Origin of the sequence: Acinetobacter sp. 226, from assembly GCF_048147925.1 — a bacterium.
Taxonomy (GTDB): Bacteria; Pseudomonadota; Gammaproteobacteria; order Pseudomonadales; family Moraxellaceae; genus Acinetobacter; species Acinetobacter pecorum.
In genome coordinates this window covers 1-49797 of record NZ_JAYWYX010000025.1, presented here as the reverse complement: position 1 = coordinate 49797, position 49797 = coordinate 1, and the positions used below count along the sequence as shown (strand labels likewise).

Sequence of the window (49797 nt, the reverse complement as noted above, 5' to 3'; positions counted from 1 at the left end):
GGTGCATTCTAGAGGATTTCAGAATCATTGCAACCCCCAATTCACTATATTTTTCACGCATGTATCTTTTTTCTACAAAATTCATTAAAAAATCGTTTTTTTATCTAAATTTTGAGCATTTTTCTGCATTAAAAGCTGTACTCAGTGCAATTTTCTTTAATACCGCCAATCTCATTAAGACCTCATAGCTATCAAAAATGTATAAATTTCAAAAAAATGCCTAAACTTCAATCGGACGTTAAGTTTTCCACACCCTATATCCAGAACTTTCTAAAATTTCCTTATATCTATTTATATCTTTTTCTGTTTTCTAACTGGCTTATTAGACAAATAAAGGTAGAAAGCAAAATTTACTACTTTTTCTATGATCTTTTTTTACTAGTAAATTTTTAAAAGCACAAATATAGGCCTGATCCTTCCTTGTTCCAGATCAGTTCTAAAATTTCATTAAAGATATTTAAAGATAAAAAGGGATTAAAGTAGATTAATTCGTCTTTGATGAACTACGATCTTTTATCCAATGCTGCATCACTTCCTGAATAACCTCTTTTTTACCGTTATAGTCTTCAGCAGCGAATAATAATTTAGCCCGATGCGGTAATCGTTCTTTGACTAAGGAAAAAAGCAGATAATGTGAGGCAAGATCTAATTGCTGGAATAAAGCACAAGCATAGTGAAAAGACTTTCGCTTTTGTTCAGAAACGTCATATTCAAATAAAAAACGTAAAATGAAATCAACATCTTCATCAAACATCTGTTCAGTCTGGTAGTGATACACCTTATTTACCTTTCTTTTTTATAAATGAAATGAGGTTTAAAAAAGGATAAAGCTAATTTTGACTTTATTTCATTTGTTGAATACCGAAAATCGCGCTTAGACCACAGCAATAAAAAAGGAAGAGATCTCTCCCAAAATCTCTCCCTTAGAATTGAATCTTTACCCGATCCACGATGTCATTATTATAGTTATTCACTTTAAAGCTTAAAAAGAGTCTCTTTGGAAGGAGACCTTATAAATTGTGGATTTACCTTATTATTACTACCCTCTAGATGTCTAAACAAATTCTCTAGATGAATAAATCCTATACATAATATTCCCGAAAAGCAAGCAATTTGGAAAAAATTACCTATTGTTTTCATAGGGTTTTTTTTGAAGTTACTTATTCGATTTATGAATATAGGACATCAATAAAAAAGCAGGCCGAAGCCTGCTTTTATTTCAACAACTTAGCTCTAAATTTAGTCAACAAAAGTCACTTTAGCGATGGATTTTTTACTCGCTTGAATAATCAAAGTCACGTTCTCTTTCACAGAAAAAGAGGCATCAACTGGTTTCCAGTCTACTTTTACCGCACCACGACCTAAAGCATCTTTGGCTTGTGCTGCATTTTTAGTTAAACCTGCTTCACGTAAAATTGAAGTAATAAAGATTTCGCCACCGAATTCAGCACGTGAAATGGTCACTTCAGGCGTACCTTCAGGCAATTCACCTTCAGTAATGATATTACCTGCACCTTTATGTGCATTGGCAGCCGCTTCAGCACCATGGAAACGCTCGACCAGCTCTAACGCGAGAATCTTTTTGACTTCTTGCGGATTACGACCTTCTGCCACTTCTTTTAATAGTTGCTGAATTTCTTCAATTGACTTGAAACTTAACAGGTCAAAATAACGCTCGATCAGAGAATCCGGCATTGAAAGCACTTTTTGGTACATCGCACCTGGTGCATCAAATACACCAATATAGTTACCTAAAGACTTGGACATCTTGTTGACGCCATCCAGACCTTCAAGAATTGGCACAGTAATACAGACTTGTGGTTCCTGATCATAACGACCTTGAAGCGTACGACCCATCAACAGGTTAAAAGTCTGGTCTGTACCACCCAGCTCTACGTCTGCTTCCAGTGCGATCGAGTCATAACCCTGAACCAATGGATACAAGAATTCATGAATCGCGATTGGCTGATGATTGTTATAGCGCTTGGTAAAGTCATCACGCTCAAGCATACGTGCAACCGTTTGCTGAGATGCCAGTTGAATCAGATCAGCAGCAGTTTTTTGAGCAAACCATTCCGAGTTGAACACCACTTTGGTTTTGTTTGGATCAAGAATCTTAAATACCTGTTCTTGATAAGTTTTAGCATTTTCTAAAACTTGTTCACGTGATAATGGTGGACGTGTCGCGCTTTTACCGGTTGGATCACCGATCATCGCAGTATAGTCACCGATCAGGAAGTACACCTCATGACCCAAGTCTTGGAATACTTTTAACTTATTAATGAGAACCGTATGACCCAGGTGTAAGTCAGGCGCAGTCGGGTCAAAACCCGCTTTAATTTTTAATGGGCGATTCTGTTTTAATTTCTTGAGAAGGTCTTCTTCAGAAATAATTTCGTGGGTGCCTCGTTGAATGAGGGCAAGTTGTTCTTCAGCCGGCAGGAAATTTGACATCACAAAATCCAATACATCAGTTACTCAATTTGTGCGATATACTAACACTTTTTCAGCATATTGCAGGCTTAAGAATAACCATGACAGCGATCTATATTGGGGTAATGACCGGCACGAGCATGGATGGTGTCGATATTGTTGCTGCTTCTTTTGATCCACTCCAGCTTCATGCCACACTCACTTTGGCATTTGATCCCGACCTTCGGGATGAGCTGATGGCACTAACCTTGCCAGATGACAATGAAATTGACCGCATGGGTAAGGCCGATGTTGCACTGGCACAAATGATTGGTCATGGTATTAATGCGCTGATTGAAAAAAATAACCTGGATAAATCCAGAATTAAGGCGATTGGCTCGCATGGCCAGACTATCCGGCATCGTCCTGAACATGGTTTTACCCTGCAAATTGGTGACCCGAATATCATTACTGAAATTACCCAGATTCCGGTAATTTCAGATTTCCGTCGTCGTGATCTGGCGGCAGGTGGTCAGGGAGCGCCTTTAGTTCCGGCATTTCATCAGGATATTTTCCAGCATGACAGCATTCACCGGGTCATTTTAAATCTGGGCGGTATTGCCAATGTCAGCCTGCTGCCTGCCGGCAAGCCTGAAGAGGTGTATGGTTTTGATACCGGACCGGCCAATATCTTGATGGATGCCTGGTGTTCCCGTTATACCGGTCAGCCTTTTGATGAAAATGGCAACTGGGCAGCCTATGGCACCCCGATTCGCAGTTTGCTTGATCGCTTGCAGTCACACGAATTCTTCTCCAAAGAACCTCCGAAAAGTACCGGTCGTGAAGATTTCAACTTGGAATGGCTGGATGAACAGATTGCTGACTGGCGCAATGACCTGCAATACGATGAACTGGAAGACACTCCAGAAAATGTACAGGCGACTTTATTAAAGCTCACCACTCGTGCCATTAAAAAAGCCATTTACCGCTCCGGCATGGATACCGGACAGGTTTTTGTTTGCGGTGGTGGTGCCTACAACTCACATTTACTGGAGCAGTTGCGCTGGCGCCTGCGCAAACATGAATGGAGCGTACAGACTACCGCCGATCTAGGCCTCAGTCCGACCTGGGTAGAAGCTACTGCCTTTGCCTGGCTGGCCATGCGTTTTATGAATCAGCTAAATGGCAACCTGCCTGCAGTCACTGGTGCCGCTGGCTATCGCGTTCTCGGCACCATTACTGCTGTTTAAATTCAGCGAATTACTATTATCTTGCATGGCTATGCTACACAGCTACTCAAAATAGCTACTCAAAAACAGTCGTCAAAAAAGGTTTGCAAAAATGCAGACCTTTTTCAGTTTTCAATATTCTTTATTGCATCATACGTTTGGCATTTTCATTTCTAAAAGCACGCAAAATCTGCTGACCGGCACGCCCTGTCGGACTCAAGCCCAAACGCTGCTGTTCCTGACGAATCGCCTGACGGGTTTTATCTCCAATCAGGCCATCCACCGCACCAATGTCATAGCCACGATTCAATAAAAATTGCTGGATCTCACGACGTTCTGCACGCGAAGTTCCCGGATCATCAGTAGGCCATGTGGCCATAAACGAGCCTTTACCTTGCAGGCGATCGGATAAATGTGCAATCGCCAAGGCATAACTTTCTGCCGCGTTATAGCTATAAATGGCATCAAAGTTTTTAAAGACCAGGAACACCGGGCCATTCGGCCCCGCAGGCGCAAGTAATCCGGCTTGAGAGGATTGTGATAAATTTCCTTGAATTAAAGGCGAACCGTCGGCACGCACCACCCCCTGATTAAGCCAGTTACTCAAGGATTTTTTATTACGACGGCCTTCACCAGAAACCGACATGCCTTGCGGAATCTTGACTTCAAAACCCCAAGGCTGGCCGCTCTGCCAGCCTCGCTTGCTTAAAAAATTTGCCGTCGACGCCAGCGCATCAGGAATGCTTGAAACCAGATCACGTCGGCCATCACCATCAAAATCAACTGCAAGTTCATCATAAGTCGATGGCATAAACTGGGTATGACCAAATGCGCCTGCCCATGAGCCACGCAGCTGCTCTTCACGCACATCACCACGCTGCAGCAGTTTCATGGTGGTAAAGAACTCACCACGGAAATAACTTTGACGACGACCTTCACAGCTCAAGGTACCCAAAGCCTGCAATAAAGGGTAACGACCCGAAATATCACCGAAATTACTTTCTACTCCCCATACCGCCACGATGGTTTCTGCAGGCACCCCATAAACGGCACTAATACGGTTTAACACTTCACGATGCTGCTGCAGTTTTTGCCGGCCCAGTTGGACACGCTCTTCATCAACCAAACCTGACAAATAATCCCAGATCGGTGTTGAAAACTCAGGCTGATAGTTCAGGCGCTCGATCACAGAATAATCGGGTGTTAAATTTTGGGTATAGCGATCATAAGTTGACCCACTTACTCCTTGGGCAACTGCCTGACTGCGTAAATTGGCAAGACAGTTCTGAAAATTATTTTGGGATGCATAATTTGGACTACTTGAACTAGCAGGCAAATTAGTCGGTGTGACACGCTGGCCATTAATAATAAGTTCTGCCTGTGCCTGAGTGACAGCCAAAACCACAGAACCAACAAAAAGTGCAAGCCGTTGCATAAGACCCCTGAATATTTAGATTTCGAATTATGTTTTTACCTTAGCAGCTCATGATGAAAATTAAAGCGCCAATACGTAAATTTAAATTCATAATTTCTACACTTTTGAATTCATTTTGTAGTTTTAAATTTAAATATTTATCCACAGGTTGTTTTTTAAATTCAAAATGTGCGCGGTTTTGAATTTAAAGTTATAACTTGAGTCCAATTTTATGAATTTAAAAATTAATTGTGGATAACTTAAGTTGATAATAGAGTGCTTTAAACCGTCAGAGCTTCTGGCTGACACGATGCTGGTTTTAAATTCATTAAAATGACGAGCCAGTTTTAAATTCAGAAACTTTGAATTTATTTATTGGATTTTAAATTTGAATTCATACTTTTAAATTTAAAAGTACAGATTTGAATTCAAAGTTGTTTTAAATTTGAATTTATTTTTATGAATTTAAATTCAAACCCATATCCTAGTTTTAAATTCAAATATTGATTCAGGCTTATCCATAATTGAATAGTACACAATCCCGCGCAAAATCGGCTTGAATGAGATGATGATATTTATAATCAATTGACCGGTTTATAATCAATTCATCCACAAAATGATCCGACCAATGGCAGGTATTTTTGAAGAGGCGCAATCATGCCTGAAAGCAGGCAAATAAAAAAGCGATCACAGTAGTGATCGCTTTTTTTATCAGCAGGTTACAACTTAGATGGTCATATCTTCGCTCAATGCCAATGGATTCGGTAAAATTTTCGCCAGTTGACGGCAAAGTATAGACAATTGCGTACTGTCATTTGGCATCAGGGTAATATGACCAATCTTGCGGCCTTCGCGCTCTGACTTGTTGTAAAGATGCAAATGCGCACCTTCTAATGCCAGTACATCTTCAGACTTTGGATACTGCCCAATGATGTTCACCAAGACAGTTGGACGGATCACTTCAGTTGAACCTAAAGGTAAACCTGCCACTGCACGTACATGATTCTCAAACTGTGAACATACGGCGCCTTCAATCGACCAGTGCCCCGAGTTATGCACGCGTGGCGCCATCTCGTTGGCATATAAGCCTTTGTCTGTCACAAACAGCTCAAGGGTCAGCACACCAACATAGTTCAGATGATTCAGCAGGCGAGTGATGTAGTCCTGCGCCACAGGCTGCAAATCTGCACTGTGTGGTGCAGGCACAATCGAATGCGACAGGATCCCGTTATGATGATGGTTTTCTGCCAAAGGCCAGGTTTTGACATCGCCATTCTGGCCACGTACTGCAATGATTGAGACTTCACGTGAGAAAGTTACAAAACTTTCAGCAATCAGTTCACCCGCAGGACCCAATTCTGCCCAGGCCTGATCCATCTGGTCTGCCGAACGTAAAACGAATTGGCCTTTGCCATCATAACCGCCACGCGAGGTTTTCAGTACGATCGGCAAGCCCAGTTCCGCTACAGCTGTTTTTAAACTTTCCAGTGAAGTGACCGCTTTATACGGTGCAACCGGAATAGCCAGTTCATCAAACAAGGCTTTTTCAGACAGACGATGCTGTGCAATCGCCAAAGCCTGACGTGGCGGATGCAGTTGCTTGCTTTGCGTCAGTACGTCAACATCTGCAAGGGGCGTGTTTTCAAACTCCAAGCTAAATACATCTGCACTGTTAATAAAGTCTTGCAGACCATTTTCAGCCTGGCTCGAAATCACCGGACCCAAAGCAGCAGAAGGGCAGTCTGTGCTGGCTTCAAAAAATGTACATTGAATATTTAATGGAAGTGCCGCTTGCGCCATCATACGACCCAGCTGACCGCCACCAAAAATACCGATGGTTTTATCCATAATCTGTATCTCGACTTAAACCTGGCCTGGAATATTGTTGCTTGCCACTTTATCTGTTTGCGCCATACGGAAATCTGCAACATTTTTTGCGATCTCTGGACGAGTCAAACCCAGAATTTGCGCCGCCATAATGGCAGCATTCGTGGCACCGGCAGGACCAATCGCCAAGGTACCGACTGCAATACCGGCTGGCATTTGCACAATAGACAACAATGAATCAACACCGTTTAAAATCGAAGATTTCACCGGCACACCCAGTACTGGCAAATCAGTTTTCGCTGCACACATCCCCGGTAAATGCGCTGCACCGCCTGCACCGGCAATAATCACCTGAATACCACGATCACGCGCTTGCTCGGCATATTCAAACAGGCGGTCTGGGGTACGATGTGCAGAAACGACTTCGGCTTCAAATGGGACACCAAGCTGTTTAAGCATATTGGCAGTGTGTTCGAGAGTTGCCCAATCTGATTGAGAACCCATGATAATACCTACGAGAGGAGTATCTTGTGCAGCAGCCGCATTCATTGCAAATTTTCCAGAGATTAAAGTAAGAAAAGATAAATCTCGACGAGAGAGCCAAGCTTGAATAGGAGTACTCATTATAGACTGAAAATTCAGCTTCATAAAATTTAACGGTCAAAGCAAGACTCGATTTTTCTTATTTTTTTATTGAATTCTTAAAAACTGGAATAAAAATAGGGGAGTAGTCGTAGTTACTGCCATTTAGGAACTGCGGAATACAAAATAGATACATCCGCACAGACACAAAGCGGCCCAGAGATAATCCAGTCTAAGCGGCTGTTTAAACATGAAAATCATGAAAGGTACAAACACCAGTAAGGTCACCACTTCCTGGGTAATTTTCATTTGACCGACAGCCAGTCCTTGCTGTGCCAGTAATTTGGTCGCCGGAATCATCAGGCTATATTCAAACAGGGCAATGATCCAGCTGAATAAAATTGCCTGCCAGAGGGGTGCATCATGCGGCAAAAACTTTAAATGTCCGTACCAGGCCAGTGTCATAAAACAGTTGGCAATCACCAGAAGAAATAGAGCCTGGAGCATCTGCATGCACTCTGCAAAAAGGTTTAACTTATTTTACCGTTTATTTGGTGAAAAGATATTGCACTGCTTGTAACTTTTCTTTGAGTTTATCCTTGAAACTGGATTAAAAAAATCCCGCAATCCGCTCTGAGTTTTGACTATCTTTTCGTGTAAAGCCTTGCTATCGTTGCTTGCAAATTGAATAAATCATGCCAGTAGCACCAATCTAAGGTGACAGGGTCAGACAGGAACGGAGTGAAGTAGATGCATCTGCATATTTTGGGTATTTGTGGCACCTTTATGGGCTCGTTAGCGCTACTTGCACGCGATCTAGGCCATCAGGTAACAGGTTCTGACCTGAATGTATATCCGCCGATGTCGACCCAACTTGAAAATGCAGGCATTACTTTAATGCAGGGCTATGATCGTAGTCATTTGCAGCCTCATCCGGATCTGGTGATTGTCGGTAATGCCATGAAGCGCGGCATTGATGCTGTGGAATACATGCTGAATGAAGGTCTGCCTTATATTTCGGGTCCGCAGTTCCTGGCCGATCATGTGCTGCAGGGCAAACATGTTTTAGGTGTTGCCGGAACACATGGCAAAACCACGACCACCACCATGCTGGCCTGGGTCCTGGATCAAGCCGGTCTGGAGCCGGGTTTCCTGATTGGTGGTGTACCCCTTGGCTTTTCGGAAAGCGCACGTCTGGGCGGTGGCAAATACTTCTGTGTCGAAGCGGATGAATATGACTCTGCTTTCTTCGACAAGCGTTCCAAGTTCGTACATTACCATCCTAAAACTGCAATTTTAAATAACCTGGAATTTGACCATGCCGATATCTTCGATGATCTGGCAGCAATTCAAAAACAGTTCCATCATTTAGTCCGTACCATTCCCAGCGAAGGCCGGATTATCGCACCAATTACTGAAAGTAATATTGATGAAGTCTTGGAACAAGGCTGCTGGACACCGGTGGTGCGTACCAGTCTGGATGCCAATGAAAAAGCTGAGCTGTATGCTGAGCAGTTATCGGAAGATGGTTCCCATTTCAAAGTGCTGCAACATGGTGTGGTCAAAGGTGAAGTGCTGTGGAATATGACCGGGCAACATTCAGTTGCCAATGCACTTGCGACAATCGCAGCCGCTGAACATGTCGGGGTATCCATTGCAACAGCCTGTGAAGCGCTATCGAATTTTGGCGGAGTAAAACGCCGTATGGAGCTGCTAGGCACAGTCCGTGGTATCGAGGTGTATGATGATTTTGCCCATCATCCGACAGCGATTGACACGACCCTGGAAGGCGCACGTAAACGTCTGGGTGAACGCAAACTCTGGGCGATTATCGAACCGCGCTCCAATACCATGCGTATGGGCAGCCATAAAGATGGTCTGGCCCATTCTGCTCGTCTGGCGGATGAAGTGATCTGGTATCAACCTGAAGGGCTGGACTGGGATCTGCAACCGGTCATTGATGCTGCACCCAACAAAGCCAAAGTTGCACGCACACTGGATGACATCATTCAGACTGTGGTCGCTGAAGCAGGCGAGGGTGATGCCGTAGTGATTATGTCGAATGGTGGTTTTGGCGGTTTGCATCAGAAGCTAATGACTGTTTTAAAAGCATAAATTAATCTAGATTCAGTAAAAAAGCCCGCTTAGCGGGCTTTTTTAACAGGTTAAAATATTCATTGAGCACAAGTGTATACCTGTGCTGATCTTGAAATACCATGACTTGGATATTGATCCAAACAGCGGATTCCTGCCTAAATCTCCCCTGATGATTTTTTGTTGCAATCTATACATAAGACTCATTGTAGCCCCATAACACGCAAGGCATAATCGGGAAGAATACAGGTATTTATAGACCTGAAAGCCAGATCATGAATCAGTCCATTGCTGCCACTCTAATAAAAGCGATCAAGGCATTCACCATTCTGGCTAAGCCAGGTCATTCTCACTCCTCACTCCCTTAGGAGATGTGTCATGACAAGTATGAAAGCGATGGTCTATTACGGCGAAAATGATATCCGCTTTGAAGACCGCCCTGTTCCCACCCTTTTGCATCCTGGCGATGCCATCATCAAACTAGAAAAAGTCACGATTTGTGGTACCGATCTCGGGATATGGAAAGGTAAAAACCCGGAAATTGAGCAGGAAGCCGTACGAAAAGAAGGTAGTTTTAATGGCCGGATTCTGGGCCATGAAGGCATTGGCATAGTGGAAGAAGTCGGTGCGGCAGTCAAGAACTTCAAAAAGGGTGACCGGGTCATTATCTCCTGTGTCAGCCGCTGTGGAACCTGTGAAAACTGCCAGAAACAGCTGTATGCCCATTGTCGCAATGACGGCGGCTGGATCATGGGTTATATGATTGACGGCACTCATGCCGAATATGTGCGTACTCCCTTTGCCGACACTTCACTTTATCATTTACCTGAAGGCCTGGATCAAGACGTGGCCGTGTTTCTCTCAGATATTTTGCCTACTTCCCATGAAATTGGGGTGCAATATGGCGATGTCAAACCCGGTGACAATGTCGCTGTGGTCGGCGCAGGGCCAATTGGCATGAGTTGCCTGTTGACTGCACAATTCTACTCACCTGCCAATATTATTATGGTAGATACAGATGATAACCGGCTGGAATTTTCCAAAACTATAGGGGCGACTCATACCGTCAACTCCGCCAAGGAAGATGCCATCCAGAAAATTTTAGAGATTACTGATGGGCGCGGTGTGGACTGTGCCATTGAAGCAGTAGGGATAGAACCTACCTGGAATATTTGTCAACATATCGTCAAAGAGGGTGGACATGTTGCCAACGTCGGCGTGCACGGCAAACCTGTCAGCTTTGAACTGAACAAACTCTGGATTAAAAACCTGACGATTACTACAGGTCTAGTCAATGCCAATACAACCGGTATGCTGCTCAAAACCTGCTGTTCCGGCAAACTGCCACTGGAAAAACTGGCAACCCATCATTTTAAATTTGCCGATTTTGAAAAAGCCTATGATGTATTTAAACATGCAGCTGATGAAAAGGCATTAAAAGTCATGATTGACATGAACTGATGCCTGTCAGATAAAAAAGTCCGCTATGCGGACTTTTTTATTTTCTACTTTTATCTACAGATCAATAGATCAGAAATAGGGGACATACCCGCGTTGCTTATAACCTTTTGGTGATGCCAGACTGGCCTGATTTTCCTCCAGGCGATACAGCACTTTTAAAAATTCAGAAATTTCTGACTGCTGTAAAGCATGCGGTTCAAACTGCTTGAAACCTAAACGTGAAAATAAAGAAGAAATTTCACTATGTTTATGCACATATTTCATTGACCATTCCGAGAAATGGGATTGCTCTACGATCGCATCTTCAAAACGCAGGACATTGTGATGGCGGGCATCTCGAGAAATGCGCTGAAATAAGCTTTCCACTATTTCAGCCTGACCTTCCAGACATTGGAAAAACTTGCCATGGGAATAATATAAAACGCCATGAATCTGATGCTGTTGATTAAAATTCCGGGCAGTCGCCAAAATATCGCTCAACTCTTGTAACAACTCTTGTTCAGATTCTATCCGTTCACTGGCATAGCAAAGTTGTAGCATCATGCGTCTTACTCAGAGGAGGAATTAAAACTACAGTTTAATCAATTATTTTACCTCAAGTCGACTATTTTTTAAGCAAATATCCGTTTTTGCTTACAAGCATTTCTGTTTGCATTTTAGATTTGAACTTTTAACAATAGCTCTAAATTATTAAACGAATATTTTCATACACCTATCATAAACATAAGGACACAGCCTGATGTTAAAAGATTTGATCTTAACCCTTGGCTTACTATGTGGGTGTTTTGCCCTGATGATCACTTTAAATAATCTGACCTTCAGTACTCAAACCAATCTGCTCATCAGTTCGATTTTTATCAGCTGGGCCATTTTGCAATTTGTCGGTCATCACATTTATTTCCATGCCAGTTATCTGCTGATTATGGCAATTTTGTTGATGCTGCAACAATTTGAAGAAATTTTCTGGGCCATGACCGGTATGATGGCAGGCTTTGGTATATATACCCTGTTACAGGGTGTAGTTCTGCCTGTCTTAAAAGAAAAACTAGGCCGATCTTTTGAAAAATCCCCCTGGATAGTCAAATAGCCGTTGCTGCGACATCGGCCAGACTAGAATCACGTTTAAACATGACATCCACATAGGAACATTGCGGAACAATTTTCAACTGTTTCTGGCGGGCAAAATCCACCAGTACGTCCAGCATTTTGCGTGCAATCCCCTGACCGCGTAAGGAATTGTCTACCCAGGTATGATCGGCCACAATGGTTGACGCATCATGCCACTGGTAGGTAATTTCGGCCAGACATCGGCCATTCTCTTCCATAAAAAATACACCGCCGCGTTTTGAATCCTGATGTTGAATATCCATACTGAAAGCTGATCCTGTATAAAATTGCTGGTTCCTTCAATTTAAAACATCTTGCTGAATTAACAATATAAATTATTGTTAAGTTTTTAATAGGTAATGAAATTTTTTATTTCACTCCCTTATTCATTTTAAATTTTCCTGCCCTCTATCAGGTTTTATTGCTGTCTTAATTGCAGGGATAATCTCGCTTAAATCATCACAGTTTTTTCTACATTTTTTTCTTTCTAGAATTTTAATTTTTATCTACTTCCTGATTAAGAGACAGGATTAGAATACTGCATCTTTTTACAGGCAATCCCTTATGTCTGATTCAGCTTCTGCTTCTTCTGTCACCCAGCAATGGATTGGGGTAATTGCCTTAGCCTGTGCGGCTTTTATTTTTAATACGACTGAATTTATTCCTGTGGCCTTACTAAGCGGAATCGGCCATAGCTTTGCCATGTCTGCGACCCAGATCGGTATCATGCTCACTATTTATGCCTGGGTCGTGGCATTACTCTCACTTCCGATCATGCTACTCACTAAAACCGTAGAACGGCGTTTTTTGCTGATGCTGGTCTTTGCAGTATTTATTTTGAGTCATGTCCTGTCTTATTTTGCCTGGAGTTTTAGTGTACTACTAGTTAGCCGGGTCGGGATTGCCATTGCACATGCCTTATTCTGGTCGATTACTGCCTCACTCGCGGTTCGGGTGGCACCTAAAGGTAAAGAATTTCAGGCACTGGGCTTGCTGGCCACAGGAACAGCCATGGCTATGGTACTGGGCATTCCGTTTGGCCGGATGATTGGTGAAGCATATGGCTGGCGTAACAGTTTTGCCCTGATTGCCTGTGCAGCGCTTATCATTTGTCTGATTCTGGCCAAAGCCTTGCCATTGCTTCCAAGTGTCAATTCAGGCTCCCTCAGCAGCTTAAAAAGCCTGATCAAACGTCCAAGCCTGATGCTAGTCTTTACCCTCACCATTCTGGTGATTACGGCGCAGTTTACCGCTTATAGCTATATTGAACCATTCTCCCTGAATATCGCCCGCTTTGATTCAGCCCAGACCACAACTTTACTTCTGGTTTATGGCGGAGCAGGATTCTTGGGTTCTTATCTGTTTGGCCGCTTTGCCGCACAGTTTCCGAAAATGACTATTCCTGCTTTTACTTTTGGACTGGTTATTTCCATGCTGCTGTTATTGCCCTTGTCGAGCACAGTCACAGGCCTCTCTGGCTTATCTCTGCTGTGGGGTTTGAGCATCATTGGTTTCAGCCTGGCCCTACAATCCAAAACCCTGAATCTTGCGGCAGATGCTACCGATGTCGCCATGGCCATTTATTCAGGACTATATAATGTTGGTATAGGTGCAGGTGCCTTACTTGGCGGTATCATCACCAGAAAGATCGGTTTAGACAGCATAGGCTGGGTAGGGGCGGGGCTGGCAATGCTTGGATTTCTGCTCAGTATCTATCTGGTTAAACGTCCAGATTTTCTGTCCAAAGCTGCTGATTAAACGCTGCTTTTTTGTAAAATAAATTGTGATTTCCAGTCAGATCTGTCATGCTCCTTGCATATTGAGCAATCGCTCAAACAGAATTGAGTTTGAACAAGGGGAGTAGCCTCCTCCAAACGTTTAAGAATGAAATTTCAGTTTTTGAACGTGTCAGAATATCGTCATTACACTTTGCAAAAAGTCGGTATCTGAGCATCTTTAGGTCACACTTGATATAAAAAAGTGAAACACCAAGATGTAGGCAAGACCTTGATCATGTTGTTATAGATGTTTTTCATCTGGCAGCTGGTCAAGGTTTTTTATGGCCAGTCGTCCGATGTGGAGAATTCACATGGAAACAATTGGTACGCTCTGGCTGTATCTTGTCTTTTTCGCAATTGTCGCCGTCATGCTGGTGATCGATTTTATCGGCTTTAAGCATCAGCATGGCCAGGAAGTAAAAGTCCGCACTGCGGCCTACTGGAGTATCGCGTGGGTCAGTGTCGCCACCTTATTTGGTGGCGGTTTATGGCTGTATCTGGAACAGACTGTAGGTGCGGCAATTGCCAATACCAAGGTCATGGAATACTTTGCCGGTTATCTGCTGGAAAAATCCCTGGCAATTGATAATGTTTTTGTCTGGCTGATGATCTTTGCCGCCTTTGCCATTCCACCGGCGCTACAACGTAAATTGCTGTTATATGGTGTACTGGGTGCGATTATACTCAGAACCATCTTCATTTTTATTGGTGCCTGGTTTGTACAGGAGTTCTCCTGGATTCTGTATATCTTCGGTGCGTTCCTGGTGTATACCGGCTTCAAGTTTCTGCGCGGTCAGCATGAAGAAGACAGTAATATTGAAGATATGGCCATCCTGAAATGGCTACGTAAACACATGCGTATCACCCCGAAACTTCAGGGTGACAAATTTTTTGTACGTCAAAACGGATTGCTCTGGGCAACGCCGTTGTTCCTGGTCCTGATTCTGGTCGAAGCCTCTGATGTGATCTTTGCCGTCGATTCTATTCCAGCTATTTTTGCCGTTACCACCGACCCCTTTATTGTTCTCACTGCAAACCTGATGGCGATTTTAGGCCTACGCGCCATGTTCTTCCTGCTCTCAGGTGCAGCTTCAAAAATGCATTATCTGCCTTATGGTCTCGGGATCATTCTGGTCTTTATCGGCTTTAAGATGCTGATGCTGGATGTGTTCCATATGCCGATCTGGATTTCCTTAAGCTTTATTGTGCTTGTCTTGACTATCACTGCAATCTTGTCGATTCGACATAGCAAGAAGCATAACGAAACCACACTGTAAAATTAAGCATTAAAAAAGCCTGCATCAGCAGGCTTTTTTTTAGTGTTCTATCAGGGATAATTTGGGCCATTTTTGCAAAAAATGTTGCTCAATATGCGTTGATCGAACACGGCATAGCTGACTAAATTTGGATTCCAACGCAACTTTAACTCAAATAAATCGATCAAACCGAAAGGGGTGATCAACTCTAACGCATTATCATCTTGCAGGCGCAGTGCCAAAGCTGTGGCTGTTTCTGGCCAAAGAGATAGGGGCTGTTCAACTGAAGTCAAAGGTTCAATCCTTTTATTTTGATCGCTCCGGTACCACTCATGTACAAAAGCTTGATTAGTCACATCCCAAATAATATCTAGAAAATAGTTCTTTAGCTGATCTGCCAGTTGCCACGCTAAAGGACGAGCCTGCTCATTTTCATCATAGAAAATCACATCGACCTCAGTATGATTCATTTCATATTCCCAGCCATGTAAATGTGCCCAGATCACATGACGTAATACACCCGCTGCGACATAAGCTTTAGAGTGCAATTGTGCTAACTGATGCAAGATGCGCATTAAGATCGGCTGCGCACGCACGATCTATTGCAATTGATTATGATCATTGGATGGGGTCATAGAAGAATCGGGATCACTATTTAAATATGAATGTTCATACAAACATGGCAATTTTTTCAGCTACAATCAATCGAAAAAATCAAAAAGCGTAGGTTTAAAATGTCTTCTGTAATTGCAACGACAGCGATCCGTGGTCGCTTCCTCGACATTCAGAATACAGTTGCCCAAGCACGTGATATACACGACCAAGTGCGATATGTAGAAGATGGTTTACTCATCATAAAAAATGGAAAAATCCAGTGGTTTGGCTCCTGGCAGGAAGGACAGCATCAACTTGCTGCAGGGCTAACGGTGACCCACTATCCTGAACAGCTCATTATTCCCGGCATGATTGATACCCACATCCATTTCCCGCAAACTGAAATGGTCGGGGCTTATGGTGAACAGCTGCTGGAATGGTTAAATACCTATACTTTTCCCACTGAAATCCAGTTCCAGGATTCATCCTATAGCGAAAAAATTGCCGAATTTTTCGTGCAGGAATTGCTTAAAAATGGCACTACGACGGCATTAGTCTTTTGTACTGTGCATCCTGAATCTGTAGATGCTTTGTTCAATGCGGCGACCACGCGCAATATGCGCCTGATTGCAGGTAAAGTTCTGATGGATCGTCATGCGCCAGATGCCCTGATGGACACTGCAGACAGGGCTTATTCTGAGTCTAAAGCCCTGATCGAGAAATGGCACGGTAAAGGACGAAACCTGTATGCCATCACACCGCGCTTTGCTCCGACCTCAACACCTGAACAACTGCAAAAAGCCGGCCAGCTCAAAAGTGAATATCCGGACGTGTATGTACATACCCATCTCAGTGAAAATAAAAACGAAATTGCCTGGGTAAAAGAGCTCTTTCCAGAACATGAAGGTTATCTGGATGTTTACCATCATTATGGTTTAACCAGCAGCAAATCCATCTTCGCACATTGCGTACATCTGGAAGAGGGGGAGTGGGACTGTATGCAGCAGACCGACTCTGCGATTGCTTTCTGTCCAACCTCCAACCTGTTCCTTGGCAGTGGTTTATTTCCCCTGAAGAAAGCCTGGAGTAAAGGAGTTAAAGTCGGTTTAGGTACAGATATTGGAGCAGGAACATCCTTTAACCAGCTGCAAACCCTGAATGAAGCGTATAAAGTTCAACAGCTGCAGGGAGAAAAACTATCAGCTTTTGAATCGCTGTATCATGCCACTTTAGGTGGTGCTAGAGCTTTAAGTCTGGATGACCGGCTGGGTAACTTCAACATTGGCAAAGAGGCAGACTTTGTGGTTCTGGATCTGAATGCGACTGCCTTACAAACACTGCGGCAGAGCAAGGCGAGGAATATTGAAGATACCTTTTTTGCACTGACCATGCTGGGGGATGACCGTAATATTGCAGCTACTTATGTTGCTGGACAAGCTGTCTATGTCAAAGCCCAATAAACCGCGTCAGCGCCGGATCATTTTGACTGCAATCGTTGCTCTCTGTGCTTTTGCACTGAAACGAGACTCCCGGCAGCCAAAAAAATGATTACATTTACCGCAGGTAAAACAGGTGCATCTCAGCTAAGGATGTATTAAAATTACCGCAATTCAGGTGTTGCAGGTCAACACCTTTTTTATTTTGCTATTTTTACTTTTTAGGTATCTACCCATGACCGTTCAAATGAGCGTAATGATTTCCGCTGAAGAAATTCAAGCTAAAGTCAAAGAGCTTGGTGCTCAAATCGATGCACACTATGCCAATAGTGACAAAGAACTTGTGCTCATCGGTTTATTACGCGGTTCAGTGATTTTTATGGCTGACTTATGTCGTGCCATTAACAAGCCGCATGAACTCGACTTCATGACTGTATCCAGCTACGCGGGCGGTACGGTATCAAGCCGCGATGTTAAAATCCTGAAAGATCTGGACGGTGAAATTCATGGTAAAGATGTACTGGTCGTTGAAGATATTATCGACTCGGGCAATACCTTGAGCAAAGTACTGGAAATCCTGCAGACCCGTAAACCTAATTCTATTCAGTTATGTACGTTGGTAAGCAAACCTTCACGTCGCGAGATTGAACTTGAGGTGAAATTTTTGGGCTTTGAAGTTGAAGACAAGTTTATTGTCGGTTATGGCCTGGATTATGATCAGAAATACCGTCATATTCCTTTTATTGGTGAAATCGGTCTTTAAGATTGGGTTAAATCGATAAGCACTGTTTAGAAAGTGGCCTTGTGCCACTTTTTTTTATTTCTTGAATAATTTCAGTAACACAGGGAACAAAAACACAACAGCCCGTTTCAGGATTCAACTTTTTATCCACCCGACTTTATTTCAATATGAGTGAACGATGTAAAACAAAGATATGACAAGAAGGAGTATGCATATGTGGACAATTATTATGGCTATTGTCATCGGTTTTATAGCAGGTCTGATTGCTCGTGCCATTCATCCCGGTAACGATAAGGCAGGTTTTATTATGACGACCTTGCTAGGTATAGCAGGCTCCTTGTTGGCAACTTTTGCTGGCCGTATGCTGGGTTTGTATTCTGCGGACTCAGCTGCCGGTCTGATCGCTTCGGTGATTGGTGCGGTGATTATTCTGTTTATTTATAATATGATCAACAAACGCCATACCGTCTAAAGCAATTTGCCATTTCGGTTAGGCTAGGCTTAATTGCCGGCATATAAAAAAAAGCACCTGATCAGGTGCTTTTTTTATATTGCATAACGGATCATTTGATTGGATATTATAGCTCGAATTCTTTAAAGATCTGTTCAATCTGTTCTGCCGGATAGGCACCCATCACCTTAAAACCATTTGAAAATATAATCGCTGGTGTTCCATTCACACCTAAAGATTGCGCCAGTTTGTTATTACGCTCAATCGGATTGGTACAGCCTTTTTTAGAACCCGGCTGAATTCCTTTAGCAATCAAATCTTCCCAAGCCTGGGCTGGATTGGACTCGCAGTACACCTGTTTTGAAGGAGCCACAGATTGCGATTTTAATGGCAGGATAAAAGTATAAATAGTTACATCATTGAGTTTTTTCAGCTCTAGTTCAAGTTTTTTGCAATACGGGCAATTTGGGTCAGAAAAGATCGCAATCTGACGTTTACCCGTACCTCTTACACTTTTCAGTGCATCCTGAAGCGGTAATTTTTTCCAGTCGATACTATTTTGTTTTAGCATTAAATCGCGGGTCAAATTATGCTGATCCTGAATCCGCAGCATCGGGCCGGCAATTACATGCTTGGCATCTTCATTCAGATAAACCACCTGGCCCTGCATGGAGCCGCTATAAATGCCTTGCATTTCTGTGGTCTGAATATTTTCAATTTTTAAGTTAGGACTGTTTTTGGCCAAATTCGTTTTCACCGTATCAATATTGGCGAATGCAAAGCTTGAAACGAAGGCACTTAAACTCATGATCAGTATTTTTTTTAACATGAATGTTCTACATGAATTAGATAAAAATGTACTTCGATTCTAAACGCTCTTCTTTTAAATTTCTCAAGCATTTATGTTACTGCGCATTCTGGGTTAAATCCTCTTGTGATGTTTCACGTGGAACAAAAAAGAAGAATTACATTTAATTCAACCACATCAAAACCAGAATAAAAACAAATAAGTATTTGTATTTTATTATTAAATTATGATTTAAATTATTTCCACCAAAGATCTGGGCAATTCAGCCTTGACCATTTTTCTCTATCCATTCTAAACTGCAGACACTTTCTATATTCCTCGCTATGCCCTGACATGGATTGGCCAAGGATGAATACTAAAATGGCATTTTCATGACAATAACGACCAGCTGGCGACCGTTCTTGATGGTTAGCCTGGCTTTAATGATGGGAACGCTTGGCACAGCTTTGGCGAGCCCTCTTTATCCCATCTATCAGCAACTCTGGCATTTACTGCCCAGTCAGATTACCTACATTTTTGTTGCCTATATGTTGGGCTGTCTCTCGACCCTGTTATTTTTGGGCAGGACCAGCAATAGCATCGGATTTTTACGCACCCTGCAAATTGGTCTGGCACTGATCACACTGGGACTTATTGTTTCGGTCTTTGCCCAGAATGCACTCATACTATCGATTGGCCGTTTTATTATTGGGATTGCCTCAGGCCTGATGACTACTTCTGCCATGATGGGTTTGCTGTATACCATTCCAGAAAGCCATAAACATACAGCACCGCAACTGATTTCAATCATTACCGCAATGGGGTTTGGTTTGGGACCTCTGGTCGGGGGAGTGATTGCACAGTTTTCCGCTGCACCTTTGGTGATGCCATATTTACCGGTTATTCTGGGCGCTATGTTCTGTCTGTTTGGTCTGTTCTGGATCAAGGTGCCCAAGGTTGAGCTGCAGCCCTTTAGTATGGCACCCAAACTGCAACGACCTGAAGCAAAGTTTCATCTGGTGTTTATGATTATTGCAGTAACGGCTTTTAGTGCTTTTGCTGCCTTTAGCCTGTTTGCTTCTCTGTCCCCCTCCTTTGTCCGCAATATTTTACCTTGGCATGGTCCTCTGGTCAGTGGCCTAGCCATTACCAGTATTCTGGTGGTCTCGGTGATCGTGCAGATGATGGCCAAAACGGTCGCAGCTTCAAAATGTCTGAATATTGGCCTGATGATGATGGGTTTAAGCATGATAATTCTGGCGCTCTGTATGTACGCAAAAATCAGCCTGCTTTTTTTTATCAGTGATCTTTGCTTTGGAATCGGCCATGGTTTTGCCCTGATGGGGGCTTTTGCAATGATTCACCAAATCACCAGCATGAACAACCGTGCAGCCGTCATGTCGACCTATCTGTTTATTGCCTATCTGGGCACCATTGTGCCCATTATTGCTGTGGGTTATCTGGCCGATCACTGGGGGCTGGATTTCGCCGTAATCAGCTTTTGTATCGCGATCAGTCTGTTGTGTTCTGCACTGTGGTGGACTTATCAAAAAGCCCCTGTAGCTGCCTAAAAAAATCCCTCAATTGAGGGATTTTTTAAATAATTATTTACCAATACAGAACGATCCGAAGATCTTACCCAGCAGATCATCGGCACTAAAATCACCCGTGATTTCGCCCAAGGCATTTTGTGCCAGACGCAAGGACTCTGCCACCAGTTCCCCCGCGTTATACACCACCAGCTGTTCACGCGCTTCAGCCAAGTACATTTGAGTGCGCTTCATTGCGTCTAAATGACGGGTACGGGCAATAAAGGTGTCTTCCTCAGGCTGGAAGCCTGCATGCGCTGTAATCGCTTCTATGAGCGCCTGAACGCCGGTTTCCTGTTTGGCGGAGACGGTGATATGGCGAAAGCCATTTAAATCCCCAATCTTGGCTTTAGTACCGGTCAGGTCGCATTTATTGCCAATCAGCATCAAACGTTTCGGTTCGATATATTCGGCAAAATATTCCTGAGCAAGTTGCAGCGGATCTTCCCCCTGGCTTAAATCATAGACCAGTAGTAATAAATCAGCCTGTTCAATTTCTTTAATCGCGCGGCGGATTCCTTCTTTTTCAACAATATCGCCGGTTTCACGCAAACCTGCGGTATCGGTGAGGGTAATTGGCAGACCATTTAAGGTAATTTTTTCATGCAAGACATCACGTGTGGTACCGGCAATATCGGTCACAATCGCACGTTCAATTCCGGCCAGCGCATTCAGCAGAGAGGATTTACCGGCATTCGGTTTACCTGCAATTACGACTTGCAAGCCTTCACGTAATAACTGACCTTGACGTGCAGATTGCTGTACTTGAGTGACTGCACTGGATACGCCATCCAGCAGATTTAAAATCTTGCCATCCGCCAGAAAATCAATTTCTTCTTCCGGGAAATCAATCGCGGCTTCCACATGCAAACGCAGGTGAATCAGCTGCTCAAGCACTGCATTGACTTTGGTCGAAAACGCGCCTTGCAAAGAACGTACCGCAGAACGGGCGGCTGCTTGCGAGCTTGCATCAATCAGGTCGGCAATCGCCTCGGCCTGCACCAGATCCAGCTTGCCATTCTCAAAAGCACGCATGGAAAACTCACCCGCTTTGGCCGCAGTAGCGCCCAGCTCAAGCAAACGGCCGAGCAGGGCATTCTGAATTACCGGCCCGCCATGACCTTGCAGTTCCACCACATCTTCACCGGTAAATGAGTTTGGATTCGGAAAACAGATGACCAGTCCTTCATCCATGACCTCACCGGCTGCATCATAGAACTGGCGGAAACCGGCAAAACGCGCTTTAGGCAGCGCTTTTTGGGTCAGTTGCTGGGCAATCTCATAGGATTTTGGACCAGACAGGCGAATCACCCCAACGCCGCCACGTCCTGGTGGAGTTGCAATCGCAGCAATAGTTGTGGTTCGGTTGAGCATAAAATTCACCTGCAAAGACTCAAAAGTACAGCCAAAAAAAATCCGCCTAAGATTACCATCTTAAGCGGATTTATTCAGCCTATCCGTACAACTTAGTTGACTGGAGTGGCCTCATCACGTTTAGCACGATCTTTGGCAACAGACTTGTTAATCAAAGTTTGTTGCAGAATCGTGATCAAGTTGTTGACGATCCAGTATAAAACCAAGCCTGCCGGGAAGAATAACAAGAATACCGTAAAGATAATCGGCATAAACTTGAAGACTTTCGCCTGCATTGGATCGGTCGGCTGCGGATTTAACGACTGCTGGATATACATGGTCAAGCCCATCAGCAATGGCAGGATGAACCAAGGATCCATTGAAGATAAATCCTGAATCCACAGAATCCATGGGGCATGACGCAGTTCAACCGATTCCATCAATACCCAGTACAAGGCCAGGAAGATTGGCATTTGCAATAATAGCGGTAAACAGCCCGCAAGCGGATTGACCTGTTCACGTTTGTACAATGCCATCATTTCTTGAGAGAAGCGCATCCGGTCTTCACCGAATTCTTCTTTCATGCGCTGCATTTCCGGGGCAATCAAGCGCATTTTCGCCATCGAGCGATAGCTCTTCGACGACAATGGCCACAGGATCAGTTTCACCAGAACGGTCAACAGAATAATTGCCCACCCCCAGTTACCTACCAAGCCATGGAAGAATTCAAGACCCACGAACAGCAATTTTGCAATTGGCCATAACCAGCCATAATCAACGGTCTGGTTTAAACCTGGAGCCAAATCTTTCAGTTCTGACTGGATTTTTGGACCTGAATAGAAAGTCGCATCTACTTCAGCCACGGTACCTGCAGGCACATTGAAAGTCGGTGAAGTAAAACCGATGATGTTCATGTTATCGGTTGATTTGCGTGATTCAAGCTTGGCGCTATAGGCTTCACCATCGCCTTGAGTCAACTTCAGATGACCTGGTACCCATGCACTCACAAAGTAATGCTGCACCATTGCCACCCAGCCGCCTTTGGCTTCAGTACTGACTTTCTCTTCAACAAAGTTGTCGAATTTAAGTTTGTTATACTGCTCGTCCGGAGTACCCCATGCACCGCCCAGGAATGTTCCCAGCGTGAAGATACCCTGATCGGATTTACCCGGATCTTCCGAGTTATCCCGTTTGATCTGACCGAACATCTGACCTTGCCAGGTCTGGCCACTGCGGTTAACCACTTTATGGTTTACCACGACCGGATATTCACCTTCAGTGAAATTGAAGGTCTTGATGATCTCGACACCATCAGCGGTTTTAAACACCAGCGGTACAGACAAGACTTTCAGGTTTTTACCGTCTTTGCTCTTGACTGTCTTTGCATCTGCCAGAGTATAAGTGGTTTTTTCCATTTCATAGGTTGGACGGCCGTTACGGCTGCTGTCCGGTCCATTCAGACCGATCAGGCCAGACTGGGCGACATAGGTCCGTTTCGCATCGCTTTCCAGCATGACGAAAGGTTCATCGCTGTCTTTGTTCTTGTCATGATTGAGTAATTCAACACGAACAATATCACCACCCTTGGGATTAATCCAAAGATGATAAAGGTCAGTTTGTACTGAAATAAGCTGCTGACTTACAGGTGCTGTGGCATCCGTGGCTTGCTGCGCCGGCACATTTGCTTGTGGCAGATCAGAGGCAACTGTAGCCGTCTGACCATTTGGCAAATCTGCAGATACGTCATGCGAAACAACAGCAGTTTCCTGCTGCGGTTTTGTTTCAGCATTTCCATAATCTTTTTGCCACGCCAAAATGAGCAAATATGCGACAACAAACATGGCTCCGAGAATTGCAATCCTGGCCCATTGTTGCATATGTATTACCCCAAGTGGTGAGAGTGATTTTGGTTCAATAAACGATCACGAAAGGGTACAGCAACGTGAAGCGTTTGAGAATCTATTTGCTGAAATGAAATAAAACGAATCGCTTTTGAGGGAACAGGATCATATCCCGAGCCCCCCCACGGATGACAACGGCAAATACGTTTAGTAGCCAGCCACACTCCACGCCCAGCGCCATGCATCTGGACTGCTTCCAAGGAATATTGAGAACAAGTTGGAATATAACGACAGCGCGGTCCAAGAAGAGGACTAATCGCAATCTGATAGAAACGGATCAACCAATGCAGTAAACGTACCATTGGCCAACTCTACTTTTGTGGGAAGGGGGCTATTTTTGAATGCTTTTTGGCAAGACGGTTAAGTTTTTGCCAGGCAAATTGTAATTGCTGGTGCAATTCTGCATTAGGTACTGTCTCAATACCAATTTTCGGCATGATTACAATATCTAAGTCATCTAATTGCTGTTGATGCAGGCGAAAACTTTCGCGAGCAAGTCGTTTTACTCTATTTCTTTCGTGTGCGCGTCGCACTTTCTTCTTGGCAACAACTAAACCCAAACGGCTATTTGGCAGTTCGGAATGTTTTGCAAGAAATAAGAAATGGGGTTGATGCACTTTAAAAAGCGCACCATCAAAGACACCTTTATAATCGGCAGCACAGCGTAATCGCAACTCTGTGCCAAAACTATAAAGTTTTGTCATAACACCCAAAATCGTCTTAGCGTAACTGATTAAACAGTTAAGCTATGACGACCTTTTGCACGACGGCGAGCTAATACTTGACGACCAGCTTTAGTAGCCATACGAGCACGGAAACCATGAACACGCTTACGCTTTAATTCAGACGGTTGGAATGTACGTTTCATATTGAAACTCCAAAAAATGATCTTTCTGTGAAGGTCCGCGATTTTAGTGCTCATTGCTTGAGCTGTCAATGCAAAAGCACTTTTCTTTTCAAATAAGAGCAAAAAAGAGAGAAGGTGTATTTTTTATGCAGAACTGGATAACACTATCTCGATTTGAGTTAACCACAAATCAAGTTATTGTTATTTAAATAAATATAAGTTATAAACAACTCTATCAACAAAGTTATCCACATGTTATCCAGAGTTTAAATTTGAACTTCGAGTTTTGAATTTAAATTTAATGCTTTATGAGTTATCCACAAAAACTCGCGATCTTATAAGTAAATTCAAATTTATAAATTTAAATTTATTACTATTAGGGAGCACTTTTTCTATGGATAAGCTATTTTTTATTTATATAAACATTGATTTATGTTGTGGATAAAACTGTTGTTATTAATTTTATACTTTGTGGATAACTTTGTGATATATTTTATCCACAGCTTGCGGATAAACTTATCCACACCGGGTTTTAAATTTAAATTTATGCACCTTGATTTCTTTTTGCACAATTTTTGTGGAAATTGCCATGACAGATGTGGATAACTTGGTTAGAATGGCGACCCGCTTTTGGTCGCGGGCAGCTTTTTTTCGAATGAACAATGGAATGAATAGGGGATTCACATGCTTTGGACGGACTGCTTAAATCGCCTGCGACAAGAGCTCTCTGGAAATGTCTTTACCATGTGGATTCGGCCATTGGTTGCAGAAGAGCTGGAGGATACCTTGCGTCTTTATGCACCGAATCCCTACTGGACGCGCTACATTCAGGAACATCATCTGGAACTGATTTCAATTCTGGCAGAACAGCTGTCTGAAGGTCGTGTGCGTAAAGTTGAAATTCTGGTAGATTCTCGCCCGGGGGCAATCTTGTCTGCGAGTGAACAGCCGGCCACCACGACTGCTGCGCTAGAATCTGCACCTGTTGTCGCGCCATCCCCGCGTCCCAAGAAAGAAAAAGAAGATTCAGGCAAAAATAGCCGTAAACGTCAGTTGAACCCCTTATTCACCTTTTCGCTGTTTGTGGAAGGTCGTTCTAACCAGATGGCAGCAGAAACCTGTCGTAAGGTACTGACCCAGCTGGGTGCTTCCCAGCATAACCCCTTATTTTTATATGGTCCGACCGGTCTGGGTAAAACCCATTTGATGCAGGCAGTCGGCAATGCACTGTTGCAGGCCAAACCGAATGCCCGGGTCATGTACATGACAGCAGAAAGTTTTGTGCAGGATTTTGTCAGCTCTTTGCAGCAGGGCAAGGTTGAAGAGTTTAAAAAGAACTGCCGCTCTCTGGATCTGTTACTGGTTGATGATATCCATCTGCTGGCGGGTAAAGAAGCCAGTCTGGTGGAGTTTTTCTATACTTTTAACGCACTGCTGGACGAGTCCAAGCAGATTATCCTGACCTCGGATCGTTATCCTAAAGAGCTGACCGAACTGGATCCACGTCTGGTTTCACGTTTTTCCTGGGGCTTATCGGTAGGTGTTGAACCACCGGATATTGAAACCCGGATTGAAATTTTGCTGAAAAAAGCAGAAAACACCGGAGTGGATTTACCACGTAACTGTGCGCTGTTTATTGCCCAACAGGTCGTGGCCAATGTACGTGAGCTTGAAGGTGCGCTGAATAAAGTGGTGGCGATTTCACGTTTCAAAGGCACGCCGATTGATCTGGATGTAGTGCGTGAATCTTTGAAAGATGTGCTGGCGATTCGAGCGCGTACCATCAGTACTGAAAACATTCAGCGTGTGGTCAGTGAATATTTCCGTATTCCGTTAAAAGAGATTGTTGGTCCAAAACGTACCCGGATTTATGCCCGCCCCCGTCAGCTGGCGATGGGCTTGGCCCGTGAACTCACCGGCGACAGTTTTCCGGAAATTGGCATGGCTTTTGGGGGGCGTGATCACAGTACCGTGATGCATGCCTGCGAGAAAGTACAGAGCCTGCGCGAAGAAGATCCGATCTTTAACGAAGACTATAAAAACCTGCAACGTCTGTTGCAAAGTTGACCGAAAACGCTCAAATTCTATTCTTGCTATGCGGCTGCTTTTGCCGCATAGTAAACCGTCAAAAAATCACTTTTTCTATATTAATCTTCAGCTTTAGAGGAATGCACCGTGCGTTTAAAAATCGCGAAAGAAAGCTTACTGAATGTTCTCTCACATGTCGTAGGAGCGGTTGAACGTCGCCATACCTTGAATATCCTGTCTAATCTGAAAATTCAGGTGACCGCACAAGCATTGACCGTAACCGGTTCGGATCTGGAGGTTGAGCTGGTGGCGAGTACGGCGCTGGCTGAAGGTGCCTGTCTGCAGGAAGGTGAGACCACAGTTCCTGCACGTAAACTGATTGATATCTGTAAGTCACTTCCTTCAGCGGCATTGATCGATTTGCATATTACTGAAGACCAGCGCTGCATTCTTAAATCAGGTAACAGCCGTTTTGTACTGGGTACCTTGCCTGCTGATGATTATCCATTACTAAATACTGAAAACACGCAAGGCACGCAAGTGACAGTGACACAGCGTGAACTGAAACGCCTGTTTGAAAAAACTGCTTTTGCCATGGCGGTTCAGGATGTGCGTTTTTACCTGACCGGTACCTTGCTGGAAATTGATGCCAATCAGCTTCGTGCAGTGACTACCGATGGTCACCGTCTGGCACTGTGTGAAACGACAGCACAATCTACAGCAACCCAGCCGATTCAGGCGATTGTGCCACGTAAAGCCGTTGCAGAATTACAGCGTCTGCTGAGCGTTGAAGATGAGCAATTATCTTTATTGATTGGCCGTGAACTGCTCAATGTGACCATTACCATGCCAAGCCGTGACAAGGAACAGGCGGATATTACCGTACGTTTCACGACTAAACTGATTGATGGTAAGTTCCCGGACTACCGCCGTGTAATTCCACGTGGTGGCGACAAAGTGGTGATGATCGCACATGACGTGTTCAAGCAGTCTTTGCAACGTGTGGCGATTTTAAGTAATGAAAAACTTCGCGGTGTGTTTCTGAACTTCAATGCCGATTCCTTGCAGCTTCGCGCCAATAACCCGGAGCAGGATGAAGCAATTGAAGACCTGGCAATTCAATATTCAGATTCCCCGCTAGAAATGTCATTTAATGCGCAGTATCTGATTGAAGTGCTCGGGGTGCTGGATGGCGATGATGTGTCGATGACCATGACTGAAGCGAACCAGTCTGTCTTGGTACAGGACCCGGCACATACAGATCAAGTCTATGTTGTCATGCCGATGCGTGTTTAAGCCGCGGCTTTTTGATACTCAGATAAGCTATGCATATTACGCGTTTACATATTGAGCGTGTACGGAATTTAAAGACGGTTGCTCTCCACGGATTGCAGCCGTTTAATGTTTTTTATGGCCAAAATGGTTCAGGTAAAACCTCGATTTTAGAGGCGATTCATTTACTGGCTGCCGGACGTTCCTTCCGTACCCATATTCCCAAAAATTATATCCAGCATGGCGCACAGGATGCGATTGTGTTTGCACAGTCCGCGACTGAAAAAATAGGCATGCAAAAAATGGCTGGCGGGGAGCAGTTGATTAAGGTCAATGGTGATCTGGTCGCGACTCAGGGTCAGCTGGCCAAACTGCTACCCTTGCAGCTGATTGATCCGCAAAGTACCGATATTATTGATCATGGTGCCAAACCACGGCGTCAATTGCTGGACTGGTTGATGTTCCACGTGGAACCGGAATTTTATCATGCCTGGCAATATTATTCACGTGCACTGAAACAGCGGAACAGCCTGCTCAAAAGCAAACGCTTTCTCAGTCTTTCCGATCTGGAACCGTGGAACCAGATGCTGAGTGAATATGGAGAAATCCTGCATTCGCAGCGTGTCGGGATCGTAGAACAATGGAAGCCATTTTTTGAAGATGATCTGAAACAGTTGTTACCTGACGTACAGGTCAGTCTGGAATACAGTCCAGGCTTCCATAGTGAAAGCGGTCTGTTGAATGACCTGACCAATCATCATGAAAAAGACTGCGAGCGACGCTATACCGAATATGGTCCACATCGCGCAGATTTGCGTTTAAAGACCCCGATGGGGGACGCAGATGTAATCCTGTCGCGCGGGCAGAAAAAGCTGCTGATGATCGCATTAAAACTGTCGCAAATCACAATGCTACATTCTTGTAATAAGGAAACTGTGGTATTATTAGATGATGTGACAGCAGAATTAGATTTAACCGCACAACAACGTTTAATTGAGCGATTGAGCCAACTTGGTAGTCAAGTTTTTATTACCACCTTAGACCATGAAGCAGTACAGAAGCACTTACATGATTTGTCTATCTCATATCAGTTATTCAGTGTTGAAAACGGTACTGTTCAAGTTGTGCAATAATATTTTTTGAGTTTTACCCATCTTTGGATAGACCTATTTTTCACTAGGGAGAAACCATGAGTTCAGAAGATCAAGCTGCTTCTCAAACAGAACAAACCATTGAAAAGGCTTATGATTCCTCTAGCATCAAGGTATTACGTGGTTTAGACGCAGTCCGTAAGCGTCCGGGCATGTATATTGGTGACACAGACGATGGTACGGGCCTGCACCACATGGTGTTCGAAGTAGTCGACAACTCGATTGACGAAGCCTTGGCGGGCCACTGTGATGAAATTATAGTCACCATCCATGAAGATGAATCGGTTTCAGTTTCTGATAATGGCCGTGGTATTCCGACCGATATTCACCCTGAAGAAGGTGTGTCTGCAGCAGAAGTAATTTTAACGATTCTGCATGCCGGTGGTAAGTTCGACGATAACAGTTATAAGGTCTCTGGCGGTCTGCATGGTGTGGGTGTTTCCGTAGTCAACGCACTGTCTGAAAAATTACTACTGAATATCAGCCGTGCCGGAAAAACCTATGAACAAGAATACCGTCATGGTGATCCTGTTTATAAATTACGCGAAACAGGCACAACAGATCAATCGGGTACTACCGTTCGTTTCTGGCCAAGTGCAGAAACCTTTAGCCAGACCATTTTCAATGTTGATATTTTAGCGCGTCGTTTGCGTGAACTGTCCTTCCTGAATGCTGGCGTACGCATTGTGCTTCGCGATGAGCGCGTGAATCTTGAAAATGTTTATGACTATGAGGGTGGCCTGTCCGAATTCGTTAAATATATTAACGAAGGCAAAACGCACCTGAATGATATCTTCCATTTCACCACACAGGCTGAAAATGGCATTGGTGTGGAAGTGGCGTTGCAGTGGAATGATTCTTATCAGGAAAACGTGCGCTGCTTTACCAATAACATCCCGCAAAAGGATGGCGGTACACATCTGGCTGGTTTCCGTGCTGCTTTGACCCGTGGTTTAAATAACTACATGGACAGCGAAAATATCCTGAAAAAGGAAAAAGTGGTAGTCTCGGGTGATGATGCGCGTGAAGGCCTGACTGCCATCGTGTCAGTCAAAGTACCTGATCCAAAATTCTCTTCACAAACCAAAGAAAAACTGGTGTCAAGTGAAGTGAAGACTGCGGTTGAACAGGCCATGAATAAGTCATTCTCTGAGTACTTGCTGGAAAATCCGCAAGCAGCGAAAGCTATTGCCGGCAAGATTATTGATGCAGCGCGTGCCCGTGATGCAGCACGTAAAGCGCGTGAAATGACACGTCGTAAGAGTGCGCTGGATATTGCCGGTCTTCCAGGTAAACTGGCCGATTGTCAGGAAAAAGATCCGGCACTGTCGGAACTATATCTGGTCGAGGGTGACTCTGCAGGTGGTTCAGCCAAGCAGGGCCGTAACCGTAAGATGCAGGCGATTTTACCGTTGAAAGGTAAGATTTTGAACGTAGAGCGTGCCCGTTTTGACCGGATGATTTCTTCTGCTGAAGTGGGTACTCTCATTACTGCGCTCGGCTGTGGTATTGGCCGTGAAGAATATAATCCGGACAAGCTGCGTTATCACAAAATCATCATCATGACCGATGCTGATGTGGATGGTTCGCACATCCGTACGCTGCTCTTGACCTTCTTCTTCCGTCAAATGCCGGAACTGGTCGAGCGGGGTCATATCTATATCGCGCAGCCACCATTGTACAAGCTGAAAAAAGGCAAGCAGGAACAGTACATCAAGGACAATGATGCACTGGAAACTTACCTGATCTCCAATGCGATTGATGAGCTGGAACTGCATATTAGCGCAGAGGCTCCCGCGATTCGTGGTGAAGCTTTGGCACAAGTCATTGCAGATTATCAAACCTCGCAAAAGAGTTTGGCGCGTTTAACTGTACGCTATCCTGCAACGGTACTTGATGGCTTGCTTGCTCTTGATGCGTTCAAACTTGATCAAGCCAATGATTTGGATTATGTAGAAACTTGGGCTAAGCAAATGCGTGACCATGTTGAAAACATGCAACCAAGTTTGCGGCCTGAACTCAGCATTGAAACCTTTGAAAAAGAAGATGCTGAAGGTAATAAATCAAATACCTATTTACCACGTATCACGATTTATATTCATAACTTACCGCATTCTTATTTGCTGGATGCAAACTTGTTGGGTTCAAGTGAATACGCACGTTTGTTGAAAAACTCGAAGAGTTGGTTCACCTTGCTTGAAGAAGGGGCTTACCTACAAAAAGGCGAGCGTAAAATCCCTGTTTCAAGCTTCCATCAAGTGTGGCAAAACATCCTGGCTGACTCACGTCGTGGCATGATGATCCAGCGTTATAAAGGTCTGGGCGAGATGAATGCAGAGCAGTTGTGGGAAACGACCATGGATCCAGACAATCGTAACATGCTGCAAGTGACGGTCACAGATGCGATTGAGGCGGACCGTATGTTCTCTTGCTTGATGGGCGATGATGTAGAACCACGTCGTGCCTTCATTGAAGAAAATGCCTTGAATGCTGACATTGATGCCTGATCCTTCAGGATAAACTCAAACATAAAAAAGCGCCTTTCGAGGCGCTTTTTTTAGATCAATTTTTTACTCATATCCTGTGGACTAGGCAGAATAGAGTAAATATGGACAGATTTTTAGATATCGAACTGGTTCATTTTAGTTTTAAAAAGCCGGATTGAGTGAGCCAGTTGGATTCTAGGAAAGGGGTTAGGTATAGATCCACCAGTTTGGAGGAATACAGGAAGTTTGGAGTGAGTATCTCATTATAAAAATGAACTGCATCAGAACTTTTAAGAGAATTTTTTGAATAATAAGGTGAGGGAGAAAGACGCTCTTTATACGATGAGGAGTCTCTATGCAGTCCAAAATGTTGGGTGAAAACTGTATCGGTTAAAGTGGAATTAAAGGAATATAAATACAATAAGGGCTGTTCAAATGCTTAGTAGGGAATTGGCTAAAAATAAAAAATAGCTTGTTCAAAAAATCCAATATCTCAAAAAGAAATTAAAAATTGATGAATATAAACTTTTAAATTTTCAATAACTTGTAGAAATTTTGTGTAAGAAGTTCAATAATACGTGAATGGTGTTGCTTTAAACGTGTAGTAAACTTGATTAAATATGTGGATAACTCTGAAGTTATCCACTATTTTTATGTGAATAAGATAGTATTTTTTCGATAAGCTTTAATTCACTTCTTAATTCTTTTTTTAAATTCAAAGTTAAACTTTATGGTCTTGTGGATAAGTGTTTTTAAATTTAAAATAGCACTTTAAATTTAAAAATGGATTTGGCGAGATATTCGTAGAGTGTCCAGACTATTTTCTATATGGGTTTTAAAATAATAAATTATTATAAATTATGTACTTGTTGGTATAGTGTAGTTTATCTAATCATTGGCGTGGAACATATTTTTTAATCAAAATTCAGGGTGTAGTTAAACTACATAGTTAATTTAATAATCAAGTGAACTTTCATTTTTATTTAAAATCATACTTTTATCGCTTTTTGCTTAATTTTTTCTTTTTTCTCTTAGGGCTTATTTTTGACTTCATTATTGAAAATCGAACATCTCTTTCGTTTCTGGATAGAAAAGAGGGAGGGGATTGCTGAAGTGTGATGATGAGGAGTAGAAAAAAGAGAAGTGATAAAATAACTATAAAAATAAAAAAAGCGCCTGACGGCGCTTTCCTTTAATCATCTTTATGGCGTCAGGATGACTTTACGGCAATCTTCTTCCCGTTTATCAAAGATACGATAACCTTCTGCGGCTTCTTCCAGTTTCATGCGATGGGTAATGATCACATCAGGAGAAAGATCCCCATTTTCAATATATTCTAGTAACTGCGGCAGGTATTTATGCACATGGGTTTGTCCCATTTTAAAGGTCAAACCTTTGTCGAAGGCATCCCCGAACAGGAAGCCATGAATTGGGCCGGCATAAACTCCCGGTACACTCACCACACCACCACGACGGACTGCCGCAATACATTGTCTCAATGCAGAGCCACTCGAACCTTCTAGTTTTAGATTGGTCATTACAGTTTCCAGAACGCTACCTTTAGCTTCAAAACCAACAGCATCAATGACTGCATCAACCCCACGATAACCTGCGGTATTTTGAATAATAAACTCAGCAGCATCGACTTCATCAAAATTGACCGGAATCGCCCCATAAGTTTGATGAGCAAATCGCAAGCGATAAGGATGGTGATCGACCATGAAGATCTGTTCAGCACCGAGCATTCGCGCACAGGCAGCAGCAAGTAGACCCACTGGTCCGGCTCCATAAATGGCGACACTGGAACCTCGACCAACTTGGGCATTGGTGACTGCCTGCCAGGCAGTCGGCAGAATATCGGTCAGGAACAATACTTTTTCATCCGGCAAGGAGCCGGGTACCTTAAACGGGCCCACATTGCCTTTGGGAATTCGCACATATTCGGCTTGACCGCCTGGCACACCACCATACAGGTGGCTATATCCAAACAATGCTGCACCAGGTGGAATCTGCTTTTTATTCAGGATGGCACCACGGCCTGTATTGGTATTTTCACAGGCAGCCATGAGTTCATGTTCACAGAAAAAACAGTGTCCGCATGCAATCACAAACGGAATAATAACCCGGTCACCTTTTTTTACTGAAGTAACTTCAGGACCGACTTCTTCAACCACCCCCATAAATTCATGACCAAAAATATCCCCTTGTTCGGTTGCTGGAATTTTCCCCCGATAAAGATGCAGATCTGAGCCACAGATGGCAGTGGCCGTTACTCTAAGAATGACATCATCTGCTTCCTGAATGACTGGATCAGGAACGGATTCAACTCGTACATCGCGAGTACCGTGATAAGTAAGAGCACGCATGCGGATTTCCTCTCTAGTTCAACATTAAACAGACTTGAATTTAAGGCTGTCAAAAATTAAAAGTACTTGTATTAGAGCCTTAGGAGGTAAACTGGCGCTGTAAATTAATGTATGAAAAAAGCCACTCAACTGTTTAAAAAATAAACTTATATAAGAGTTGCGTAATTCACATACAAAATGTGTCAATTAATCAATAAAGAGGAAACTTGAAAGCACGGGGGAATAAAGTGGGTAAAAAAATATTGAAACTAGACTATTCAAATAAAAAAGAGACGAGTAACGATTGTTACCCATCTCTCAGCTAATGAATGGGATAGAAACAGCTTTAGAAGGATTGCTCCAGATTTTCCAGTTCCATCATCAGTTCCAGCATCTGTTCTTCGGCTGTTTCCAGCTTGGCTTTCAGCTCGGTTTGCTCATTCATCAATTTCAGTAAGTCATTTTTACGTGATGCTTCATATAAAGCACTGTCACCGAGTAAGGTTTCAATTTCAGCCAGACGCGGCTGAAGCTTTGCAATCTGTGCTTCGCATTTTTCAATATTTTTACGAATCGGACGACTGAGTTCCCGCTGGCGCGCAGCTTCTTTACGTTGAGCTTCTTTATCCAGTTTGGAAATGGTCGGTTTGACTTCAACCTGGGATTTCACCGGTTCGGCCGGCTTTTGCCCGTTTTTGATCATCTCGCTCCGGGCCTGGCGTAACCAGTCCGCATAAGCAGCGAGATCACCGTCAAATTCACGGCATTGACCATTATGAACCAGTAACAGTTCATCACAGACACTGGCAATCAGCTGGCGTTCATGCGAAACCAGTACTACGGCACCCTGGAAATCCTGCAAGGCCATAGTCAGTGCATGACGCATATCCAGATCTAAGTGGTTGGTTGGCTCATCCAGAATCAGTACATTGGGACGCTGCCAGACAATCAGTGCCAAGGCCAGACGTGCGCGCTCACCGCCAGAGAAGCTTTCACTTGGCGTATCCATACGTTCGCCACTAAACCCAAAACTACCCAGGAAAGAACGCAGGCTGGCTTCACTGATTTTTTTATCGGCAATACGTGCCAGCTGTAACATCGGGCTGGCATTGCCATCCAGTGCGTCCATCTGATGCTGGGCAAAATAACCGATATTGAGCAATTCTGAATCTTTACGCAGACCTTGAATCAGTTTTAAGTCACCGACCAGTGATTTGATCAGCGTGGATTTACCAGCGCCATTCATCCCGAGCAAACCGATCCGGCTGTTTGGCGTGATCTGTAAATTTACATTGGTCACAATCAGCTTGTCACCATAACCGATATCGGCATGTTCCAGTTGCAATAATGGCGAACTCATTTTGGTCGGTTCACGGAAACTGAAAGTAAATGGCGTATCGACATGTGCAGCGGACAGTTCCTGCATACGTTCCAGTTGCTTGATCCGGCTTTGGGCCTGTTTGGCTTTGGTCGCTTGTGCTTTGAACCGGTCAATATATTTTTGCAGGTGCGCGCGGGTTTCCAGCTGCTTTTCATAAGCTTGCTGCTGCTGTGCCAGACGTTCACTACGGGTGCGCTCAAAGGTCGAATAGTTACCGGTATATAAAGTCAGTTCCTGATTTTCGATATGTAAAATATGGTCGGTAATCGCATCGAGGAAATCCCGGTCATGCGAAATCAGTACCAGCGTACCTTCATAGGCTTTTAGCCAGTCTTCGAGCCAGAGAATCGCATCCAGGTCCAGATGGTTGGTCGGTTCATCAAGAAGCAGTAAGTCTGACCGGCTCATCAGGGTACGTGCCAGATTCAGGCGCATACGCCAGCCACCAGAAAAACTTGAAACATCCAGTTGTGATTGATGTTCAAAGAAACCCAGACCGGCCATCAGCTGCGAGGCTTTGGCAGGAGCCGAATAACCTGAAATTTCATCAAAACGGCCATATAAATGGGCCAGTTCTGCATCATCCAGTTGATCCGGCTGATCGAGTTTCTGCTGAATCTCCCAGTATTCTTCATCGCCCGACAACACGAAATCAATGGCTTTCATATCTAGGGCTTTAATTTCCTGAGCCATATGCGCCACGGTCCATACCGCAGGTCGGGTCAGTGAACCACTGTCCGATTCCATACCACCGAGCAAGGCTGAAAACAGGGTCGATTTCCCGGCACCATTGACACCGGTTAGGCCAATTTTCCATCCTGGGTGTAACTGCATCGACGCTTTTTGAAATAAAACACGTCCACCGCGACGTATAGATAACTGGTCTAACTGAATCATTGAGAAATCAAGGCTAAGCAATAAGATGTGCCTATTCTAAAGGAAAGCCCCAGAAAAATGAAAAATCTTGCAGTTTTTACTGAAATGAAAAGTTTTTTGACCTCTGTTCCCTACTAGGAGGTAAACGCTCAAGTTGAGTAAAAGCTCTATTTTTACTGTGAGTAGTCGTTTATAGTTCATATGGTTAGAACAATAAGTACGATAGAGTCAAATAAAAATGAAAAAGGGATATTTAATTTTGTCTGCGCTGGGTCTGTTGGTGTCGACTTCGAGTCAAGCCAGTGTGAATGTCTGTGTTTTCGATTTGCTGGGAAAATCGGGTGAGTCCTATAAGTTACTGGAGGAATGGGCACTGGCAGCAAAAAGCTGGGGAGTACAGGTAAAGTTGAGCGCCTATCAGGATGAAGCCAAGGTAGATCAGGATGTCAAAGCTGGAAAGTGTGATGCTTTTTATATGACCTCCATGCGCTCCCGGGCCTATAACAAATTTGCCGGATCAATTGATGCGATTGGTGGCGTGCCGAATAATGACATTGCCATGAAAGCTATCAGTTATGTACTGGATAAACGCAACAGCAAACGCCTGATGACCCAAATTGGCAAGGAAAAATTTGAAGTCGCAGGCATCGGCCAGATTGGTCCGGCTTATATTTTTGTTCGTGATCGCGGACTGAATAAACTGGAACAGGTCAAAGGCAAGAAATTTGCCGTATTGCATTATGACTATGCACAAAAGATCATGGTGAACCGGATTGAAGCGGTACCGGTAATGTCGGAAATTTCCAATTTTATCCGTAAGTTCAATCAGGGGGAAGTCGATATTGTGGCTGCACCGGCCTATGCTTTTAAACCGCTGGAGCTGGAAAAAGGCCTGGGCTCTAGAGGTGCCATGATCAATTTTCCGGTAGTGAATGTCACTGCAGACCTGATTATTCGACCAGATAAGTTCCCGGCAAGCTTTGCGGCGCAATCCCGAAGCTGGTTTGTCAGACAGTTACCACGCAGCTTTGCCATGGTCAAGCGCATGGAAGCTGAAATTCCAAGCAAATATATTCTGAATCTCAGCCGTGAAGACCGTGTGGCTTATCAAAAGATTTTGCGTGAGGGCCGAATCGATTTAACCAAGCAGGGGATTTATGATTCAGGCATGATGACTGTGTTGAAGCGTGCGCGTTGTACGGTAGAAAGAACCAATTTTGAGTGTTCAATTAGTGGTGAATAAAACTGTAATCATGTATATCTTTGTAACTATGATGAGCTAAATGTAATTATAAGCAAGCAGTATTTAAAACTAACTTATTAATAATTAATAATATATTTAAAATTGGTGTGAGCGGTTTAAATGAATTTATCTTTAGAGGCCAAAATGCGGCTTTTGAATGGAGTAAATGCTCTATTTTTTTTAATTAAACTTGCTTAATATTTGTTCCGTGTACGGACACTCAGCAAATAACAAGATTTCAAAGGATCACTACAATGAAAAAAACACTCTTATCATTGGCTGCATTTTCTGCATTTGGTTTTGCAAGTGTGGCACATGCAGAAAAAGTCGATATCTGTGTGTTTGACTTACTGGGTAAATCCGGTGAGTCTTTCCAGATGGCGCAAGAATGGGCACTGGCTGCAAAAGGCTGGGGCGCAGACATCAATCTGATTGCGCGTCAGGATGAAGCGGTTGCTGACAATGACTTTAAGGCAGGCAAATGTGATGGCGTATTTATGACTGCCATGCGTGCCCGTCAATATAACAAGTTTGCCGGTTCCATCGATGCCTTGGGTGGTGCACCGAATAATGCCATCGCCCAGCGTGCCATCAGTTTTGCCTTGGATAAACGTAATGCAGGTAAAATGGTGACCAATATGGGCGGCAAAAAATATGAAATCGCCGGTATTTCTCCGCTGGGTTCGGCATTTATTTTTGTTCGTGATAAAAATATCAATTCGATTGAAAAAGCCGCAGGTAAAAAATTCGCAGTACTTGGCTACGACGATGCCCAGAAAATCATGGTACAGCGTGTCGGTGCGCAGGCAGTAATTTCCGATGTTTCCAACTTTGTGGCCAAATTTAATAATGGTCAGGTAGATATGGTCGGTGCACCTGCCTATGCTTATAAGCCGCTGGAAATCTACAAGGGCCTGGGTAATAACGGCGCGATGTTTAATTTCCCGGTGCTGCATGTGACTTCTGATTTTGTGATTCGTCCGGAAAAATTCCCGGCAGGTTTTGGACAAAAATCGCGTGACTGGTTTATCAAAAACCTGCCAAAGAGCATGGGAATGATCAGCCGTCTGGAAGCAGGTATTCCGTCAAAGTATAAAATGAATCTGAGTGCTGAAGATAAAACCAAGTATCAGAAAATGTTACGTGATGGCCGGATGGATATGACCAAACGCGGAATCTATGATGCCAGCATGATGTCGGTATTAAAACGTGCACGCTGTTCTGTCGATAAAGCCAACTTTGAATGTTCACTTTCTGGCGAATAATTTGATTTTTAAAGAAAAAAGCTTAGAGTCATCTAAGCTTTTTTTATGGATGCCTCGGTCAGATCTGCCATTGTGCAGCGAATAAAATAGCTTAAGCTTGATCTAAATATTAAATTCACATGTTTTATATAAAAAACAGTCACATGTGACTAAAACTGCAATAACAAAAACAAGCAATAAGGAAATGAGGATGATGCATAGAGGATGGAAAGCACTGGCATTGGCTACGGCGACACTGGCTGTTTCAGGTCTTGCGCAAGCCAAACAGGTGATTTGCGTATTTGATCTGGTCGGTAAAAACGGTGATGTCTATAGTGTGATGAAAGACTATCAGTTGGCGGCCAAAAACTGGGGAGCAGATGTCGAACTGCGAGTAAATACCAATGAAGCCGTGGTTGCAGAAGATTTTAAAGCTGGAAAATGTGACGGGATTAGTGTGACCGGTATGCGTGGCCGACAATTTAACAAGTTTACCGGTTCTCTGGATGCAATTGGGGCTATCACCGATCTGAATCTGGCGGTTAAAGTCATGCAGGGCCTGGCCAGTCCCACCTTCGCCAAACAAATGCTGCAAGGTAAATATGAAATTGTCGGCGTGATTCCGGTGGGGGACGCTTATCTGCTGGTGAATGACCGCAGTATCAATACTGTTGCCAAAGCAGCCGGCAAGAAAATTGCGGTACTGAGCCATGACGAAGCACAAAAAATCATGGTACAGCAGGTCGGTGCACAAGCGGTGAGTGCCGAAATCAGCAATTTTGCCAGTATGTTTAACAATGGTCAGGTGGATATTATCGGTGCACCAGCTGCAGCATTTAAGCCTTTAGAATTACATAAGGGGTTAGGTAGTAAGGGTGCGATTGTGAATTATCCGGTGTTGCAGGTTACCGGTAATATTATTATCCGTCCCGATAAATTCCCGGCCGGATACGGACAAAAATCACGTGAGTGGGTCAAGAGCCAGTTACCGCGTGCCTTTGGCATTTTGGGTAAAATGAAATCAGATATTCCATCAAAATACTGGATGGATATTCCTGCGGCAGATAAACCGGGTTATCAAAAAATGATGCGGGATTCCCGAATTGACCTGACCAAACGCGGCGTTTATGACAAACGTATGATGAAACTGCTGTGGCAATTCCGTTGCAAACAGAATCCGACAAATTTTGAATGTGCCTTACAGGATGAGAACTACAAATAATCCTGATAAAATTACTCTGATTTGACTTTTAATCTGTAGAGACTGACCATATATTGAGTGTGTTATACTTAAATATGGTCTTTTCTTTCTAAAGACATTCCATTCAACAGAGGAATCCGCCATGAATGCCCAAGCGCTTGTGCTCACCGACAATGCCGCAAATAAAGTACGCCAGTTGCGTGACAGTGAAGGTAACCAAGACTTAATGCTCCGTGTTTATGTCACCGGTGGCGGCTGTTCAGGTTTCTCTTATGGCTTTAACTTTGCAGAAAGCCAGAATGAAGATGATGCAGAATTTACCAACGGTGATGTTAAAGTCCTGGTCGATTCACTGAGTTATCAGTATCTGGTCGGTTCAGTTGTGGATTATTTAGAAGGTCTGGAAGGTTCACGTTTCGTAGTACAAAACCCGAATGCTACTACCACCTGTGGTTGTGGATCTTCATTCTCGATCTAAATCCATGCACAAAAAAAAGTCCTCTTAATGAGGACTTTTTTATATCTGGATAAAGTTTAGCTATCCAGTTTCACCGCTTCAAGCAGGTCAAAGATTACGGTAGTAACATCCTGACTCAACTCGCGGTTATTAAAAATTTCATAGGCGCTAATGGTAATGTCGGTATCGCTTGGCAACAGACGCTGTTCTTCTTCAATCAGGTCATTGATCGGTAATAAAGTCTGTTTGATTGCCAGATGCAGAATATCTTTGTATTCCAGATTTTCATCGTCGAGTTCAATCAGTTGTTCATTGAAATAAGGCAATAAAATCGAATGAAGATAGGGTTGGATGTCCTCGATATCAAAGATTTCGATATCACGGGTTTCATCAATCGTACTAATGTGGTCATTTACTTCAATTAAAATATGGTAGTAACTCACACGAATCTCCAAAGATGGCCTGAACAATGTAGCCGTTCACAATAACATGAAATCAGAATGGAGTCTTTTTTATAATACTTATACACTTAAATTAATTAGGGGATTCAGACTGATTAACTAACGGTTATATAGCAGGGTTTTATCTGCAGGGCGTAGCTGGAAGTGTTGCAGATTCTGTTTACCCAGTACAGGATACATCAGCGCTTCCGGGTCATTATGATGATACAGACCCAAGGCATGTCCAAGTTCATGTGCCAGAGTTAGGCGGAGGTCATCTTTTGCATCAAACTGATAAACCTGAATTTGATCACCCATAAAAACACCCTTATGAAATTCGCGGGCAGGAAAACGCTGTTGAGCCTGAATGATATTCTGCTGATGGTTCTGGAGGCCATGCTGATGCATGGAAACATTCATATTAAAGGAACTTTGCTGTTCCTGCAGGTACTGAAACTCCCGTTGAAAAGTTGCCGATTTACGCTGTAAAGCCAAGACTTCATATTCAATCTGTTCGCGTTCATATGCGGATAAATCTGACTGCTGACGGCGGTGCTGTAAGGCTTGAAATTCACTATTGATCTGGTTTTTTTGCTGAATGAGGCGTTGCTGCTGACTTTCCAGATGTTGATAGGAGGCTTGCAGATTTTTGACCTGACGCTGATACCTGGCATCATCTGCCAGTAACTGTTTTTCAATTTTCTTTAAGGCATTGTAGTCTTGCTGGCGTTGATCATAGATCAGGCGAATACTTAGTCTGGCATTTTCATCATATACCAGCAGATCATCACGATTTGTACCCTGATGCCAGATCTCGACTGCTTCCTTGCTCAGCTGAATGACCTGATCTTTACTCATTCCAAAGCCTGAATCGACCTGATCAATGCGAAAACGTAAGCGGGTGTCGAAAGGATGCGTCAAGCGATCAGCCAGTGAGTTATAGCGCAGTTGTGGATGGGTTTTGGTCTGCATATGTAGATAGGCAGACACGATCAATCCCATAATGAACAGGCAGAGCAAGAGACGCATATTTTTATTTAAATGTTTATTTTTTAAAAATATAACTTAATTTTAATACTTTTCCCATGCCTATTTGCTTTGCTGCTCCGCTTTTGGGTAAAGCCCTAATTCGCCTAGAGCCTGCTGTAGAATTTCAAGGCGAATGGCTGGATTCATATTGGTTTGCATTTGCATATTCAGGGAAAATGCCACGATTTCCCCCTGAGGGGTTTCGACCCACCCGGTCAGCCAGCCGACTTGCGGTTCTACATCCATGCCCCAACCGGATTTAGCATACAGGCGATAAGCTTGCCGTTCCTGTAAAAGTAACATGGCTTTAACTTGCTGCTGGACTTGAGGATCAAAGGCAAGTTCTCCTCGAGCAAGAGCAGAGACAAATTCGACTTCCTGTTTCGGACTAATTTTTAGAGGCCCGACCAGCCAGAAGTTATCGACCTGCTGCCCAATCTGCTGATTGCCGAACCGGATGCGTTGCACTTCCTGCTGCATCAATTCCAGACCGATACGGCGTGCCAGTTCCTGATAGACCGGTACCGCAGAAGCTTGCATGGCCTCGCCGAGCGTCATATCTTTTTCCCAGGTGGCAAAACTGCGTTTCTTGCCATCCCATTTAAAGATTTCATTGGCTGTGGCTTTGCCATGTTGCAAGCCAATCAGGGCATTCACTATTTTAAAGGTTGAAGCAGGAACATATTCGGTATCTGCTCGGCTCAAATCATTGCCATAGACCTGTAACTGTTGACCACGCTGAATCACTAGAACGCCAGAGCTTTGTGCTTGATCAAATAAGCTGGCGATGGCTTGGGTGGATTGAGTCAAAGTGCTTTGAGATGGGGAAGATGAAACGGGCAGGCTACATGCTGTCAGGCCCAAGCAACTCAGTAAAGGCAGCAAAATCAGAATTTTCATGGGTTCAAGGTATTTTAATGATTGATTTAACTTAAACAGCTTTTCCTGAAAATACGATCAAATTTTAGTAATTTTTATTTTATTCCCTCAATTCGAGACATAAAAAACCGCGCTTTCGCGCGGTTTTTTCAGTTAAAGCGACAAATTATTTTTTGTCATCTTTCACTTCAGTGAACTCAGCATCTACAACGCCGTCATCCGCTTTTTGAGCTTGGCCTTCGCCACCTTGGAATGCATTCGGGTCGAAACCTTGTGCACCGCCTTGGCCTTGTGCTGCTTCATATGCACGTTGTGTGATCGGCATGATGATGTTTTGCAATGCTTCAGTTTTAGACTTAATCACTTCAGCGTCATTTTCTTTAGTTGAAGCTTCAAGTTCAGAAACCGCAGTTTCAACCGCAGTTTTCTCGTCCGCAGTCACTTGTTCACCAAGATCTTTCACTGCTTTTTGAGCAGAAGCAATTAATGCATCAGCTTCGTTACGTGCTTTTGCAAGCTCTTCAAACTTACGGTCTTCTTCAGCATTTGCTTCAGCATCTTTGATCATCGCTTCAATTTCAGCATCGCTCAAACCAGAGTTTGCTTTAATTTGAATAGATTGCTCTTTACCTGTGCTCTTATCTTTCGCAGATACTTTCAAGATACCATCAGCATTGATGTCGAACGATACTTCAATTTGTGGCACACCACGTGGAGCCGGTGGAATATCGCCTAACTGGAAGTTACCCAACAATTTGTTTTGTTGAGCCATTTTACGTTCACCTTGGTAAACCGAAATGTCTACTGCAGGCTGGTTGTCAGCAGCTGTAGAGAACACTTGGGATTTTTTCGCCGGAATCGTAGTGTTTTTCTCGATAATTGGAGTTAACACACCGCCCATTGTTTCAATACCAAGAGTCAATGGAGTTACGTCAAGAAGAAGTACGTCAGTTTTATCACCAGACAATACTGCACCTTGAATCGCTGCACCAATCGCTACTGCTTCGTCAGGGTTTACGTCTTTACGTGGCTCTTTACCAAAGAATTCCTGAACTTTTTGTTGTACCAGTGGCATACGTGATTGACCACCGACCAAAATCACATCAGAGATGTCAGAAGTCGAAAGACCTGCATCTTTAAGTGCAGTCTTACATGGTTCAATCGTACGCGCTACCAGATCAGCCACCAAACCTTCAAGTTTTGCACGGGTAACGTTGATCACCAAGTGTTTAGGACCAGTCGCATCCGCGGTAATGTATGGAAGGTTGATTTCAGTTGCATTAGAAGATGAAAGTTCGATCTTCGCTTTCTCAGCAGCTTCTTTCAAACGTTGTAACGCTAAAGGATCTTGCTTCAAGTTGAAGTTCTGTTCTTTCTTGAACTCTTCAACCAGGTACTCGATTAACGCGTTATCGAAGTCTTCACCACCCAGGAATGTATCACCGTTGGTAGATAACACTTCAATTTGCTGGTCGCCATCAAGGTCTGCAATTTCAATGATTGATACGTCAAAAGTACCACCACCCAAGTCGTAAACTGCGATTTTACGATCGCCTTCTTTCTTGTCCATACCGAACGCAAGTGCCGCAGCAGTTGGTTCGTTGATGATACGTTTAACTTCTAGACCAGCAATTCGGCCTGCATCTTTGGTAGCCTGACGCTGTGCATCGTTGAAGTAAGCAGGGACAGTAATAACTGCTTCAGTCACTGTCTCGCCCAGGTAATCTTCAGCAGTTTTCTTCATCTTTTTCAAGATTTCAGCAGAAACCTGTTGTGGCGCAAGTTTTTTGTCGTTGACCTCAACCCAAGCATCACCATTATCCGCTTTGATGATCTTATAAGGTACCAGACCGATATCTTTTTGTACCGCTTGGTCTTCATAACGACGACCGATCAAACGTTTGATCGCGAATAGTGTATTTTTCGGGTTAGTTACGGCCTGACGCTTTGCAGATTGACCCACAAGAATCTCGCCATCTTTATAGGCAATAATAGATGGCGTAGTCCGTGTGCCTTCAGCATTTTCAATTACTTTAACTTTGTCGCCTTCAAGTACTGCAACACATGAGTTGGTAGTACCTAAGTCAATACCAATAATTTTAGCCATTTGGATGTTTCCTCAAAAATTTTCTTGTGATTTCCACTTGTTATCTGATATGAGAGTCATTCATTTTTTTTCAAGTAACATTTTTGAAAAAAATGTACAAACTCCCTAATTTATTCAGCTTAAGCGCCAACCATCACCATTGCAGGACGCAATAAGCGACTGTTTAACGTATAGCCTTTCTGCAAAACACTACCAATTTCATTGGCCTTAGCATTTGCATCAATGCCTACAGCCTGATGAAGCTCAGCATTAAATCCGCTACTGGTATCTACAACCACAACACCAAATTTTTCCAGTGTAGTGAGTAATGATTTCAAGGTAAGTTTGACGCCCTCAAGCAAAGGAGATTCTTCTTCATTCGCAGCATTAATTGCGCGCTCAAGATTATCAACCGTATCCAAAAGCTCTTTGGCGAATTTTTCTAATACTGTATCTTTATGTTTTTCAGATTCACGCTGAATACGTTCCACACTTTTCTGTGCTTCATAGACTGCATTGGCCGTACGTGCTTTCTCTAGCTTTAAGTCGCCTTCAAGCTGCGCAATCTGTTCTTGTAAAGACTCAACAGAAACTTCTGCCTGCTCGGATTCAGCTTGAGTTTGCGCTATATCTTTTTCCGCTTGCTCTTGCTCAAATTCTTGAGCTTGCTCATTTTGCTCAGTCGCCATTGATTTACTCCGTTTGAATGGGTTCTTAAACATGTACAGTCTACAGTCCTTGGCCCTTAGTGTTCATCGTATTAAGATGGAACTGCCAAGGTTGAAATAGTCAATTACCTTAAGAAATCGGGGCGGGGTATAAAAATTCAAGCATAAGCCCAGATAAATTTTATGATTTATGCAAAATCCCGAATACAGAAGGGAGAAGATTTTATAATTGTGAAAAAAATACAGCGGAAAAATCTTAAAAAGATAGCTCGTCTTTATGTGCCTAAGTCCAGTATCCTGATGTAAATATGTTGTATTTATTAGAATATAAAAAAGAAAAATCCACTAAATATTAAAATGAAAATAATAATAATCGTATTTTTAAATTAAAATGGCAGTCTTGATTTATTTTAAGTCACTATAAAAAAGTAACCTTGCACTTTTACTTATCCTAGTGGCCTTAATTAGAAAAATGCACTAAGTCAGCCTCATAATATCCTGTTTTTAATTTACTTTTCTCGGCTACACCTCTCCCAAAAACTCAGCTTTTTTAGCTGCTTATTTATTAGACACAAAAGCGATTAATATTTAACTAATAAAGTATTACACAAAAAATAAGCAACTCGGTATGATTCATTTTAGATTCTATCGCTGTAGTTTCTTCTTATTTTGAATGTGTTTTCGTGGCTTATCCTATTCTCTAGATAAGCCTTTTTTTTGCCCGATATTTTCTCGCATTCAAATAAAAAGCCCGATCCGGGCTTTTAGTGAATACAATGACAGATCTTAATCACGACGATCGCGTGAGCGTTGCTCCTGATAGCGTCGGTTATCATTCCAGCGTGGATTAGAACGATTTTGCTGGACTTTTTTCGTGCGCTGATCTGTGGCACGTTTACGATCCAGCTCCTGACGACGCTTATTACGATCTGCTTCTGCCTGTTTTTGCCGTTGCGTCATCAGATTTTTACGCTGCTGTTCCTGGCGTTGCCGTTCTAGCTGGTTTTTACGTCGATCCTGATCTAACTGTCTTTTGCGATCCTGTTCCCAATTACGACGCTGTAATTCCTGTTTACGTCGATCCTGTTCAATATGTTTGCGCTGCTGTTCATATTCCCAGCGTTGCCGGTCATAGCGACGATCCTGTTCATAACGACGGTCATAACGCTGATCATAGCGACCGTCATAATAGCCGCCATCTTCAGGAAATGCGACGCAGCCTACAGCTAAAAATGCAGTCGCCAAAGACAAAGCTATAATTTTAATAGCCATAGGCATTCTCCCGATTTTTAATAAAAAATATACTTAACCATGCAAAATTACGTCAAAAATAACCTTTAACCGGTCAATGACATCTTCTATAAATGAGGATAACGTATCGGGTAAAAGCTATCTGTACATAGATATTAAGACTTCTATAAGAAAACGGTCACTGAAACGCTAATCGTGTAGAAACTATGAAGAATTAAGAGAATAAGGACTAAAAGTAATGACAGTGAATCATCCGGTTCTGCAACGTTTGATGGAAAAAGGACAGGGAACTGCAGCCCGTATGCTGGATCGCTTACCCGGTATGGCCCAGGAGGCAGTAGTGAAGGCTTTGGATTATCCTCATGTCTATCCTGATTTAGACCCTTTGGTAAAATGCCTGATGGCCATCCAGATCAAACAGGGGCACAGCAGTTTTATCAGTAAAGATGTTGTACATTCACGTGCCCTGTTTGACGCACGCATGAAAGCCATCCGGGCCAGACCGACCGCGGTCAAATTTGTCGAAGAGCTCCGCCTTCCTCTACAGAGTGGCAGTATTTTTGCACGACATTATCATCCTGCACCGCAAAAGAAGTTACCGATGGTAATTTTTTATCATGGCGGTGCCTTTATGGTCGGCGGTCTGGATACTCACGATGAATTTTGTCGCTTGCTGGCAGTGCATGCCAAAGTTCAGGTATTAAGTGTAGCCTATCCGCTGACGCCAGAATTTAGCCCCTTGCAGATGGTACAGGTGTGTGAAGATGCCTTGGCGTGGGCACATCAGCATAGCAAGCAACTGAAAGTCTATAAAAACCGTATTGCCGTGGCAGGGGATAGTGCCGGCGGAAATCTGGCAGCTGTGGTAGCGCAGCGCAGCGCAGGAAAATCTTATGCCGCACGGGCACAACTTCTGCTTTATCCTGCGGTTGACTTCAAAAGTCGCCATCCATCTTTTTATGCCTATAAAGATGGACTGGTACTTTCAGAGCAGGATATTGATCTGGTGACCTTCATGTATGCCCAAACCCATCAGATTGAACTGGATGACCCACTGATTTCGCCGACCTATGGCGAGCTGAAAAACTTGCCGCCAAGTTATGTGATTACAGCACGTCATGATGTCCTGCATGATGAGGGTTCAATCTATGCACACAAGTTGCGTCAGAATGGTGTAGCTGTTCATTATGATGAATATACCGATCAGGCCCATGGTTTTATCAATCTGACGCCGATTTCCCGTCGTGCCAAAAAATATGTGATTGAGATCAGTAAGAACTTCCGCAAATTTTGGGACAAAAACAGTTAAGCCGAAAGCATGAAGAAAAAGGTGTTTCTTATGAAACACCTTTTTTATATTTATAGCTAAATTTAAATGCAGGTTATGGCTTGTTACTGATCTGTGCTTCAGGAAAGATCAGATTAAATTGGGGGACATAAAAGCTTTGCAGCAATTTGGCTTTGGAAAAATCTGGAAATATATCCTCAGCATCTTGCCACTCTACTTGTGAAAGTGTGGAGAGGTGTCCACGAAACTGGGGACTAAACTGAAAACGTTGACCTTTCCAGGCCTGCTGAATCTTGAGCATAGATGCTGGAATATGGTGACTATTAATATAAAATTGACGTGCAGATTTGGTTTTCTTCAACCGAATCGTCATCTGCTGGTTCTGATGCTGAATCTGACACAGAATTTCCTGATCCTTTTCTTGCCATTTAAATTGTGCATATTGTTTGGGAATTCCCCATAAATGCTGACCATGTATGACAGATTCATGGGTAGACACATAAATTTTAGGAATCGAGCTGAGACGCCGTTTATTAATTAAAGGGTGATCCAGAATTAGTAACTCATCATAGGGACCAATCGGTGAAGTTTGATAGCGTACCAGCATCACTTGAACCATACGACCCAGCGGAGAGGGTGCGATACGGAACTGTTTTGCTTGTTCAATAAAGCTGGGGGTCAGCCAATAGTTCAGAATAAAACCTTCACCCTGCAAGCGCCAAGGTGGAAACTGATGGATATTTTGCTCCTGTAATAATGCATGTTTCATTCTTATTCTCTTGTCTTTAGTCGGCAGATCACTGCAATATAAATCATAAAAGATTAATATATAGTCATTCACAACCATTACTTCTAAGTAGATGAGTTAATAAATGTTAAAGAAATCATTATGTGTGATCGCGCTTGCCGCGACCAGTCTGCCAAGCTTTGCTGCAAATACGATTATTGAGATGAATACTTCAATGGGAAATATTGAAATTGAACTCTTTAATGATAAAGCTCCCATCTCGGCAAAAAATTTTGAAAATTATGTAAAAAGCAATTTTTATAAGGACACCATCTTTCACCGGGTCATTCCCGGCTTTATGGTTCAGGGTGGTGGCTTTGATGTGAACATGCAGGAAAAAGCCAATACCAAAGCACCGATTAAAAACGAATCGTCAAATGGTCTGCATAACAAGCGTGGCACTTTAGCCATGGCACGTACCAATCAGCCGGATTCTGCCCGCGCACAATTCTTTGTAAACCTGGTCGATAATGATTTTCTGGATCGTTCTGCTAGAAATGCCGGCTATGCGGTATTTGGTAAGGTCACTAAAGGTATGGATGTAATTGATCAGATTGCTAAAGTACCCACTAGAAACTATGGAATGCATCAAAATGTGCCAGTAAACCCTGTAAAAATCACCAGTGTGACGATTAAAGCACCAGTTGTGAAAAACTAGACATAGAATAAACCAGAAATATTTAATTTATATTTCTGTTTTAAAAATATGTACTTATGTAATGATTTGCATAAAATTGAACCAATTTGGTGCATAAAAATAAAACACTCGTGATTCTTGTGCGTTAAAAGCGCTTGCACGTGTAAGAAATTGCCCTATAATGAGCA

General features: G+C 43.3%; 43 protein-coding genes and 1 pseudogene. 20 read left to right on the top strand and 24 right to left on the bottom strand.

The features are described from left to right. Positions 1–484: 484 nt before the first annotated feature. Positions 485–754, bottom strand: a complete 270-nt coding sequence (locus tag VXP95_RS12280; RefSeq protein ID WP_416712119.1) for a hypothetical protein — start codon at positions 752–754, stop codon at positions 485–487. A gap of 485 nt (positions 755–1239) precedes the next feature. Beyond that, positions 1240–2454: a tyrosine--tRNA ligase gene (tyrS, locus tag VXP95_RS12275; protein WP_044112806.1), complete on the bottom strand. Its 1215-nt coding sequence runs from the start codon at positions 2452–2454 to the stop codon at positions 1240–1242. Between the two features lie 80 nt (positions 2455–2534). On the opposite strand from tyrS, the gene VXP95_RS12270 reads away from it, so the two are divergent. Beyond that, complete coding sequence (locus tag VXP95_RS12270; RefSeq protein ID WP_005094877.1) at positions 2535–3662, top strand: anhydro-N-acetylmuramic acid kinase; 1128 nt, start codon at positions 2535–2537, stop codon at positions 3660–3662. A gap of 121 nt (positions 3663–3783) precedes the next feature. Here the strand turns inward: VXP95_RS12270 and VXP95_RS12265 are convergent, their stop codons facing one another. The 4 genes from VXP95_RS12265 to VXP95_RS12250 all read right to left on the bottom strand — a co-directional run bounded on the left by VXP95_RS12265 (position 3784) and on the right by VXP95_RS12250 (position 7971). Beyond that, positions 3784–5076 carry a lytic murein transglycosylase gene (locus VXP95_RS12265; protein WP_064095277.1) on the bottom strand — a complete coding sequence of 431 codons (1293 nt, stop codon included), beginning with the start codon at positions 5074–5076 and terminating at the stop codon, positions 3784–3786. 705 nt (positions 5077–5781) lie between these two features. Next, positions 5782–6903 (bottom strand): 5-(carboxyamino)imidazole ribonucleotide synthase, encoded by a 1122-nt coding sequence (locus VXP95_RS12260; RefSeq protein WP_416682138.1) that lies wholly within the window; start codon positions 6901–6903, stop codon positions 5782–5784. A gap of 15 nt (positions 6904–6918) precedes the next feature. After that, positions 6919–7431, bottom strand: a complete 513-nt coding sequence (gene purE, locus VXP95_RS12255; RefSeq protein ID WP_416682167.1) for a 5-(carboxyamino)imidazole ribonucleotide mutase — start codon at positions 7429–7431, stop codon at positions 6919–6921. Positions 7432–7629: 198 nt separating this feature from the next. Further along, positions 7630–7971 (bottom strand): DMT family protein, encoded by a 342-nt coding sequence (locus VXP95_RS12250; protein ID WP_064095281.1) that lies wholly within the window; start codon positions 7969–7971, stop codon positions 7630–7632. A 243-nt stretch (positions 7972–8214) separates the two neighbouring features. On the opposite strand from VXP95_RS12250, the gene mpl reads away from it, so the two are divergent. Further along, positions 8215–9579: a UDP-N-acetylmuramate:L-alanyl-gamma-D-glutamyl-meso-diaminopimelate ligase gene (mpl, locus tag VXP95_RS12245; protein WP_416682140.1), complete on the top strand. Its 1365-nt coding sequence runs from the start codon at positions 8215–8217 to the stop codon at positions 9577–9579. 357 nt (positions 9580–9936) lie between these two features. Continuing rightward, entirely contained in the window at positions 9937–11019 is a 1083-nt protein-coding gene (locus VXP95_RS12240) for a zinc-dependent alcohol dehydrogenase family protein (RefSeq protein WP_064095273.1), read from the top strand. A gap of 69 nt (positions 11020–11088) precedes the next feature. Here the strand turns inward: VXP95_RS12240 and VXP95_RS12235 are convergent, their stop codons facing one another. Further along, positions 11089–11562, bottom strand: coding sequence for a BLUF domain-containing protein (locus VXP95_RS12235; protein WP_416712118.1), 474 nt, complete (start codon positions 11560–11562; stop codon positions 11089–11091). A gap of 196 nt (positions 11563–11758) precedes the next feature. On the opposite strand from VXP95_RS12235, the gene VXP95_RS12230 reads away from it, so the two are divergent. Continuing rightward, positions 11759–12106, top strand: a complete 348-nt coding sequence (locus VXP95_RS12230; protein WP_064095271.1) for a hypothetical protein — start codon at positions 11759–11761, stop codon at positions 12104–12106. Here VXP95_RS12230 and VXP95_RS12225 read toward each other — a convergent pair. After that, positions 12099–12389, bottom strand: a complete 291-nt coding sequence (locus tag VXP95_RS12225) for a GNAT family N-acetyltransferase (RefSeq protein ID WP_416712117.1) — start codon at positions 12387–12389, stop codon at positions 12099–12101. The two genes, VXP95_RS12230 and VXP95_RS12225, sit on opposite strands and share 8 nt — an antisense overlap. A 301-nt stretch (positions 12390–12690) precedes the next feature. On the opposite strand from VXP95_RS12225, the gene VXP95_RS12220 reads away from it, so the two are divergent. Beyond that, positions 12691–13884, top strand: a complete 1194-nt coding sequence (locus VXP95_RS12220) for a sugar transporter (RefSeq protein ID WP_416712116.1) — start codon at positions 12691–12693, stop codon at positions 13882–13884. Between the two features lie 331 nt (positions 13885–14215). Next, complete coding sequence (locus VXP95_RS12215) at positions 14216–15181, top strand: TerC family protein (RefSeq protein WP_416706331.1); 966 nt, start codon at positions 14216–14218, stop codon at positions 15179–15181. A 39-nt stretch (positions 15182–15220) separates the two neighbouring features. On the opposite strand, the pseudogene VXP95_RS12210 reads toward VXP95_RS12215, so the two are convergent. Then, positions 15221–15735, bottom strand: a pseudogene (locus VXP95_RS12210) (nucleotidyltransferase family protein). Positions 15736–15894: 159 nt separating this feature from the next. On the opposite strand from VXP95_RS12210, the gene guaD reads away from it, so the two are divergent. From guaD to VXP95_RS12195, 3 genes are all read left to right on the top strand, one after another. Beyond that, positions 15895–17214 (top strand): guanine deaminase, encoded by a 1320-nt coding sequence (gene guaD / locus VXP95_RS12205; RefSeq protein ID WP_416712115.1) that lies wholly within the window; start codon positions 15895–15897, stop codon positions 17212–17214. Positions 17215–17425: 211 nt separating this feature from the next. After that, positions 17426–17953 (top strand): hypoxanthine phosphoribosyltransferase, encoded by a 528-nt coding sequence (hpt, locus tag VXP95_RS12200; protein ID WP_064095267.1) that lies wholly within the window; start codon positions 17426–17428, stop codon positions 17951–17953. 193 nt (positions 17954–18146) lie between these two features. Continuing rightward, positions 18147–18404 (top strand): GlsB/YeaQ/YmgE family stress response membrane protein, encoded by a 258-nt coding sequence (locus VXP95_RS12195; protein WP_144724926.1) that lies wholly within the window; start codon positions 18147–18149, stop codon positions 18402–18404. A gap of 106 nt (positions 18405–18510) precedes the next feature. Here VXP95_RS12195 and VXP95_RS12190 read toward each other — a convergent pair whose 3' ends face one another. Next, entirely contained in the window at positions 18511–19212 is a 702-nt protein-coding gene (locus VXP95_RS12190; protein ID WP_144724928.1) for a DsbC family protein, read from the bottom strand. A gap of 383 nt (positions 19213–19595) precedes the next feature. Between VXP95_RS12190 and VXP95_RS12185 the strand changes: the two genes are divergently transcribed. Next, entirely contained in the window at positions 19596–20741 is a 1146-nt protein-coding gene (locus tag VXP95_RS12185; protein ID WP_064095264.1) for an MFS transporter, read from the top strand. A gap of 33 nt (positions 20742–20774) precedes the next feature. Here VXP95_RS12185 and mnmE read toward each other — a convergent pair whose 3' ends face one another. The 5 genes from mnmE to rpmH form a co-directional block, all read right to left on the bottom strand. Next, positions 20775–22133, bottom strand: coding sequence for a tRNA uridine-5-carboxymethylaminomethyl(34) synthesis GTPase MnmE (gene mnmE, locus VXP95_RS12180; RefSeq protein WP_416682149.1), 1359 nt, complete (start codon positions 22131–22133; stop codon positions 20775–20777). Between the two features lie 92 nt (positions 22134–22225). Then, complete coding sequence (yidC, locus tag VXP95_RS12175) at positions 22226–23989, bottom strand: membrane protein insertase YidC (RefSeq protein ID WP_416712114.1); 1764 nt, start codon at positions 23987–23989, stop codon at positions 22226–22228. A gap of 5 nt (positions 23990–23994) precedes the next feature. Continuing rightward, complete coding sequence (yidD, locus tag VXP95_RS12170) at positions 23995–24315, bottom strand: membrane protein insertion efficiency factor YidD (RefSeq protein WP_004281931.1); 321 nt, start codon at positions 24313–24315, stop codon at positions 23995–23997. Between the two features lie 9 nt (positions 24316–24324). Beyond that, entirely contained in the window at positions 24325–24717 is a 393-nt protein-coding gene (rnpA, locus tag VXP95_RS12165; protein WP_416682150.1) for a ribonuclease P protein component, read from the bottom strand. A gap of 29 nt (positions 24718–24746) precedes the next feature. Beyond that, on the bottom strand, positions 24747–24881 hold the full coding sequence (gene rpmH, locus VXP95_RS12160) for a 50S ribosomal protein L34 (RefSeq protein ID WP_000831329.1): 135 nt from the start codon (positions 24879–24881) through the stop codon (positions 24747–24749). A 663-nt stretch (positions 24882–25544) separates the two neighbouring features. Between rpmH and dnaA the strand changes: the two genes are divergently transcribed. The 4 genes from dnaA (at position 25545) to gyrB (ending at position 31818) form a co-directional block, all read left to right on the top strand. Then, positions 25545–26927, top strand: coding sequence for a chromosomal replication initiator protein DnaA (dnaA, locus tag VXP95_RS12155; RefSeq protein ID WP_064101908.1), 1383 nt, complete (start codon positions 25545–25547; stop codon positions 26925–26927). A 108-nt stretch (positions 26928–27035) separates the two neighbouring features. Further along, positions 27036–28184, top strand: coding sequence for a DNA polymerase III subunit beta (dnaN, locus tag VXP95_RS12150; protein ID WP_064095259.1), 1149 nt, complete (start codon positions 27036–27038; stop codon positions 28182–28184). Positions 28185–28213: 29 nt separating this feature from the next. Further along, positions 28214–29293, top strand: coding sequence for a DNA replication/repair protein RecF (gene recF / locus VXP95_RS12145; RefSeq protein WP_416682153.1), 1080 nt, complete (start codon positions 28214–28216; stop codon positions 29291–29293). 56 nt (positions 29294–29349) lie between these two features. Next, on the top strand, positions 29350–31818 hold the full coding sequence (gene gyrB / locus VXP95_RS12140; protein WP_064095257.1) for a DNA topoisomerase (ATP-hydrolyzing) subunit B: 2469 nt from the start codon (positions 29350–29352) through the stop codon (positions 31816–31818). 1181 nt (positions 31819–32999) lie between these two features. On the opposite strand, the gene VXP95_RS12135 is transcribed toward gyrB, so the two are convergent. Further along, a complete protein-coding gene (locus VXP95_RS12135) occupies positions 33000–34163 on the bottom strand; it encodes a zinc-dependent alcohol dehydrogenase (protein WP_064095256.1) in 1164 nt (387 codons plus the stop codon). Between the two features lie 325 nt (positions 34164–34488). Continuing rightward, the gene (locus VXP95_RS12130; protein WP_416712113.1) at positions 34489–36420 is read right to left on the bottom strand and encodes an ATP-binding cassette domain-containing protein; all 1932 of its coding nucleotides are present in this window, start codon (positions 36418–36420) and stop codon (positions 34489–34491) included. Positions 36421–36637: 217 nt separating this feature from the next. Here VXP95_RS12130 and VXP95_RS12125 point away from each other — a divergent pair, with 217 nt between their 5' ends. From VXP95_RS12125 to erpA, 4 genes are all read left to right on the top strand, one after another. Beyond that, a complete protein-coding gene (locus VXP95_RS12125) occupies positions 36638–37642 on the top strand; it encodes a putative solute-binding protein (protein WP_416712112.1) in 1005 nt (334 codons plus the stop codon). Between the two features lie 254 nt (positions 37643–37896). Next, the gene (locus tag VXP95_RS12120) at positions 37897–38907 is read left to right on the top strand and encodes a putative solute-binding protein (protein WP_064095253.1); all 1011 of its coding nucleotides are present in this window, start codon (positions 37897–37899) and stop codon (positions 38905–38907) included. 193 nt (positions 38908–39100) lie between these two features. Further along, positions 39101–40108 (top strand): putative solute-binding protein, encoded by a 1008-nt coding sequence (locus tag VXP95_RS12115; protein WP_064095279.1) that lies wholly within the window; start codon positions 39101–39103, stop codon positions 40106–40108. A 121-nt stretch (positions 40109–40229) separates the two neighbouring features. Then, positions 40230–40565, top strand: coding sequence for an iron-sulfur cluster insertion protein ErpA (erpA, locus tag VXP95_RS12110; RefSeq protein ID WP_416712111.1), 336 nt, complete (start codon positions 40230–40232; stop codon positions 40563–40565). 56 nt (positions 40566–40621) lie between these two features. Here erpA and VXP95_RS12105 read toward each other — a convergent pair whose 3' ends face one another. The 6 genes from VXP95_RS12105 to VXP95_RS12080 all read right to left on the bottom strand — a co-directional run bounded on the left by VXP95_RS12105 (position 40622) and on the right by VXP95_RS12080 (position 46918). Next, positions 40622–40999 carry a hypothetical protein gene (locus VXP95_RS12105; protein ID WP_171254913.1) on the bottom strand — a complete coding sequence of 126 codons (378 nt, stop codon included), beginning with the start codon at positions 40997–40999 and terminating at the stop codon, positions 40622–40624. Between the two features lie 105 nt (positions 41000–41104). Continuing rightward, positions 41105–42013 carry a matrixin family metalloprotease gene (locus VXP95_RS12100; protein ID WP_416706333.1) on the bottom strand — a complete coding sequence of 303 codons (909 nt, stop codon included), beginning with the start codon at positions 42011–42013 and terminating at the stop codon, positions 41105–41107. A gap of 60 nt (positions 42014–42073) precedes the next feature. Next, positions 42074–42913 (bottom strand): OXA-134 family carbapenem-hydrolyzing class D beta-lactamase, encoded by an 840-nt coding sequence (gene blaOXA, locus VXP95_RS12095; RefSeq protein WP_129717326.1) that lies wholly within the window; start codon positions 42911–42913, stop codon positions 42074–42076. A gap of 145 nt (positions 42914–43058) precedes the next feature. Next, positions 43059–44999 carry a molecular chaperone DnaK gene (dnaK, locus tag VXP95_RS12090; RefSeq protein WP_064095249.1) on the bottom strand — a complete coding sequence of 647 codons (1941 nt, stop codon included), beginning with the start codon at positions 44997–44999 and terminating at the stop codon, positions 43059–43061. 119 nt (positions 45000–45118) lie between these two features. Further along, positions 45119–45667: a nucleotide exchange factor GrpE gene (gene grpE, locus VXP95_RS12085; RefSeq protein WP_064095248.1), complete on the bottom strand. Its 549-nt coding sequence runs from the start codon at positions 45665–45667 to the stop codon at positions 45119–45121. 765 nt (positions 45668–46432) lie between these two features. Beyond that, positions 46433–46918: a hypothetical protein gene (locus VXP95_RS12080; protein ID WP_416712110.1), complete on the bottom strand. Its 486-nt coding sequence runs from the start codon at positions 46916–46918 to the stop codon at positions 46433–46435. 217 nt (positions 46919–47135) lie between these two features. On the opposite strand from VXP95_RS12080, the gene VXP95_RS12075 reads away from it, so the two are divergent. Beyond that, entirely contained in the window at positions 47136–48206 is a 1071-nt protein-coding gene (locus tag VXP95_RS12075; RefSeq protein WP_191731291.1) for an alpha/beta hydrolase, read from the top strand. Positions 48207–48279: 73 nt separating this feature from the next. Here the strand turns inward: VXP95_RS12075 and VXP95_RS12070 are convergent, their stop codons facing one another. Further along, positions 48280–48954 (bottom strand): acetoacetate decarboxylase family protein, encoded by a 675-nt coding sequence (locus VXP95_RS12070; protein ID WP_416682163.1) that lies wholly within the window; start codon positions 48952–48954, stop codon positions 48280–48282. A gap of 103 nt (positions 48955–49057) precedes the next feature. On the opposite strand from VXP95_RS12070, the gene VXP95_RS12065 reads away from it, so the two are divergent. Next, complete coding sequence (locus VXP95_RS12065) at positions 49058–49630, top strand: peptidylprolyl isomerase (RefSeq protein ID WP_416682165.1); 573 nt, start codon at positions 49058–49060, stop codon at positions 49628–49630. Positions 49631–49797 lie beyond the last annotated feature (167 nt).

Excerpts from the sequence above, each read along its gene's own strand:
- dnaK (WP_064095249.1), bottom strand. The coding sequence starts at position 44,999 with ATGGCTAAAATTATTGGTATTGACTTAGGTACTACCAACTCATGTGTT.
- VXP95_RS12100 (WP_416706333.1), bottom strand. The coding sequence starts at position 42,013 with ATGCGTCTCTTGCTCTGCCTGTTCATTATGGGATTGATCGTGTCTGCC.
- dnaA (WP_064101908.1), top strand. The coding sequence starts at position 25,545 with ATGCTTTGGACGGACTGCTTAAATCGCCTGCGACAAGAGCTCTCTGGA.
- VXP95_RS12080 (WP_416712110.1), bottom strand. The coding sequence starts at position 46,918 with ATGGCTATTAAAATTATAGCTTTGTCTTTGGCGACTGCATTTTTAGCT.
- VXP95_RS12270 (WP_005094877.1), top strand. The coding sequence starts at position 2,535 with ATGACAGCGATCTATATTGGGGTAATGACCGGCACGAGCATGGATGGT.
- grpE (WP_064095248.1), bottom strand. The coding sequence starts at position 45,667 with ATGGCGACTGAGCAAAATGAGCAAGCTCAAGAATTTGAGCAAGAGCAA.
- VXP95_RS12190 (WP_144724928.1), bottom strand. The coding sequence starts at position 19,212 with ATGTTAAAAAAAATACTGATCATGAGTTTAAGTGCCTTCGTTTCAAGC.
- VXP95_RS12185 (WP_064095264.1), top strand. The coding sequence starts at position 19,596 with ATGGTTAGCCTGGCTTTAATGATGGGAACGCTTGGCACAGCTTTGGCG.
- guaD (WP_416712115.1), top strand. The coding sequence starts at position 15,895 with ATGTCTTCTGTAATTGCAACGACAGCGATCCGTGGTCGCTTCCTCGAC.
- VXP95_RS12215 (WP_416706331.1), top strand. The coding sequence starts at position 14,216 with ATGGAAACAATTGGTACGCTCTGGCTGTATCTTGTCTTTTTCGCAATT.
- VXP95_RS12070 (WP_416682163.1), bottom strand. The coding sequence starts at position 48,954 with ATGAAACATGCATTATTACAGGAGCAAAATATCCATCAGTTTCCACCT.
- gyrB (WP_064095257.1), top strand. The coding sequence starts at position 29,350 with ATGAGTTCAGAAGATCAAGCTGCTTCTCAAACAGAACAAACCATTGAA.
- VXP95_RS12235 (WP_416712118.1), bottom strand. The coding sequence starts at position 11,562 with ATGATGCTACAACTTTGCTATGCCAGTGAACGGATAGAATCTGAACAA.
- rpmH (WP_000831329.1), bottom strand. The coding sequence starts at position 24,881 with ATGAAACGTACATTCCAACCGTCTGAATTAAAGCGTAAGCGTGTTCAT.
- VXP95_RS12120 (WP_064095253.1), top strand. The coding sequence starts at position 37,897 with ATGAAAAAAACACTCTTATCATTGGCTGCATTTTCTGCATTTGGTTTT.
- mnmE (WP_416682149.1), bottom strand. The coding sequence starts at position 22,133 with ATGCTCAACCGAACCACAACTATTGCTGCGATTGCAACTCCACCAGGA.
- VXP95_RS12230 (WP_064095271.1), top strand. The coding sequence starts at position 11,759 with ATGTTAAAAGATTTGATCTTAACCCTTGGCTTACTATGTGGGTGTTTT.
- VXP95_RS12265 (WP_064095277.1), bottom strand. The coding sequence starts at position 5,076 with ATGCAACGGCTTGCACTTTTTGTTGGTTCTGTGGTTTTGGCTGTCACT.
- rnpA (WP_416682150.1), bottom strand. The coding sequence starts at position 24,717 with ATGACAAAACTTTATAGTTTTGGCACAGAGTTGCGATTACGCTGTGCT.
- yidD (WP_004281931.1), bottom strand. The coding sequence starts at position 24,315 with ATGGTACGTTTACTGCATTGGTTGATCCGTTTCTATCAGATTGCGATT.
- VXP95_RS12065 (WP_416682165.1), top strand. The coding sequence starts at position 49,058 with ATGTTAAAGAAATCATTATGTGTGATCGCGCTTGCCGCGACCAGTCTG.
- VXP95_RS12130 (WP_416712113.1), bottom strand. The coding sequence starts at position 36,420 with ATGATTCAGTTAGACCAGTTATCTATACGTCGCGGTGGACGTGTTTTA.
- VXP95_RS12125 (WP_416712112.1), top strand. The coding sequence starts at position 36,638 with ATGAAAAAGGGATATTTAATTTTGTCTGCGCTGGGTCTGTTGGTGTCG.
- VXP95_RS12195 (WP_144724926.1), top strand. The coding sequence starts at position 18,147 with ATGTGGACAATTATTATGGCTATTGTCATCGGTTTTATAGCAGGTCTG.
- recF (WP_416682153.1), top strand. The coding sequence starts at position 28,214 with ATGCATATTACGCGTTTACATATTGAGCGTGTACGGAATTTAAAGACG.
- VXP95_RS12240 (WP_064095273.1), top strand. The coding sequence starts at position 9,937 with ATGACAAGTATGAAAGCGATGGTCTATTACGGCGAAAATGATATCCGC.
- tyrS (WP_044112806.1), bottom strand. The coding sequence starts at position 2,454 with ATGTCAAATTTCCTGCCGGCTGAAGAACAACTTGCCCTCATTCAACGA.
- VXP95_RS12260 (WP_416682138.1), bottom strand. The coding sequence starts at position 6,903 with ATGGATAAAACCATCGGTATTTTTGGTGGCGGTCAGCTGGGTCGTATG.
- purE (WP_416682167.1), bottom strand. The coding sequence starts at position 7,431 with ATGAATGCGGCTGCTGCACAAGATACTCCTCTCGTAGGTATTATCATG.
- erpA (WP_416712111.1), top strand. The coding sequence starts at position 40,230 with ATGAATGCCCAAGCGCTTGTGCTCACCGACAATGCCGCAAATAAAGTA.
- VXP95_RS12225 (WP_416712117.1), bottom strand. The coding sequence starts at position 12,389 with ATGGATATTCAACATCAGGATTCAAAACGCGGCGGTGTATTTTTTATG.
- VXP95_RS12250 (WP_064095281.1), bottom strand. The coding sequence starts at position 7,971 with ATGCTCCAGGCTCTATTTCTTCTGGTGATTGCCAACTGTTTTATGACA.
- VXP95_RS12220 (WP_416712116.1), top strand. The coding sequence starts at position 12,691 with ATGTCTGATTCAGCTTCTGCTTCTTCTGTCACCCAGCAATGGATTGGG.
- VXP95_RS12115 (WP_064095279.1), top strand. The coding sequence starts at position 39,101 with ATGCATAGAGGATGGAAAGCACTGGCATTGGCTACGGCGACACTGGCT.
- VXP95_RS12135 (WP_064095256.1), bottom strand. The coding sequence starts at position 34,163 with ATGCGTGCTCTTACTTATCACGGTACTCGCGATGTACGAGTTGAATCC.
- mpl (WP_416682140.1), top strand. The coding sequence starts at position 8,215 with ATGCATCTGCATATTTTGGGTATTTGTGGCACCTTTATGGGCTCGTTA.
- blaOXA (WP_129717326.1), bottom strand. The coding sequence starts at position 42,913 with ATGAAAATTCTGATTTTGCTGCCTTTACTGAGTTGCTTGGGCCTGACA.
- VXP95_RS12075 (WP_191731291.1), top strand. The coding sequence starts at position 47,136 with ATGACAGTGAATCATCCGGTTCTGCAACGTTTGATGGAAAAAGGACAG.
- hpt (WP_064095267.1), top strand. The coding sequence starts at position 17,426 with ATGACCGTTCAAATGAGCGTAATGATTTCCGCTGAAGAAATTCAAGCT.
- yidC (WP_416712114.1), bottom strand. The coding sequence starts at position 23,989 with ATGCAACAATGGGCCAGGATTGCAATTCTCGGAGCCATGTTTGTTGTC.
- VXP95_RS12280 (WP_416712119.1), bottom strand. The coding sequence starts at position 754 with ATGTTTGATGAAGATGTTGATTTCATTTTACGTTTTTTATTTGAATAT.